Annotated in this window: 45 protein-coding genes and 1 pseudogene (1 of these 46 running past the window's edge); 12 read left to right on the forward strand and 34 right to left on the reverse strand. The window is 40.8% G+C overall.

What is annotated here, in order from left to right:
• Positions 1 to 228: 228 nt before the first annotated feature.
• From J655_RS21405 to abaR, 9 genes are all read right to left on the reverse strand, one after another.
• Entirely contained in the window at positions 229 to 990 is a 762-nt protein-coding gene (locus tag J655_RS21405; RefSeq protein ID WP_017482317.1) for a 4'-phosphopantetheinyl transferase family protein, read from the reverse strand.
• On the reverse strand, positions 983 to 2848 hold the full coding sequence (locus J655_RS21410) for an alpha/beta fold hydrolase (protein WP_005804770.1): 1866 nt from the start codon (positions 2846 to 2848) through the stop codon (positions 983 to 985). The genes J655_RS21405 and J655_RS21410 overlap by 8 nt, the downstream gene beginning before the upstream one ends.
• A gap of 54 nt (positions 2849 to 2902) precedes the next feature.
• Positions 2903 to 4174, reverse strand: a complete 1272-nt coding sequence (locus tag J655_RS21415; RefSeq protein ID WP_005804771.1) for a DUF1302 family protein — start codon at positions 4172 to 4174, stop codon at positions 2903 to 2905.
• Positions 4171 to 7917, reverse strand: coding sequence for an outer membrane lipoprotein-sorting protein (locus J655_RS21420; RefSeq protein WP_032053094.1), 3747 nt, complete (start codon positions 7915 to 7917; stop codon positions 4171 to 4173). The genes J655_RS21415 and J655_RS21420 overlap by 4 nt, the downstream gene beginning before the upstream one ends.
• A 24-nt stretch (positions 7918 to 7941) precedes the next feature.
• On the reverse strand, positions 7942 to 11901 hold the full coding sequence (locus J655_RS21425) for a non-ribosomal peptide synthetase (RefSeq protein WP_017482321.1): 3960 nt from the start codon (positions 11899 to 11901) through the stop codon (positions 7942 to 7944).
• Positions 11898 to 12158, reverse strand: a complete 261-nt coding sequence (locus tag J655_RS21430; protein ID WP_002118032.1) for an acyl carrier protein — start codon at positions 12156 to 12158, stop codon at positions 11898 to 11900. Before J655_RS21430 ends, J655_RS21425 begins: the two co-directional genes overlap by 4 nt.
• Positions 12155 to 13930: an acyl-CoA dehydrogenase gene (locus J655_RS21435; protein ID WP_078210245.1), complete on the reverse strand. Its 1776-nt coding sequence runs from the start codon at positions 13928 to 13930 to the stop codon at positions 12155 to 12157. Before J655_RS21435 ends, J655_RS21430 begins: the two co-directional genes overlap by 4 nt.
• A gap of 50 nt (positions 13931 to 13980) precedes the next feature.
• A complete protein-coding gene (locus J655_RS21440; RefSeq protein ID WP_005804775.1) occupies positions 13981 to 15870 on the reverse strand; it encodes a fatty acyl-AMP ligase in 1890 nt (629 codons plus the stop codon).
• Between the two features lie 698 nt (positions 15871 to 16568).
• Positions 16569 to 17285 (reverse strand): LuxR family transcriptional regulator AbaR, encoded by a 717-nt coding sequence (gene abaR, locus J655_RS21445; protein WP_005804776.1) that lies wholly within the window; start codon positions 17283 to 17285, stop codon positions 16569 to 16571.
• 782 nt (positions 17286 to 18067) lie between these two features.
• Between abaR and J655_RS21450 the strand changes: the two genes are divergently transcribed.
• A complete protein-coding gene (locus J655_RS21450; RefSeq protein ID WP_005079551.1) occupies positions 18068 to 18484 on the forward strand; it encodes a DUF4902 domain-containing protein in 417 nt (138 codons plus the stop codon).
• Positions 18485 to 18547: 63 nt separating this feature from the next.
• Positions 18548 to 19114, forward strand: a complete 567-nt coding sequence (gene abaI, locus J655_RS21455; protein ID WP_005804777.1) for an acyl-homoserine-lactone synthase AbaI — start codon at positions 18548 to 18550, stop codon at positions 19112 to 19114.
• A gap of 126 nt (positions 19115 to 19240) precedes the next feature.
• Here the strand turns inward: abaI and J655_RS21460 are convergent, their stop codons facing one another.
• Positions 19241 to 20752: a PLP-dependent aminotransferase family protein gene (locus J655_RS21460; RefSeq protein WP_032053097.1), complete on the reverse strand. Its 1512-nt coding sequence runs from the start codon at positions 20750 to 20752 to the stop codon at positions 19241 to 19243.
• 272 nt (positions 20753 to 21024) lie between these two features.
• On the opposite strand from J655_RS21460, the gene J655_RS21465 reads away from it, so the two are divergent.
• The 4 genes from J655_RS21465 (at position 21025) to J655_RS21480 (ending at position 25327) form a co-directional block, all read left to right on the forward strand.
• A complete protein-coding gene (locus J655_RS21465) occupies positions 21025 to 21420 on the forward strand; it encodes a nuclear transport factor 2 family protein (RefSeq protein ID WP_005804779.1) in 396 nt (131 codons plus the stop codon).
• An 11-nt stretch (positions 21421 to 21431) separates the two neighbouring features.
• The gene (locus J655_RS21470; RefSeq protein ID WP_002118046.1) at positions 21432 to 22868 is read left to right on the forward strand and encodes an NAD(P)/FAD-dependent oxidoreductase; all 1437 of its coding nucleotides are present in this window, start codon (positions 21432 to 21434) and stop codon (positions 22866 to 22868) included.
• Positions 22869 to 22926: 58 nt separating this feature from the next.
• Positions 22927 to 24366, forward strand: coding sequence for an amino acid permease (locus tag J655_RS21475; RefSeq protein WP_005071933.1), 1440 nt, complete (start codon positions 22927 to 22929; stop codon positions 24364 to 24366).
• A gap of 64 nt (positions 24367 to 24430) precedes the next feature.
• Entirely contained in the window at positions 24431 to 25327 is an 897-nt protein-coding gene (locus tag J655_RS21480; RefSeq protein ID WP_005071928.1) for an EamA family transporter, read from the forward strand.
• A gap of 123 nt (positions 25328 to 25450) precedes the next feature.
• Here J655_RS21480 and J655_RS21485 read toward each other — a convergent pair whose 3' ends face one another.
• From J655_RS21485 to J655_RS21515, 7 genes are all read right to left on the reverse strand, one after another.
• Complete coding sequence (locus tag J655_RS21485) at positions 25451 to 26812, reverse strand: MFS transporter (RefSeq protein WP_005804780.1); 1362 nt, start codon at positions 26810 to 26812, stop codon at positions 25451 to 25453.
• Positions 26813 to 26932: 120 nt separating this feature from the next.
• The gene (locus J655_RS21490; protein ID WP_005804781.1) at positions 26933 to 27958 is read right to left on the reverse strand and encodes an enoyl-CoA hydratase/isomerase family protein; all 1026 of its coding nucleotides are present in this window, start codon (positions 27956 to 27958) and stop codon (positions 26933 to 26935) included.
• Positions 27959 to 27970: 12 nt separating this feature from the next.
• The gene (locus J655_RS21495; RefSeq protein ID WP_005804782.1) at positions 27971 to 28744 is read right to left on the reverse strand and encodes an enoyl-CoA hydratase; all 774 of its coding nucleotides are present in this window, start codon (positions 28742 to 28744) and stop codon (positions 27971 to 27973) included.
• Positions 28745 to 28765: 21 nt separating this feature from the next.
• On the reverse strand, positions 28766 to 29893 hold the full coding sequence (locus tag J655_RS21500; RefSeq protein ID WP_005804783.1) for an acyl-CoA dehydrogenase family protein: 1128 nt from the start codon (positions 29891 to 29893) through the stop codon (positions 28766 to 28768).
• An 11-nt stretch (positions 29894 to 29904) separates the two neighbouring features.
• Positions 29905 to 31554: an AMP-binding protein gene (locus J655_RS21505; protein ID WP_005804784.1), complete on the reverse strand. Its 1650-nt coding sequence runs from the start codon at positions 31552 to 31554 to the stop codon at positions 29905 to 29907.
• A gap of 76 nt (positions 31555 to 31630) precedes the next feature.
• Positions 31631 to 32521: a 3-hydroxyisobutyrate dehydrogenase gene (gene mmsB, locus J655_RS21510; protein WP_005804785.1), complete on the reverse strand. Its 891-nt coding sequence runs from the start codon at positions 32519 to 32521 to the stop codon at positions 31631 to 31633.
• Between the two features lie 11 nt (positions 32522 to 32532).
• Positions 32533 to 34050, reverse strand: coding sequence for a CoA-acylating methylmalonate-semialdehyde dehydrogenase (locus tag J655_RS21515; protein WP_005804786.1), 1518 nt, complete (start codon positions 34048 to 34050; stop codon positions 32533 to 32535).
• Positions 34051 to 34215: 165 nt separating this feature from the next.
• Between J655_RS21515 and J655_RS21520 the strand changes: the two genes are divergently transcribed.
• On the forward strand, positions 34216 to 35097 hold the full coding sequence (locus tag J655_RS21520; protein ID WP_005071920.1) for a LysR family transcriptional regulator: 882 nt from the start codon (positions 34216 to 34218) through the stop codon (positions 35095 to 35097).
• 61 nt (positions 35098 to 35158) lie between these two features.
• On the opposite strand, the gene J655_RS21525 is transcribed toward J655_RS21520, so the two are convergent.
• The 5 genes from J655_RS21525 to J655_RS21545 form a co-directional block, all read right to left on the reverse strand.
• Positions 35159 to 36589 carry an amino acid permease gene (locus tag J655_RS21525; protein ID WP_005804787.1) on the reverse strand — a complete coding sequence of 477 codons (1431 nt, stop codon included), beginning with the start codon at positions 36587 to 36589 and terminating at the stop codon, positions 35159 to 35161.
• Between the two features lie 370 nt (positions 36590 to 36959).
• Entirely contained in the window at positions 36960 to 38399 is a 1440-nt protein-coding gene (locus J655_RS21530; protein ID WP_002118023.1) for an amino acid permease, read from the reverse strand.
• 161 nt (positions 38400 to 38560) lie between these two features.
• Positions 38561 to 38920 (reverse strand): RidA family protein, encoded by a 360-nt coding sequence (locus J655_RS21535; protein WP_000071347.1) that lies wholly within the window; start codon positions 38918 to 38920, stop codon positions 38561 to 38563.
• Between the two features lie 10 nt (positions 38921 to 38930).
• Complete coding sequence (gene alr / locus J655_RS21540) at positions 38931 to 40034, reverse strand: alanine racemase (RefSeq protein ID WP_025464199.1); 1104 nt, start codon at positions 40032 to 40034, stop codon at positions 38931 to 38933.
• Between the two features lie 20 nt (positions 40035 to 40054).
• Positions 40055 to 41320 (reverse strand): D-amino acid dehydrogenase, encoded by a 1266-nt coding sequence (locus J655_RS21545; RefSeq protein ID WP_025464200.1) that lies wholly within the window; start codon positions 41318 to 41320, stop codon positions 40055 to 40057.
• Positions 41321 to 41456: 136 nt separating this feature from the next.
• Here J655_RS21545 and J655_RS21550 point away from each other — a divergent pair, with 136 nt between their 5' ends.
• Positions 41457 to 41924 (forward strand): Lrp/AsnC ligand binding domain-containing protein, encoded by a 468-nt coding sequence (locus J655_RS21550; RefSeq protein WP_005804788.1) that lies wholly within the window; start codon positions 41457 to 41459, stop codon positions 41922 to 41924.
• 41 nt (positions 41925 to 41965) lie between these two features.
• Here J655_RS21550 and J655_RS21555 read toward each other — a convergent pair whose 3' ends face one another.
• Complete coding sequence (locus tag J655_RS21555) at positions 41966 to 43111, reverse strand: DUF1624 domain-containing protein (RefSeq protein ID WP_005804789.1); 1146 nt, start codon at positions 43109 to 43111, stop codon at positions 41966 to 41968.
• A 74-nt stretch (positions 43112 to 43185) separates the two neighbouring features.
• Between J655_RS21555 and J655_RS21560 the strand changes: the two genes are divergently transcribed.
• Positions 43186 to 45276: a TonB-dependent receptor gene (locus tag J655_RS21560; RefSeq protein ID WP_031968819.1), complete on the forward strand. Its 2091-nt coding sequence runs from the start codon at positions 43186 to 43188 to the stop codon at positions 45274 to 45276.
• A gap of 44 nt (positions 45277 to 45320) precedes the next feature.
• On the opposite strand, the gene J655_RS21565 is transcribed toward J655_RS21560, so the two are convergent.
• The 5 genes from J655_RS21565 to J655_RS21585 form a co-directional block, all read right to left on the reverse strand.
• Positions 45321 to 45698 carry a nuclear transport factor 2 family protein gene (locus J655_RS21565; RefSeq protein WP_005071906.1) on the reverse strand — a complete coding sequence of 126 codons (378 nt, stop codon included), beginning with the start codon at positions 45696 to 45698 and terminating at the stop codon, positions 45321 to 45323.
• 28 nt (positions 45699 to 45726) lie between these two features.
• The gene (locus J655_RS21570; RefSeq protein WP_005079563.1) at positions 45727 to 46104 is read right to left on the reverse strand and encodes a ribonuclease E inhibitor RraB; all 378 of its coding nucleotides are present in this window, start codon (positions 46102 to 46104) and stop codon (positions 45727 to 45729) included.
• A 126-nt stretch (positions 46105 to 46230) separates the two neighbouring features.
• Positions 46231 to 46896, reverse strand: coding sequence for an RluA family pseudouridine synthase (locus J655_RS21575; protein ID WP_005079564.1), 666 nt, complete (start codon positions 46894 to 46896; stop codon positions 46231 to 46233).
• 111 nt (positions 46897 to 47007) lie between these two features.
• Positions 47008 to 47709: a DUF1003 domain-containing protein gene (locus tag J655_RS21580; protein ID WP_005079566.1), complete on the reverse strand. Its 702-nt coding sequence runs from the start codon at positions 47707 to 47709 to the stop codon at positions 47008 to 47010.
• 80 nt (positions 47710 to 47789) lie between these two features.
• Complete coding sequence (locus J655_RS21585) at positions 47790 to 48293, reverse strand: DUF2867 domain-containing protein (RefSeq protein ID WP_005079567.1); 504 nt, start codon at positions 48291 to 48293, stop codon at positions 47790 to 47792.
• 608 nt (positions 48294 to 48901) lie between these two features.
• Here J655_RS21585 and J655_RS21590 point away from each other — a divergent pair.
• Positions 48902 to 49603, forward strand: coding sequence for an SDR family NAD(P)-dependent oxidoreductase (locus tag J655_RS21590; protein ID WP_005079569.1), 702 nt, complete (start codon positions 48902 to 48904; stop codon positions 49601 to 49603).
• A 137-nt stretch (positions 49604 to 49740) separates the two neighbouring features.
• Here the strand turns inward: J655_RS21590 and J655_RS21595 are convergent, their stop codons facing one another.
• On the reverse strand, positions 49741 to 50184 hold the full coding sequence (locus tag J655_RS21595; RefSeq protein ID WP_005079571.1) for a hypothetical protein: 444 nt from the start codon (positions 50182 to 50184) through the stop codon (positions 49741 to 49743).
• Between the two features lie 36 nt (positions 50185 to 50220).
• On the opposite strand from J655_RS21595, the pseudogene J655_RS25435 reads away from it, so the two are divergent.
• A pseudogene (locus J655_RS25435) lies at positions 50221 to 50577 on the forward strand (short-chain dehydrogenase); the annotation flags it as partial.
• 34 nt (positions 50578 to 50611) lie between these two features.
• Here the strand turns inward: J655_RS25435 and J655_RS21610 are convergent.
• Genes J655_RS21610 through J655_RS21620 form a run of 3 tightly spaced genes read right to left on the reverse strand, consistent with a single transcriptional unit; the run spans position 50612 to position 55425 of the window.
• Complete coding sequence (locus J655_RS21610; protein WP_005804793.1) at positions 50612 to 51499, reverse strand: hypothetical protein; 888 nt, start codon at positions 51497 to 51499, stop codon at positions 50612 to 50614.
• Positions 51500 to 51524: 25 nt separating this feature from the next.
• Positions 51525 to 52619, reverse strand: a complete 1095-nt coding sequence (locus J655_RS21615) for a DUF2515 family protein (RefSeq protein ID WP_005079574.1) — start codon at positions 52617 to 52619, stop codon at positions 51525 to 51527.
• The gene (locus tag J655_RS21620) at positions 52612 to 55425 is read right to left on the reverse strand and encodes a type VI secretion system Vgr family protein (protein WP_032053101.1); all 2814 of its coding nucleotides are present in this window, start codon (positions 55423 to 55425) and stop codon (positions 52612 to 52614) included. The genes J655_RS21615 and J655_RS21620 overlap by 8 nt, the downstream gene beginning before the upstream one ends.
• Positions 55426 to 55686: 261 nt before the next feature.
• On the opposite strand from J655_RS21620, the gene J655_RS21625 reads away from it, so the two are divergent.
• A complete protein-coding gene (locus tag J655_RS21625; RefSeq protein ID WP_005079579.1) occupies positions 55687 to 56379 on the forward strand; it encodes a tetratricopeptide repeat protein in 693 nt (230 codons plus the stop codon).
• A gap of 330 nt (positions 56380 to 56709) precedes the next feature.
• Here the strand turns inward: J655_RS21625 and J655_RS25810 are convergent, their stop codons facing one another.
• Positions 56710 to 57579, reverse strand: coding sequence for an IS3 family transposase (locus J655_RS25810; RefSeq protein WP_106405999.1), 870 nt, complete (start codon positions 57577 to 57579; stop codon positions 56710 to 56712).
• Positions 57580 to 57584: 5 nt separating this feature from the next.
• Positions 57585 to 57671 carry the 3' end of a helix-turn-helix domain-containing protein gene (locus J655_RS25815; RefSeq protein WP_002120495.1) on the reverse strand. The gene runs 423 nt beyond the window's last position, so the window shows 87 of its 510 coding nt (coding positions 424-510); its start codon lies beyond the right edge, outside the window — the gene reads right to left on this strand; it ends in the stop codon at positions 57585 to 57587.

The following is a 57671-nucleotide window of genomic DNA, read 5'->3' on the forward strand; positions in this document are numbered from 1 at the left end:
TCAGTTGGTAGAGCATAACCTTGCCAAGGTTGGGGTCGCGAGTTCGAGTCTCGTTTCCCGCTCCAAATTTAAAAGGCCCTAGTCGAAAGACTGGGGCTTTTTTCTTTTTATTGGTCGATGATTTTACGTTCTATCAATTCACAGTATATTCTGAGAATAGCTCAGCTCAAGGCCGAATATTTCATTAATAGACTCAGATTTTTAAATAAGTAATTGTATCGAGTTAATCTAGTTATATTTGCAGGGTACTGGCGTTATTCGATGTGTAGATATACATGGCACTAATTGAAAACAATCCAGATCAAATCTTTCTTGGGCAAGAAGCTGCTGTAAACAGATTGAAAAGATAAAGTTATGATCATAGACATAGCTTTGGAAATAATATTCTTCTGTCTTTTGAATATCACGAGTTGAATCGAGAAAATCTATATGTTCAGCTAACACATGAAAGTTGAGCTTCTTTAAATGACGACTCATTCCTTCGCCAGTACATTTAATATAGGATTCTTTTAAGGTCCATATTTGAAAAAAACGCTGATATACACTGGATGGATCAATCCTTTCATTTTCCTGAATCCATTCAATTTCACTTGGCGCTAAGACGCTATCGACACGCATCCAATCGAACCCACGGTCCAGCCGTTCAACATCAACTCCTATTTCTCCTTTTTCAGTCATCGCAAGAACAATAACATCTGCTGAATGACTAAGATTAAAATAAATAGCTTTACTACCTTGTATAAAAGGTTTGCCGTTAGGTTGTAATTGAATGATGACCTCATAGGGTGAAATACCCAACTTATCTGCTAAAACAGACTTCGTTAAGACACGAGAGATTAAGAAAAGTCGTGCAGCATGAGGATGATATTGATCATATCTCAACTTTTCTGCCGCATTGAGAAAGCTGAGATAATGACTCAATATGAGATGGTTTTGTGGCACGCGTGAAACCGGGCAGACATAAACCTGTACTTTGGAAATATCAGACATCACTGAGCTGTACTGTGGTGCTGATATATTTGGTTAGAACTGGTGTGAGATAATCATAAACCGCTTCTACATGGGTAACGTGCGGATTATGGCCTGCGCCAGCAATGATATGTACAGGAATATTAGGACTTATTGTAGTAACAATTGGATCCTTCTCTCCAACAATGATTTCAACTTTAGAGCCAAGCTCGTTTAACAAAGCTGTTTGAGATACTCTCTGCTGAGGCAAACTAATACGATGCATATACTCACTAATATGCTTGGCTACCGACACCCGGTGTAATGAATCCATCGCATAACCAACAGATAGATTTTTTTGTCCATCTGGATGCAGATTTTTAGCAATTTTATCTTTCGATACAAAACGGAAAATTAGATTAGAGATCGTTTGTATTTGAAATATTTTTGCGGCCTGTGCCTGCACGAAATAAGGCGATATAAGGATAAGACGTGCAACTTTATTTGGATATTTCTGTGCAAGACTCAATGCAAATAAACATCCTAACGAGTGAGCAATAACAACACTATTTGGTGCTAAAAGCTTTGCAGCATTATCAATAAACTGATGATTGTTATCTTCCATCACCTCGTAACTACCTGAACGCCCAAGTCCAGGTAGGTCCATCATAGCGACCTGATCATAGGTGATTTTATTAATTATTGGGAGCCAACATGTGCTATCGAATGGAATACCGTGTAAAAATAATGCAGAAGATTTTTCTGAACCAACTGGTTGTTTAGTATAGATTTCTATCCAATATCGATTCTGATAGCTGAAACAGTTAGGCGTTGGAGCTTGCATACGACCAAAACGTGTAAGGACCAGACGATCAATCCAACGAGAAAAATAAGGACTGGTATTGATTAGGTCTGCGATACCCATCTTAACAGCTATCTTTTCTGTTTCAGTGACATGATAGTTTTCATTAGAAATGAAAGCGAGCTGCTCTTTTGAGCCACCAAGCAATACCTCGGGTAATTTCTCGAGCAGAACTTTAGGTATTTGCAAATGTGGTGCGCTAACCCCTAAGTGCTCGGCAGCTAGGTGAACTAGACGATGACATTTAGGTGTCGCAGGATCAAGTAACACATACTCTTGAGCAATAGTCTCAGGAAAAGATATCGTTCGGATGAGAAAGCTCACGATATATTGCATATTGCACAGTGGCAGGAATGTATCACTCCCTCCAGGCAGCGCCAGCAGACGTCCTTGATATAACTTATCAATCATTTCGGCAATACCAATATATTGCATATCACCATAAGTATAAAAACCATCAATGACTGTCGCCGGATTTATTGCGGTCCATGGCACATTTAAACGCTTACATGTCTCAATAAAAGCCTGATGCCCTAAAATTTTCGAAGCTTCGTAACCACCATATTTATAATACAAATCATCAGCAGACTCTTGCGGTGGAGTAGCGACTCGATATCCACCAATCCAGATAAATCGCTCAAGCTGCTTCAATGTCGCAGCCCATTCAATCAGAGCAAGTCCTGATTTAACATTCGTACGCTGAGCTTCAGCTTTGCTAATGCCCCAATTAAATGATGCTGCAAGATGATAAACAACATGGATCTTTTTTTGAGTATCCGTTAGTAGAGAGTCCAACTTAAAGTCATGACTTAAATCATATTCAACAAAAGAAATAGATGGATCTGTCAGCCCTTGTGTTGCAATGAAACCTAATAGCTTTTCTTTCTTAGTTGCCGCATTACGCAGTGCGGCAACCACCTGATGACCATCTCGTAGAAGTTCAACGATCAATCTACTGCCAATAAAACCTGCTGCACCTGTTACTAATATGGTCTTCCGTGAAAAATTATCTTTTTTTGCATTATTTAAATTATTCATAAATCACCTTAATTAGGGACTGCAAACTCCAGCATTGTTTTGGAGCGAATTATCTTAAAAGTTATATCGAACCTGGACATATACCAGACTGTTATCTCTAAATTGTCCTAACACCGTATCATTTCTGCCCCAGAACCGATCACCACCTGCATTCAATTGCCAGTGATCATTAAGGTTGTAATTAATACGAACTCTCAACATCTCATTGGGCTCTGGTGCAAAGTAGAAACCTGTTACTTCTAACTTTAGATTGTCATTCAGGAGGTTAAGTGCATAGCGCAGCATAGCTCCATATTGATCACGCTCATATTGGTTACTGATGGTTTGCTGATAACGGTAAACTTCTCTCAATAATGGATTTGTTAGACTATCGGCAGATCTTAAGTCCTCCGTATGTTTATAGACACCTACTAAACTCACGGTGGAATTCTTCAATGCTAATTCTGGACCGATGACTACAGTCAGATTATTTTTTTTGTGCGTAAGATCTTCACTACCTTCTGAATCAGTGTGGGTATAGGCTGCTTCACCTCGCCATACGATATCGTTATAGTTATAACTGAAATCAAATCCATAGACGGTCATAGGATTATTTTTCAGTTGTAAAGTTGCTCCTGTTGGAGATAACGACTGCAGTGACAGATCGGGCATATGGTCCAAACCCGAGAAATATGATGCACCAACATCTAAGCCATCTACAGAATAATCCCAGCGCACTGCAAATGCAGGTCGGCTCTTACGGTCTATGTCATATTGAACACCAGCAATCTGACGCAATGGAATCACATCTGAACGACTACGCGGATACCACAATGCAGTCCATTTATTAGTTCCAGATTCAGGAATATATGTCAATTTAAGTGCATCATTTCCAAGACGTTGATCTGTCTCATCTGGTACTAGGCGCGTATAGTCACGGGGCGATAGATTATCTGTTGGATTAATCCCATCAGCTCTCCCCCACACGACAATCTGACGACCAACATCGACATAGACGGTCTGGTCCCAGTTGTAAGAGGCGTACAACTCACGTAAGTTGCGATTCACCTTACTCACCTGATCTGGGTTTACAGTATGGTTCGTTTCGTCTCCAATATTTATGTCGTAATGGATCTTAAACTCAGGGTTAAACTTGAGCGTACCATTGGACCAGAAACTTGCTTGCCCAATGTTTTTTAACGAACTTAAATCACGATCTGATGACCAGACATCGAGTCTGGCTGAGTTCTGGCTTACAAAACTCATTTCGCTGTCATCTGCATAAGCATGCTGCAGCAGCATAAAGCTACTGCAGCATGCAAATACCCAATAGGCACCTTGCGTCATTTTTCAAGACTCTGCGGTGAGAAAATCTTATCGGATAAAGTTTTCTCTGCGACAAAATCATTAACGATCACTTGTGTCATATGCTGAGTTTGCAGATTCTTCGCCATAGATTTCATGGCTTTCCATCTTGGTTTCACTTTGCCATAAGGACGGATATCCGTGAACTCAATATGCTTTAACGGTTTGCCTGCTGTGTCCCATATATCAATGGTTGCTGTAACAAAGTTGTCTTTGAGAATGCACATGCGACGTTTGCTATAACCAAAGTCACTCTTCACCGTATTATTAATTGGCGTTGCTTCGATCATGTAGCAATCTTTGCCATTAAATTTGCTATCTGCAAGTTTGGTGTACTTCCAGTCACTTAGCTTATAGCCAAGTACATCACCATAACTAAAGTCCGTACCAATAAAAGCATCCCCCTTATTCGCTGAGGCAAGACGACGTACTTTTTTCAATGCAGGCAAATAGACAAACATGCTATCACTGCCTTTTGAGTTCTCAATCAATAGCGTCGTGGTTCCCTGTACATCTGCAGGCGAGATGAACTCGGTCAAACGCATATTGTTCTGAGTATTTCCAGCAAGCTTGGTCATATTTTTAGTCAAGCGCACACGTTGCTCACCATTTTTAGAAGTCAAAATAAATTTGGCACTAGCACTTGAGGTCAGAAATTTAGAGGCATCATCACTACGATTAACAATGTCTTGAACTTCATCTGCATGAGATGTTTTAGGTAATGAAAAGGTGAGCGCAGTACCCAACAAAAGGCTTGTCACGACAGTTTGTGCAACAGGGATGCTCTTCTTATTTGAGGAAAAGATGAAACGAGGTTTTAATATTAGAATCATTGTAGGTACCATAATTAAGGTTGCAAACACACTGAATAGCATCGCAATCACAATAAACATCGCCAGCCATTGATGTACGTGGAAGCCTTGGGACAACGACAATACGCCATCCCCGCCAGCGACCGCAGTCGCGACAAAAAGAGAAGCTTTACCAGCAGTACTTAATGTTTTACGAATAGCATCTTTGATATCTCCACCTTCTTCGCGCAAGATTTCACGCAAACGATAGAGGAAATAAATTGCGTAATCCGCACCAATACCTACAGCCATGGCCGAGATAAGGGAGTTTGGAATATTGAGCGGAATGTCGAGCCAGCCCATCACACCAAAGATGGCAAGAATTGAGAACAAAAGTGGTGTCAGAACAATCAGTCCAGCTGAAATCGAACGGAAGACCAGTGCTGAAATAAAGAATACGGCAAATGAAATTTGTAGAATGTTCATAAGCTTGCCGTGAACCATTGTTTCAGTCAAAGCAATGGTTTGCGTCACGTCACCACCAAAACTCACTACAGCCTTGTCCCCCAATTGAGCCGCCATATACGTTTTTAGCGATTCAAGGATTTCTTTGATACGGTGGTTGCTACCCGTTTTCATAAGAATCGTGATCTTGGCATAGCGCTGAGTAGTATCAATGTAGGATTCAAAATCAGTCGGCTCACCAGACATTGAATACAACAGCAGATATTGAGCAACAACATCTTTGGTTGCAGGAACCTGAAATGCCTGTGGCTGATCGGCATTCATTGCCTGATTCATCCTTTTGATATAGTCCACGATAGAGATTGTTTTACCAACCTCTGGAATTGAATTCGCGAACTTCTCTGTATTATCAATCGCTTTTAGGATCTCTGGGTTTTCAATACCGTCACGGACCTTCGTATCGACCATAATATAAAGGCTGTTTGTGCCACCAAGTGACTGATTCAAGAACCTGTCATCCTGCTGCATCGGTAGGTCACGAGAGAAGAAATTCCGACTATCGTTATCTACCACAATACGGCTCCTGCCGATCGCAAGAAAAACACCAAATGTCGCAAATGCAGTCATTAATATCATTCGTGGACGAACTGACAAAATGGCATCGCCAATACGATTTGGAATCCAATCCCAGATCGGTAGCCCTTTGCGTTTGACCTTCGTAACCGAAGGCGGTGGCAACATTGAGCGTAGTGCTGGAATAAAAGTCATCTCAATGATCAGCGTACTGATGATCCCGATTCCAGTAAAAATACCGAATGAACGAATAGTCGGAATATTGAAGGTCAACAGAGAGAAGAATCCAGCCGCCGCAATTCCGCCAGCCAGCACCATAACTGGACCAACACGAACTAAAGACTGCACCACAGCTTCGCTATTGGCAGCTTTAGGTTCCATCCCTTGAGCAATCAGACGATCAAAATCTTCATAGTAGCGTTTGAGCAACTGCACGGCATGCCCTGCTGCAATAGCCAGAATCAAAATTGGTGTAGGCGAGTTAAAGATATCCATCGGCTGTTTGAACAGCCCCATCATGCCCATACCCCATGCCACAGCCAACAAAGCTGTAACGAGTGGCAGAATCAAGCCCTGCTTACTGCGGAATGCTTCAAAGTGCAACAATCCAATCACCAATACGGCAATCGGGAACAAAATATTGATACGCTTAGAGTAATCTTCAGCTTTATCCAGATAGACAGGATTACCGCCGACACTGAGCGTCATATCTTTAGATTGTTCGCTTTCTACAATTTTGTTGATCGGAGCCATCATCTTCTGGAAGCCCTCTGGACTTTCCTCAAGCTCAAGCAAAATTGCAGCAGTTCTTTGATCTTTAGACACCACTGAATTCATATAAGTTGGATTCATTGCCAACACTTTTTTCAGTTGATCGATATCATCCTGAGTGACTGAACTGGTCGGCAATAATTTTTTGGCATCAAACCCTTCCGAATTAGCCATGATCCCTTTCGCTTGACGTGCAGCCAAACTCATCATAGTTGATCGAACAACGCCGGGGGCGTTGTCCACTTCTTCGGTAATTCGTTTGACTTTTTCCAACACTTGCGGCTGATAAATATCACCTTGCTTCGGTGTAATACCGATCACAACCATATACTTGGAGCCGAATTTTTTTTCGATCAGCTTGGTCGAGGTGATATAAGGATGCCCATTCGGTGCAAGTGCGCCTGGATCAATAATAATTTTTACACCAGATGCAAGGTATGCCAAGGCAATCGTCAAAAGCATGACCACCGTCAGTACAATACGGCGATGGCTAAGAATCCATCGCGCATATTGCTCCATCACTAGATGAGTCTTTTGAACTGGTTTTTCGATCTCTTGCGATGATTCTTTGATCTCCTTCAATGGTTTTTTGATCTCTGGCGATGGTTCTTCTATCTCCTGCAATGGTTTTTTGACTTCTACCAATGGCTCTTCAATCTCTTGCGTTTGCGTACTCACAGCCTCATAGGTTCCACCCTTCTGAGCTAGCGCCTGAAGATTAGCAAGATCTTTCTTGAACTGGGCAAGAACCATTTTTTTTAGCAGTGCATTAGGAAATACACCAAAAAAGCCGCCCGGCTCTGCCTCAAACAACCATTCAATCCATGTACCTTCTGGATGCGGTTTGAAGCGATAAGTACCTTTATAATAAAACGGTCCTTCTAACACTTGGAAGGCGTACAATTCGTTCGGTACCAGATGTGTAATTTCACCTTTAAAGGCCAACTCACGACTAGCAAAGCTCAAATTAAGTTCATACTTGCTGCCCACACGCGGAGTAGTGTCTAGTAGCTCTGAATGCTTACATGACAATTGCCAGCTTGCATCATTGCCCGGGTTTGCAAGATATTTAAAAACCTTATCAATCTCGGCCGGTATAAGGAAAGCATGTTCTATGGTCACCATAGTGGTTCTACCTTCTTGTATTTCTTATGCAGGAATTGGGTACATCTGATCAATTGCTTTGGCCACAGCCGCAACGTTCTCAGCGAACATAATCGATGAATGGTCACCAGGTAGATCCACTTGTGTAAGCGTATCTTTGATCAAATGATCCCAGCCGAGACTTTCCCCAAAATCTTCAGACTCATCTTTGGCTTTAACCAAGAGGATCGGAAAATCTTCAGGCTCTGGGAAATAGGTTTGAAGTGCGACGCCATTAGCCAAATAGGTATCAAAGTAAAGTCGGAAATCTGATGGGTTAGCATCCAGAGGTATGACATTGATGGCCTTAGCTTCTTTAAGCACATGATCAAACATGTGATCTGGACTCAATTCACGCAAGTATTGCGCTGATATCGTCAGCTTTTTGCCATAAGGCACAGCCAAATCACGAGCAAACCAAGACAAAAGCATGGCATCATCAGCATCTTCAGGCACATTCTCTGGAATTGGAGCACGTGTATCGATCATGACAATCCCTGTGACCTGTTGTCCCATTTGACGCAACTGACGACTGATCTCGTATGCAATCGCACCGCCAAAACACCAACCACCGAGGAAATAAGGCCCTTGAGGCTGCATTTTTTGCATTTCAGCAATATAGAGTGTCGCCATTTCTTCAATCGCTACTTCAGCAGCATCTGCTTCAATCAGACCCGGAGATTGAATAGCACGTAAAGTACGGTTCGGGTTGAGATGACGCGAGAGTTCCATATAACAGAAGGTACTGCCACCAATCGGATGGAAGAGCCATAGCGGCTGTTCATAAGTTCCGCGGCGCAGTTCGATTACGATTGAAGGTTTGATTTCTTTATTTTCACGGATGATCTCCCCCAAACTCTCAACAGTTGAGTACTGTGCAAGTAAAGTAACTGATAATTCGGTACCAAATACCTTCTTGAGATGATTGACAAGTTTCACAGCCAGTAATGAATGCCCACCTAATTCAAAGAAATCATCATGTATACCAACTCGCTTGACTGACAAAATCTGCTCAAAGGTAGTACATAACTCGATTTCGATCGAATCGCGTGGAGCAACATAATCGTTGTTCTGCTCAAACACTGGCTCAGGGAATGCTTTACGATCTAACTTATTGTTAGCCGTCATTGGAAACTCATCCAATCGGATAAACGTACTTGGCACCATATAAGCCGGAAGATGGATTTGCAGAGTCTTTTTTAGACCAGCCATTTCAATGTCATGTCCGGTCACATAAGCCACCAGCTTCTGATCATTGTCGGCTGTGGTCTTAACCAAGACTACTGCATCTGTAATACCATCGATCTGTTTGAGAACATTCTCGATTTCGCCTAGCTCAATACGGAATCCACGGATTTTGACCTGAAAATCCAAACGTCCATGATGAGTCAAACGTCCATCCATTCGCAGACAGACTTTATCTCCGGTGCGATAGAGTCGACCAGCATTTGGTAGGGATGGTAAAGTTCTAAATTGTGCATCTGTCAACTCAGGTCGATGCCAGTAATCGACTGCAAGACCCTCGCCTCCAATCCAGAGCTCTCCCATAACGCCTCGTGGAACCAATCGCTGCTGTTCGTCAAGAACATAAAGCTGGGTGTTCGCCATTGGTTCGCCTAAATCAATATATTTGGCATCGGTGATGTGGGCTGCACTGGACCACACAGTTGTCTCGGTCGGGCCATAGACATTCCAAAGGCAGCTGACTTTGCTCAGTAGTTTTTCTGCGAGTACAGGATCTAGCGCTTCGCCTCCGCTAAGTGCAGTTAGATGTGGGATACCTTTCCACTCACTGTCCAAGAGCATTTTCCAAGAGGACGGCGTTGCCTGCATAACATTGATCGACTTCGCCTGCATATACTCAACCAGCAGGTTACCATCTAGAGATATCTCACGTGGGCACACATGCACCACACCGCCGTACATCAGTGGAATCAATAGTTCAACAACAGAAATATCAAACGCATAAGTAGTGATCGCTAATAACTGCATATCAGCAGTTGCGTGAAGCCTATCGTTCACAGACAACAAGAAATTAGCTATTGAAGGATGCCCAATACGCACGCCTTTAGGCTTACCTGTCGAACCTGAGGTGTACATCACATAAGCGGTATCACCAAAGGCAAGCGTCTCACGTACTTGCTCAAGGGGAATAACACCAGCTTGATTGATATCTAGACGTGGTACAGAGACTGTAAGAGCATCCATCAAGTCAGTTTGGGTCAAGATGACTTTAGGTTCAGCATCTTCTACGATGTTATGCAGACGTTCTCTTGGGAAACTAGGATCCAACGGTACATATGCTGCTCCTGCCGCCCAGATTCCGAGGACTGCCGCGGGCAATAGCACAGTGCGGTCTACCATCAGACCTACACGATCCCCATTGGTAATACCATGTGCACGTAAATATTCAGCAATCCCAGCAATATGCTGACCTAACTCATGATAGCTGACAGCATGATCTCTAGAAGTCATAGCATGATTGTCACCACGCTCATCGATCTGCTTCAGAATCATTCCCAGTAGATCATGTCGAGGATAATCAGTCACCTGACCAGGTAGATAGCCTAGCTGAATGCCATTCGCATAATCAGGTGCGATATCTAACTCAACGATCTTACGTTCAGGATGAGCCACCATTTCCGATAGTACAACTTGCAGTAGTTGCACCATATTCTCGGCAGACTCCGCAGAAAATATTTCAGAGTTATATTTCAGTACACCAACCAGTTCACCCTGATATTCACCGCCCATTTCTAGCATAATATCTAGTTGGCCTTCTTGTTGGCGGACTGGAAAGCTTCCTAGCGTCAAGTCTTGACCAGCTAAAGTAGCTGGATTCTGGATTGGTAAGAGTAATTCTTTAAACTCATCCAAACCACCTAGACGCTCCCAAAACATTCCAACTTGAGCCAATGGGTTGATACTGCCATCACGCTTTGGTGAAACAGCTTCAACCACTCTGGAAAAAGCAACTTTTTGATGTTTAAGACTCTGTTTTAATTGTTCCTGCACCTGCTGTGTAAATTGACGTAAAGTCTGATCAGCATCGATGTCTATGTTAAGAGCAATTGTATTGACAAACTGTCCTAGTGCATTGCGCAAAGAGCGTTCAAGTCGACCTGCTACTGCTGTGGCAACGACTAGATTATTTTCATTCGATAGTTTGTTCAGCAGGATATAGAAGCCCGATAATACAAGACCGAACAAGGTAATTTCATAATCTTTCGCCAAGTTTACAAGACCAGACGATACTGACTCAGGTACACGGAAAATTACCGAGCTACCTTTATGTTGTTGCACAGCTGGACGTGGATAATCAAGTGGAATGCTATGCACATGTGGAGCATGCTTTAACGCATTTTTCCAAAACAGTAAGCTTTCATCAGCATCACCGATCACGTTGCTCTTCTGCTTATCTGCATATTGAGCGAACTCGATTCCGTTCACTACATTTGACTCTGTTACCAGTCCAAAACGCTTGCAGACATCACGCAGCAATAGACCAATCGACCAGAAATCCATTAAGGCATGATGAATCACAACTGCAATCACATAGTGATTCTGACCACGCTCATAACAATGGATACGCCACAACGGTGGCTGAGTCAGGTCAAATGGTTGCTTGGTATCCTGTTCGACTAATTTCGTCAAATCAGAAGCTTCAACATGACGAGCATCAGAGAGAATGATATTAGGATATACACGATCCCAAATGATTTGCTCGATACCCTGATCATTGGCAGGCATGCTTACACGTAGTAACGGATAATCATGTAACACTGCTTCCAAAATCTCCATCGGCTTATTGCCTAATGGCTGGTTGACCTTCACATCAAAAGCCACCACCATATTGTAGGCACTGCAAGTTGGCTCAAGACGCTGGATATACCAAATACCAAGTTGTTCTGCAGAAATCGCATGACGCGACAGAATTTTTGGTTCTAGGCTCGCAATGTTATTCATGAAGCAACTCCCTGTTGCAACTCAGAAACCAGATATTCAGCCAATGCATTGATTGTTGGGTAATCCCATAGCAGTGTCGGCTCAAGTTCCAGTTTTGTCAGATCTTCTAAGTCCCCAGACACAGACAAAGCAACGATCGAATCAAGACCATAACTGGTAAATTTTTGCTCTGGATCAATCGTCTCAGGCTCTACACGCATCTCTTTAGCTACTAGCGTACGAATGATCGCGCTCCAGTAAACTTTATCCTTATTCATGGGGTAATCTCCTCTTTAACTGGTTTGGCATCACGCGGTGCCAATGCGAAATCGATAACAGATAACATGTGGTTGGTTGAAATTCGGTCTAGCAAATCTGCTAATGTGCTTTCACGTAATGACGTAATAGGAGGAGATGTCTGCCCTTCAGCAGCATTTAGGAAAATGATCAACCATGCTCCATCCTTTAAAGCAGTCCTTAAGCCATGACGGTTAAAGACCCAGAAACCCAGCACAGCAATGCGGGCAAATAGCTCGGCGTAGCCTCGAGCGAGACTAAAACGCAACGTTTCAAACTCTTTGCTTTCCTCAGAGCTTGAAAAGTAATTCTGAATTTTTTGATCTAATGTACGCTGTTCAACGAGAAGCCGATCTGCATGCTCACGTAGCGTAGATAGCATTTCAGTAGATAACCCTACTGTGGCTTCGGCATCGTTGAGCATTTCAATGATTGTCTCCAGTGACTCCAACACCAAATCGCCATCTCGGTTGAAAATCTCAAGCCCACGGAAATCAATAGCGTCTGTCTCCACTTGTAAGTCATACAACTGGCGATAGCGTGCTTTAGCTTCAACTTGGTTGAGATGGTCGGCTTTTTTGCTACGACCTTTATTGGCAGATTTGAGCTGGAAACTCAGACTGTCTAGACAAACGGTGCTACTTCCGTCAAACACACTAACAATCAGATGGTCTCTGAATGCTTTCTGGTACATTCCATCTGCATATGCATTTCTTAAGAAGAAACGTGACCCAAGCACTGAAGAAGTGATCTTGGCAAGTGACTCTACATACTCAGGCACCAGTACCTTGACGATTGGCGACCATGTACTGAACTGATTAATACAAACGTGTAATCCGCGCGCGCCAACGAGTGATAACACCTCCGCTGCTAATAGATAGGCATAGGCTGTAGCAAGTTGCTCACGCACTAATGGAATGCTTATTACTTTTTTGTTATATAACTCGCGTTCGATAGCAAACTCGGTCGCGATTCGTAGCATCGTATCGCCAGCCCCCAGCGAGAAACTACTGCAATATGCACGCGTTACCTGTAGGGTTTTGAGTCCAAGTTCCAACCCTTGGCCCTCTTCACCGATCAAAGCATCTTTGTGAATTTCAGCGTTGTTAAAGCCAATACCACTAATATCTAAACCACGCATACCCACTGTTGGCAGGCGGTTCAAACTATATGTTCCTTTAGAAGCCATATGACGCTTATCAAGCCAGAATGCGCTCAAACTACGTGGTCCACGATCGTTCGATGTTTTAGCGATCAGGCTTAAAGAGTCTCCTAAAGTGGCGCGGTTGATTGACCATTTTTCTCCATTTAAGATGTATTTACTCTCGGCAGGCTGTGCTGTCACTTCACTAGATAGTAGGTCAGCACCATGCGCTTTCTCGCTATAAGCCAATGCTGGAGCAGCACCACTTAAAATTCGGCTAGCAATGTTTTGGCATTGATTCGCATTACCGCCGATCCATACGATCACAGACCAAGCATTCGTGCTATAGGTCGAATTGATAGTTAGATCTCGTCGTGCCAACACGCGATGCAGATATAGCAACTCTTCACCAATTTCCATACGACCTCCGAGCTCTGAAGGCACATAGAAACGGTTCATACCCACCGCATTCAGAAAATCAACAGCACGTTGAGGATATTGCTCCTTCTCATCACGCTCGATGGCAGCGGACCAAGAAAAATCGTTGTTGTTATCATGTACGGAGCCTAAAATTTGCTCCAGACGAGCAGCAGACTGAAACTGCCGCAAATTGGATGTAAGTGACATGGATTTTCACTCAAATGATTAAAGGGTAAGGGTTAAAACAAAGCACTTTTCAGACGATTAAAAATCAGCGTGCGTACTTCACGTTCCTTGATCATTGAGTTGAGAAGATTGGAGCTATAACGAATCAGCTGCCCCCGCTGCTCACGATCACGGATGACTTCTAAGCCGTTTTTGACATAGTTTCGAGCAATCACCGTTCTACGGTTTGGATGGGTTAAACAGACCAGTTGACCGCGTTCGATCTGTTCTTTAATTTTTCTTCTTCTAATTTTGCCGCTAGTAGTTTTGTTAATTCGGCCTTGATGCAGTAAATAGACACCTTCTACAGGTAAGCCAATATCAGCTGTCACTTGTTCCTTGACCTGAGTTCTAATGGCTTCAAAATTGAGAGTCTTGTCTAGTGATTTCTTCTTGATCTCAAGTACAACCGTAACTCCCTCAGAATCAGCAACATTCACTGCTGCAACACAGCCTTTACGAACAGCAGGATGTGCCATTTCAACAGAGCACTCGATATCTTGCGGGTAATAGTTCTTGCCACGGATGATAATCACATCCTTAAGGCGGCCAGTTACATATAGGTCTCCGTCTTTGACAAAACCCATATCACCCGTTCTCAAGTAGTGCACTTGACTCGGCTGACCCGCGTCATCAATGATAGTCGCCGCAAAAGTTTCCTGATTGACCTCTGGCTTCTGCCAGTAACCTGCTGTAACGCTCTCACCTGCTAGCCAGATTTCACCAACTTCATGAGCCGCTACTTCTTCACGGGTATGCGGATTGACAATACGGCAATCAATATGTGCCGAGATCTTGCCACAGCTCACCACTTGCACGGCGGTCGGATCTTGACTGGCCTGTATTAGATTGGCATTTAACTTGTCACGATCGATTGAAATTGCATTGAGAGGACCAGTCACACCACTAACTAAAAGCGTAACCTCTGCCAATCCATAGCATGGCAAGAAAGTATCTAGTCTCAGTTCCGACTGGGTATTGAACTTTTCCATGAAACGTTGCATGACGTGAGCTTTGATCGGCTCAGCACCATTAAACAGCACACGTAAACGACTCAGATCAAGTGATGCAGCCTGCTCATCAGAGATGCGGTGCAGACATAATTCATAAGCAAAGTTTGGTCCACCAGTAATCGTGACACCTTTTTCACTGATAAATTGCAGCCATTTTAGAGGCTTACGAATGAAGTCTAGCGGTGACATGACATAGCAAGTCAGGCCCACATACACAGTTTGCAAAACTGAACCAATCAACCCCATATCGTGGTAAACAGGTAGCCAGGTAAGGCCAATATCTTCAGGTTGTGTGCCAAAAGCTTCAGCAATCATGACTTCATTTGCCATAATATTCTTATGGGTAACAATTACCCCTTTAGGCCAACCTGTTGATCCCGAAGTGTATTGCAGGAAGCAGATATCTTCTTCAGTAATGAGCGGGAAATCTTTTTGTACCAAATCACGCTGTAGCTCAGCATCAACGGCATGTAATATTAAGCTTTCATTTTGAGCTTTTAATGTGATCAGACCTGATAGCTCAAGAATCTTTTTGGTTGTGAGTACGATCTTTGGCTCACAGTCATTCATAATATTCAAAATATTAGAAAAACCATTACGATTAAACGGTAGGCTGACGGGTACCGCGATAATTTTAGCTTTTAGGCAAGCAAAGAACGATACGATAAAGTCCAACCCAGGCTCAAACAGCAACACAGCGCGATCACCACTGTCTACAAGATTCATTAATACCTGAGCTTGATGTTGAACCCGAGCGTTCAAATCTTTATACGTAAGAGACTGAATACCACCCGATTGACGCCCTAAATACTCGAAAGCAACCTTACTTCCATTTAAATTTGCGTGGGATTCCAATGTTGCAATGATATTATCCGTATCCATTACAGCCATAACTTACTCCGATTAATTATAATGCACCCTTAAAATTCGCTAATTTAGAAATTACATTTCTCGTCGGGGCTTTTAATAAAAATGAATATACTTTTTGTTTAAAATATAAATTCACATTATATTTTATGTGTGGGTGCCATTTATTACACCTGTAAGTGCTTACAGGTTGGTCTATATTTATAAAAATCGAGAAGCTGGACACCTTTTATAAATTGTCTTACTCATTTCTATTTTTTATTTTTGCAATTAGATTAAAAATTAAATTCATTTTTATCTTTACTTTTTTAGTATTAAACAAGTATCTAAAAGCTTTCAATCCATAAGCGAATTCTTAGCTCGTATAATTCTTTTATTGATATTTTAGTTTTTGATTTTTTGAGATTTAATTTCTTATAGCAATAAGCCATTTAAGTATAGATTAACAATCCACCTATATTATTCATTTAAAAATAAATCACACTTCAACATTATAATTTCTTACAAACAATATATAATTTTACAAATCAATATAATTAACTTTGACTTTCATATAAGATCATGAATAACAAAATAATATAGAACTAAATTTTCCCATTCGGTTTAATTTTAAAATAAAACTCAGATAAATAGCTTTTATAATAAGCTATAGTAATGATTGATTTAAAATATAAATATTACAAGCATTTACTTTATTCAGATGTATTATTTATACGTATACTTTATAAAAGTCCTAACATCACAGCTCGGATAGCTGCTGAAATTTTATTATTCACATTTAACTTCTGCATTGAATTTCCGAGGTGAAAATTTACTGTTCTTTCAGTCACCCCTAGAATCTGGGCAATTTCTGCTGACGTTTTACCTTCAGCAGTCCAACGCAGTGCCTCTTTTTCTCGGTTCGTTAAATAAAGATTAAACTGAGCGAATTCCATCTCATTTACAACTTTAGCAATGCTGGAATGTACTGTTTGAGACAACCAATACATATTTGTATATTGTGCCTTTTGCTCTTTTTCCGACAATTGGTCACTGGATCTTGCGAGTGTTAACATCCCTCTGGTTCCAATAAAGTCACGGCTTGATTGAGCCCAACCGACATTAAGGCCATAAGAGCGCGCCTCCTCCCAGAAATCTTTTTCTTCTTGTGTCTTTGCAGATTGGCTCGACCAGACAAGAGGTTGAAGTGATACCATACAATGCTGCACAGTTGGATCTATCTTCACATAATGCTGTTCCAAATAACGCTTTTGCCATGCTTCTGGATAATTATTCAACATAATCGTTTTTGGTTCAGCAATAGATAATGGCGACTGCATACCATAAGCACAATAATCAAATCCAAGCTTTGAAGCTGTAGATTTAACGATCTCAAACAGCTGGTATTCATTTTTTACGATCAGAAATTCTGATAATAAATCCTCTTGCCAATTTTCCATTTACTCTCATTAGACTCCATTCACAAATCATTTTTTGTTCAGTTGCATATTGTGAATTCAAACAATCCAATTGAAGCGCAGGTCTCTTCGTTTACCTTTATTTCAACAACGCTTTTAGATACCTAATTTTATTTATCTGATTTCTCAATTTCAGATTTTGAATTCATCATCTAATTAACAACTCTTTTAAGCCAGATATGGTCGTAAATTATTCAGCCAAACTAAATTTATGAGAGCCTCTAAGGTTGTTATATTCCATGTGCGGATTATGCTTGAAAAATTAAATTTTACAGGATGCATTTTATTCCAAAAAATAAGTATTTTAAAAAAGATCAGAAGATCTATTAATTATTATTAATATTCAGTTTTCATTAATTTAATTAAACAATATTTTCTATCAACTATCTAGCCGGTATAATTTTACTAATTATTATGTAAAGAAACTAAATACACCTTTAATAATTTAATAAATCAAGCAATTACATTACAACTCACCTTGCTTAGGATTATTATTTTAACAATGAGACTTGATGTACACTAAAAAATCTATAACAACACCAATCTACTTAGCATTTTTTAAAAGGCAGTTTGCATATTAAAACTACAAAATTCTCGTTTTTTCATAAGTAAGCCTTAAAGGCTGAATAACTATCTAGTAAGAACAGCTTAACGGTGTATGCCATACAATTACATTTAACCTGTTAAACATAACAGTATTTTATTGGCAATAATTTATGTTATTTATCCATTGAACCCCAATTCAAGTCACTTGAACAGGTAGCATGGTCACCATCCCCCCTCATTTCTCAATATCAGCAGATGGTTTTATTCGAATGAATGAAAACCAGCTCATGAACTATCCGCTCCAACACCTCATATCTATTGTTGAATCAACACAAATTGAAGATTCTCAAATTCTCTATTATGGTTTTACTGAATGGGCAACATCACTGACCCCAGCTTTAAGTACGGGATGGGATTGGGAATTCATTGAGTACAATGGCATCACGAGTATAAAAAGAATTGGACTGCCTCGAAGCAATATTATGCTTGTTGATGTATCTGGTACAGATATTGGATTTGAAGTTACTGAAACACTAATTGAAAAGAAAATCGATACTTTGTTCTGGGAACAGTTCATTTATGCTCAAATCAATACAACCCAAACAATGGCTAAATTAACTCCATATTTCTCTTAGAAACCTGTAAATTCTTACAGTTACCGCTTCCTCACCTGTTAAGTAAAGTCACTTGAAAAATAAGTGGAAGCACTTGTAATGAATGTTATTGCTGGATTTCAAAATAATTTTTCAGAAGGCCTATATACTAAATTTAAAAATTACCGCTATAGGGTATTTGTTGAATATTTAGGTTGGGAGTTGAACTGTCCTAATAATGAAGAACTAGATCAGTTTGACAAAGTCGATACCGCCTATGTCGTCGCTCAAGATAGAGAATCTAATATTATTGGTTGTGCCAGATTACTACCAACTACTCAACCTTATTTACTTGGTGAGATATTTCCTCAATTACTTAATGGAATGCCTATTCCTTGCTCACCAGAAATTTGGGAGTTATCAAGATTCTCAGCAGTAGATTTCTCAAATCCGCCATCTTCAGCTAGTCAAGCTGTGTCATCGCCCGTCTCTATTGCAATTCTGCAAGAATCTATCAACTTTGCAAGGGAACAAGGCGCAAAACAACTCATTACCACCTCTCCTCTGGGGGTAGAGCGGTTATTACGTGCTGCGGGTTTTCGTGCTCATCGTGCAGGCCCACCCATGGTTATTGATGGCTATGCGATGTTTGCATGCTTGATTGATGTGTAGTTCATAATCAATTAGGTACACATTGAACAGCTGGAGCGAGAAAAAAGTAGCACTTGCACCTCTTTTTTCGCTTCAAATGTACTAAAAGCACTACCCGAAAAATTAGTTTGACTCATAAAAATTTTTTTAATTGTATTTCTTATAATCATTAACTGCCTGATCTAAAGCCTGAATTCCCTCATCAATTTTATCGGCAGTAATAGATCCAATGCCTAACCTTAAAAAATGTTGATGGTGATCTGTACTTAGAAAAAATGGCTGACCGGCCTCTATAAAAACTCCTACATTAGCTGCGTATTGGGCTAAAACAGTACAATTGATATCACTTTGGGTATCAATCCAACATGCCGAGCCACCATTTAATGCGTAAACGTTCCATGTAGGAAAGTGATGGTGTAATGCTGATATTAACTGCTCACCACGATATTTATGGAGCTGAAACTGACGACGTAACATGCCATGGTAATAACCTTGATCAATAAAAAAGGCAAATACTCTTTGATTAAAAACATTGGGGTGCCGAAGCATTAGACGACGCAAATGACGCAACTCATTAATGAGTTCTGGGGCTGCTACGATGTATCCTAAGCGTAAACCTGGTGCTAGAGGCTTAGATAAGCTCCCGATATAAACCACTCTCCCATGCCGATCTAAACTTTTTAATGCAGGGATCGTAGTATTTTGAACCAAAACCTGTGCATCGTATTCATCTTCTATAATGATACTATCTTGCTGCTCCGCCAGTTCTAAAAGCTTTTTACGGCGTGAAGGAGACATGGTGATGCCTGTTGGGCATTGTCGCCCTGGCGTCACATAAAAATAATCACAGCCCACAGCATTTGTTAGAGTAACGCCTTCATGATCGACCGCTAATGGTACAATATTTGGTGTATGCAACATAAAAATATTTCGTGCATCAGGATAGCCAGGGTTTTCTACACCAACACTTTGTTGTTCTTTAAGTAGTAGTGCTGCCAACATATACAATGCATGCTGGCTTCCTACCGTAAGTAATATTTCATTTTCTTTGGCCATAATTCCACGGGTCGGTAAAATATGTTGCCGTATTGCATTTATAAGAAAAGTATCATCACCTTGTTGTGTAATATCCCTTGCCCATATCGATGCATCTTTAGCTGATAAAGCTTTAACAGCACACTCACGCCAAGATGAAGCCGGGAAGCTTTCAAAGTCAGGCTGACCATATATAAACGGGTATGGGTAACTCATCCAATCCGCAGGTTTATTAATATGCCTTTGTGCTGATAGGCAAAGACGAAAGCGTGAAACCCATTCTGTAGATTTTGATGTCGTTTTTATCGTTTTGCTTTCACTACTATCAATTTGGAAGCTGGGATGCACAAAGTGTCCACTACGTTGCCTAGACTCTAAAATACGTTCAGCTACGAGTTGTTGATATGCAATAGTCACAGTATTACGACCAACTCCAAGTTGATCTGCCAAATAACGACTTGATGGAACAGCCATATCTGGCTTGAGATAACCTTGTACTAATGCAGTAAACATCATACGGCAAATTCGTCCCTGCAAATTGAGTCCACTTTGCTCAGTCTCTGCAAATAATACGTTCCATATACCTGGTACTACTGGACTTGTTACAAACTGATCTCTTTCCATAGTGCATTTCTCGACCTATTTTGAAGCCCAAATGCTTAACATGGTGCATTTTGCTTCTGAAGACCTATGATTTACCGAAATCTGGCATCACAAATACAAATGCAAGACCCATTCCAATATATGAAAAACATAAAAAATTAATAAATTTTAAATATTTAAATTAATTTAAATCTGGCTCCATCAAAACATTAAATCTGGTACTACGGCTAATTGCTCTATTTCCGTACAGTTTAATCATCAAAAAAGATTCGTATGTATTTGGAGTTAAAAAGATGAACCAAGCTCAACTTTTGCAACTAATCACTGACTTTTCTACAGCATGGAATAAACACGATGTAGAGCAACTCATGGACTGTATGCATCCTGATTGTTGTTTTGAAACAGTTGCAGGTGATGAGGTATACGGTACACGTATTCAAGGGCATGAAGCTGTTCGTCAAGCATTTGAAAATACTTTTAAAAGTTTTCCTGATGCACAGTGGCTTAATGGTAAACACTGGTTGAGCGAAGATGCGCTATACGGAATTTCTGAAACAACATTTACAGCATCAACCCCTGAAGGTGGAAAGATTGAAGCCAACATGGTTGATGTTTTCACCTTTAAAGATGGAAAAATTTTAGTCAAAAATGCATTCCGTAAAAATCGCCCCGTGCAAGCAGCCGCTTAAGGAGCCTGCCCATGAATCAATCAGTACAACAATTAACTTCTTTAGACAAAATAGTTGATCCAATATCTGAACCTATTCATCGTGGCTTTAAAACCTACAACGCTAAATTTGATCCGTTGACAGATAAGATCGTAACTGGCAACGAACAATACGCACCAACCTACTGGGTTGCAACGGCTGGAACACCTCCCGATGATGATGGCCCATTACCAGGGGATACAGAGGCCGACATTGTCATTATTGGTGGCGGTTTTACTGGTCTTTCAACTGCGTTAACTCTTACAGAACAATTTGGCACTGCGCCATTAGTTCTTGAAGCAAATCGTAGTGCATGGGGTTGTACAAGCCGAAATGGTGGACAAGGTCAAAATGCTTCTGGTCGGTTATATCGTTCACAGTGGATCGAAAAATGGGGACTAGATATAGCCAAACGTTTAGATGCAGAAATCCGCGAAGGTTTTGATTATTTTAAACATCTGGTAACTGGTATTGAATGTGATGCACAAGATGGTGGGCATTTATATATTGCTCATCGTGCAAAAAAACTGGCGTTTTTAGAAAACGAAGGCAAAGTCATGAAAGATGTGTTTGGTTATAACACTCGTATGCTAAGCCGCGAACAACTTCACGAAGAATTTGTTGGAGACCAAGAAGCTGCCGGTGCGTTACTCGAACCTGATGGTATTGGTGTACATCCTTTAAAATTGGCTTTTGGATATTTAAAAAGAGCGCGTGCTGCCGGCGCGAAAGTACATACCTCAAGTCCTGTATTAGATTGGGAAACACGTAATGGTATTCACTATCTACGTACCCCCCATGGCACGGTCAAAGCTAAACGAGTCGCTGTAGCAACAGGTGGTTATACACCTAATGGTTTGCATCCAAGCTTGTCTGGCAAAATCATGCCAATTTTATCTAATTCTATTGTCACCCGTCCGTTAACAGCTGCTGAGCTTAAAGAAGCAGGCCTACATAGTACAACGTTCATTACAGATACTCGCACTTTACGCCATTATTACCGCTTATTGCCTGATGGTTCAGTACAGTGTGGCAGCAGAAGTGCTTTAACAGGAGCCGATGCAAATAACCCTGTACATCTAGAGCGTTTAAAAGAAGGACTCTATCGCAAATTCCCAAGCTTGCGTGGTATACCAATTGCATATTCATGGTGGGGTTGGGTCGATGTCAGTCATGACATGATGCCACGAATTGTACAGCCTAATCCTGATGAAACTATCTATTATGCAATTGGCTATGGCGGCAATGGTGTATCTTTTTCAGCAATGGCAGGACGTCGTCTTGCAGAACGAGTAATGGGCATTCAACGCCCACAATTTGATCTACCTATTTATCAGTCACCATTACCTTCACATTTATTTCGACCTTTTAGACGGTTGGGGCAAGCCTTGTTGTACCGCTGGTATTACTTAAAAGACGAAATGCTTTAAGTGTTATTCAACGATCAGCCTAACGATACGGTTATAAAAATTATGAGGGGAGTTAGCCATGTATGATTCAGATTCAAACCAAGATTTAAAAAGTAGCTTGAAGCCACGCCATGTCCAGATGATGGCACTTGGTGGTGTCATTGGTATGGGGCTATTTGTCGGTAGCTCAGTAGTGATTCAATCTGCCGGCCCTGCAGCCATTCTTTCATTTCTCATCACAGGTACCTTAATCATTTTAGTGATGCGTATGCTGGGGGAGTTAGCCACTGCTTCACCGGTAACAGGTTCCTTTTATGCTTATGCTCGCTACGCTTTTCAAGATTCACCATTTTTATCTCGCCTCGCTGGATTTATGACAGGCTGGATGTATTGGTATTTTTGGGTGATCGTGATTGCCCTTGAGGCAATTGTTGGGGCTAAACTTCTCGCTTACTGGTTACCTGATATTCCCCAATGGATCGTGAGTCTGGTTCTGCTCGTTCTATTAACCGCAACCAATTTGTTCTCTGTCAAATCTTTTGGTGAATTTGAATTTTGGTTTTCATCTATCAAGGTTGCAGCAATTGGGGTATTTATTTTCCTTTGTTCATTATATTTATTTGGTTTCTGGCCAAACCATCAAGCTTCAGGACTAGGTGAATTATTAAACCATGGTGGCTTTATGCCAAATGGTTGGGTTCCTGTGTTATCAGGTGCAGTTGCGGCTACTGGTTTTTATTTTGGTGCTGAAATCGTCACAATTGCTGCAGCAGAAACAAAAAATCCAGAGCAATCTGTTGCTAAGGCAACTCAATCTGTCATCACTCGTGTATTGCTCTTTTATGTTTGCTCAATCTTTTTAGTCGTATGCCTTGTGCCGTGGAGCAGCCCCGATATCGCAACACCTTATGTAAGTGCACTTAAAGTACTCAATATCCCTTTTGTTGCAGATATTATGAATGCTGTCATTTTAGTTGCGGTTCTGAGTTGTCTAAATTCAGGAGTTTATGCTGCAAGCCGTATGTTGTTTGCTTTAACCAAAAATGGTGATGCCCCTCGTGCCTTAACTAAATTGTCTAAAAATGGAGTCCCTGTTCGTGCCATCTTATTCAGCACACTATTTGGTTATATTTCCATTTTAGCTTCGTATTTTTCACCTGAGGGTATCTTTCCTTTCTTGGTCGAGTCCTATGGTACGGTAGCTTTATTTGTTTATATCATCATTGCCCTTTCTCAAATCCGTTTACGTCGTCACCTAGAACGTGTTGCCCCTGAACGAATTAAAGTTCGTATGTGGTGTTTCCCATACCTCAGTTATGTTGCCATTATTGGTATGGTTTGTATCTTTGCCGCAATGTCCCTCATTCCAAGTTTACAAAAAGCGTTCTGGTTCGGTATTGCTAGTGCTGCGATTTTATTCTGCATTTTTATGATTCGTGACTATGTGGAACTACTTAAATTACGTAATCAACATCCCAAGTTAGATACTCTCGTTCCTGCGAAGCATAACAAAATCTAACCTCCTCTCGTTTACACGACCTGTCTTTTAGATAGGTCGTAAATCTCTTTTCAGGAATAAGCACATGTTGTTGAAAGATAAACTCGCTGCTTTTGCAGTGGTGTTCATCTGGGGTATTAACTTTTATTTTATGAAAGTTGGTGTGAGTGAAATTAGCCCCATGATGTTGGGATGTTTACGCTATATTTTAGTTCTAATCCCCGCTCTACTTTTTATTCGTATTCCACAAGTCGGATGGAAATGGCTCTTGGCATATGGGTTTATTAGCAACTTTTCTCAATTTGCCTTTATGTTTAGTGCTATTGCCACAGGTATGCCTACTGGGCTAGTTGCTTTAGTTGTTCAATCACAAGCCTTTTTTACAGTGATGATTGCTGTATTTCTTCTTAAGGAGCAAGCATCTTGGAATCAATGGCTAGCAATCGTTATCGCATCATTAGGACTATTACTGATTGCATTAGGTCAACAGCATAGTCATATCCCTTTATTAGGCTTGATACTCGTTTTATGTTCAGCATTCTCTTGGGCATGTGGAAATATTGTTATAAAACGAATGGGGTCCATTAATCCAATCGGGTTAGTCGTTTGGGGAAATATTCTTACTCCTCTTTGGTTTTTATTATTCGCTATCCAAGATACAGGTTGGCAAGGTGTCGTTGTAGACTGGCACGCCTTAACATGGCGTGGTTTGGGAGCTGCTGCTTTCTTAGCTTATTTCGCAACTATTATTGGATATGGTTTATGGATTTATTTGCTGACACGTTATCCAGCAGCCAAGATTAGCCCACTTTCGTTATGGGTTCCTGTCATTAGTATGATTTTTGCCAATATTTTTTTAGATGAACATTTAAATAACTGGCAATGGCTTGGTTCTGTTGTTGTGATGCTAGGTTTAATGGTTCATCTACTTGGACAAAAAATCAAAACGCATTTGATTGGAAAAAAGCCACTTCACCCCTGATACAATATATTCGTACAAAAACCAATCTCATCTCTACAACAGCTATATATCGTCATTATCTTAATTTTAAGCTTACCTCAATAAAGGCCTAAGAAAAACTTAGGCCTTTATTCTCCAAATAGCTCAAGAATGATCTGAAGCATTCGTATTAAGATTTAAATTTTTAGGGTTTGTATGATGCGTATCTACTACAAAGCTTTTATCACAAGGCATAAATGACGTCGATATAATTGCGACTACAGCCATACTTCCAATATAAAGCATAATTAGATATGGATTACCCTGCCCGACACTCAACAATTTAGTAGCAATCATCGGTGCCAAACCACCACCTAATACACCAGCCAACTGTACCGAAATCGAGATTCCGCTATATCGAATTTCTGCCGGAAATTGACGGGCAAAAAGCTGAGCTTGTGGTGCGTACATAATTGGGAACACAACGCCAATTGCTAAAACAATTGCTGTCCACACTAATACCGGATCTTTTGTATTGAGCATGGTAAAAAATGGATAGCAGTAAAGCGCCAGTATGCATAGGCCAAACATAAACATATTGCGTTGGCCGACTTTATCTGACAAATGTCCACATAACGGCGTCATAATTAAAATCACGGCTGCGCCGCAAATGGTGGCAAATAAAATGTCTTGGCGTGGAATTCCAAGTTGTGCAGTGGTATAAGCCAATGTAAATGTTGAGGCAATATAGAACCATGCATTCTCAGCTGCGCGAGCCAAAATAATGGTGATGAGTTGCTTTGGATGGTTTTTAAAAACCTGTAAAGCAGGAACTTTGACTTCTTCAGACTGTTGTTTTACTTTTTCGAAATCTGGTGACTCTGGCACTTTTACTCGAATATACCAACCTACTGCCAGTAAAATAATACTGGCAAGAAATGGTAAACGCCAACCCCAGCTAAACAGTGCTTCTTCAGGTAATAACGACACCAGACCCAACGCGATTGAGGCTAGCATTAAGCCACCACCTGTACTGGCTTGAGGCAAGCTTCCCCAGAACCCTTTACCGCCTTCGGGAGCATGTTCAACGGCCATCAGTACAGCACCGCCCCATTCACCGCCCATTGCCATACCTTGAATGAATCGCAAGACAACCAAACCAATCGCGGCCCAATATCCAATTGATTCATAAGTCGGTAATAAGCCAATCAGTACGGTTGGGATCCCCATGAGCATCAAGGTCAGTAGCAACATCGATTTACGGCCAATCTTGTCACCAAAATGACCAAAGACTAAGCCGCCTAATGGTCTTCCAATAAATCCAACGGCATAGGTTGCGAATGCGGCAAGCACGCCGGTAAGTGCGTCTAGATTTGGGAAAAATAGCTTATTAAAAATGAGCGCTGCTGCCGCACCGTAAATAAAAAAGTCATACCACTCAATGGTGGTGCCGACCATGCTAGAGATACCTGCTAATCGATGTGACGACTTTTTAGTATTTGAACCGTTTCCATGTATTGATTGCATCGTAATATCCTTTTTAGATTTTCTTGTTTTATCTTTTTTATGCTTATGACCAGCCCTGACCATAAGCATTTTCAGGTCTCGCTTTATCTCCTTAAGCTTTTTATGTTTTTATAATTCGGTTTAGCTCAATTTTTCTAAAATTGGTTCAAATTTCGAATTACGTTCTTGCCACTGTGGTTGTTTGTCTTTATCGACAATGAGAGCGCGGACACCTTCAATAAAGTCACCATGCTCAAACCAAATATCCTGTAAATCACGTTCAAGCTGCATACACTGTGGTAAAGAAAGCCCACGGCCTAAATGTTGCAGTTTCAAACTGGTTTGTTTGGCAATAAATGAGCGCTGTTGCAAAATACTAAGCATCTTACTTGCCCAAGTCTTTAAGCTTTCATCTTGTTCATTTTCAAGACTTTGCTCGATTTCATCTAAATGCTGATATCCGAAGTGTTTACGAATACCTTCTGCCAATTGTTTGAGTTCACTTTCGGCAGGGCGAGTAATAAATCGGGTAATGATGCGTTCAATTCCCTCTTTGCTTAAACTTGGCGCTTCAACGAGAGCATCTTGCAACGCTTGTAACTGCTCGCTTGGCACATGATAGTCAATTAAATCGAGGTAAAGCGCATCGCTACTGCTGATCTGCTCACCCGTAATTGCCATATAAACACCAATATCATCAAGACGAGATAGGAAATGAGTTGCACCAACATCTGGGAAAAAGCCAATCGCTGTTTCAGGCATGGCAAATCTGGACTTTTCACTGCTCACCACAATGTGGCAAGCCTGAGCCAAGCCAAAACCGCCACCTAATACATAGCCATCAAGCACAACAATGATTGGCTTTTCATATTCACGCAGTATATTTAGCATTTTATATTCGGCACTAAAGTAGCCTTTGTAATCGGCCGTGCCATTTTTATAACTGTCATAGAGATAGCGGATATCTCCACCTGCACAGAAGGCTTTTGGGCTATTTGACTTAATTAACACTGCCTGAACAGCAGCATCATTTCGCCACAGTTCCAATTGGGTGCCAATACTTTTAATCATATCTAGCGACAATGCGTTGAGATGAGTCACACGGTCTAAGGTAATCATGGCCAACTTACCTTGTTGCTCAATCATTAAGTGATTTTCTGTATTCATTTTATTGATCTCTTATTGATTTTTAAAATTTGCCTTTCGTTTTTCAACAAAAGCCTGCATTCCTTCTTTTTGGTCAGATGTTGCAAATATTGAATGGAACATGCGTCTTTCAAAACGTAAGCCTTCAGTGAGGTTCACCTCAAAAGCTCGGTTGATAGTTTCTTTAAGCATCATATTTGCGGTTAAAGATCGCGCCGCAATTTTTTCAGCTGCTTGCAAGGTTTGTTCAAGTAATTCTTCTTTAGTAAACACACGTGCAACTAAACCACTTTGTTCTGCTTCTACAGCGCCCATTTGACGGGCGGTAAGGCACATTTCCATTGCTTTGGCTTTACCAATCGCATGGGTTAAACGTTGTGTGCCACCAATACCCGGAATCACACCTAAAGTGACTTCGGGTAAACCAAACTTGGCGTTATCAGCACAATAAATAAAGTCACACATCAGCGCCAACTCACAGCCACCACCCAATGCATAGCCACTCACCGCTGCAATTAGAGGTTTACGGCGCTGTGCAATACGGTCTGCAAGATGAAAAAAGTCATCTAAATAAATATCAGGAAATGCTAAATCAGCCATTTCTTTAATGTCTGCCCCTGCGGCAAAAGCTTTTTCAGACCCTGCCAATACGATGCAGCCAATTTCACGATCTTTTTCGAGCTGATCTAATGCCTGATTAATTTCACTAATTAATTCGCTGTTTAAAGCATTGAGCGCTTGAGGGCGATTTAATGTAATCAGTCCAACCCCATTACGCTTTTCTAATAAAATACTTTGCCACTGCATTATTTATTCCTTGTTCTGATTTTATAGACTACGTGCAATCACTAAACGTTGGATATCACTTGTGCCTTCGTAAATTTGACAGATACGGGCATCACGATAGATGCGCTCAATTGGGAAGTCTCTGAGATAGCCATAGCCACCAAATACTTGTAGTGCGCTCGAACATACGCGTTCAGTCATTTCTGAAGCAAATAACTTGGCCATTGAAGCTTCATTGAGACACGGTTGACCTGCTTCTTTTAAACGTGCAGCGTAGTGAACCAGTTGTCTCGCTGCTTCAATTTCAGTTGCCATACTGGCAAGGCGAAAAGCGATAGTTTGATGCTCAAAAATTGGTTTTCCAAAAGTAATACGCTCTTTGGCATAGCGAGTTGCTTCTTCGAGCGCCGCACGTGCTAGACCGACTGCTTGTGCAGCAATACCAATACGTCCACCTTCTAAATTGGCGAGAGCAATTTTCAGACCTTCACCTTCTTTACCCAGCATGAGACTTTTATGGATGCGTACATCCGTCAGCGCAATTTGGCAGGTATCTGAAGCATGCAGACCGAGTTTTTCTTCAACACGAATCACTTCATAGCCCGGTGTTTCGCGTGGGACTAAAAAGGCACTAATGCCCTTTTTACCTGCGCTCGGGTCGGTCACGGCAAACACAATAATGACGCCGGCATTATTACCCGAGGTAATAAACTGCTTTGCACCATTTAAAATGTAATCGTCACCATCTTTCACTGCTCGGGTTTTAATAGCTCCCGCATCTGAGCCAGTATGTGGTTCAGTTAAGGCAAAAGCGCCGATCATTTCACCTTGAGCCAAAGGCTTTAAAAAACGCTCTTTTTGCTCGTCGGTACCAAATTTTAAAATAGGCACACAACCAACCGAGTTATGTACACTCATGATGGTTGAGGTTGCGCCATCTGCTGCCGCAACTTCTTCAAGAGCTAGTACATAGGCTAAGTTACCCGTGTCTGAACCACCCCATTGCTCTGAAACAAGCATACCCATAAAACCGAGTTGCCCCATTTGAGTCAGAGTTTCTTTTGGGAAAGTTCCATCTCGGTCCCAATCACTGGCATTAGGCTTGATTTGTTCTTGGGCGAAACTTTTCGCCATATCACGAATGAGTAATTGTTCTTCGGTAAATTGCATTATTATTTCCTTTACCCTGCTTTAGCTTGTTGTTTAGCAATTTCTTGATTACGCAATAAAAAGCGCTGAATTTTGCCACTTGGAGTTTTAGGTAATTCACTCACAAATTCAACTAAACGTGGATAAGCATGTGCAGAAAGTCGTTTTTTTACAAATTGACTGAGTTGTTCAGCAAGCGTATCGGAAGGTTGAGCATCCGCAGCTAAAATTACGAAGGCCTTAACCACTTCGGTACGGTCCGGATCAGGTACACCAATCACTGCTGCTTCAATTACAGCATCGTGTTCGAGTAGTGCGCTTTCTACATCGAAAGGCCCAATACGATAGCCCGATGTAGTGATTACATCATCACTACGACCAACAAAGCTCATGCTGCCATCGGCATGAAGCTCGGCAGTGTCGCCAGTTAAATAGTAATGACCAACGAAAGGCGATTTACGACTTTCTTTATAGCCACCGAACCACATCATTGGAGACTGGCTAATGTCGACTGCTAAAATTCCTGGGGTGTCCGCTGGAAGCTCTTCACCTTGTTCATTGACAATCGCAACGCGGTAGCCCGGACTTGGGAAACCTGCTGAACCGGCATGAATTTCATGCTTTAAGCCATGATGATTACACACCACCATGCCCACTTCAGTTTGCCCATAATGGTCATAAATTGGAGCATCAAGCACTTGTTTAAACCAGCGAATCACTTCTGGATTCAACGGCTCTCCTGCACTGCTCACTACACGGAACTGCCCTTTTAAGGGCGCCATTTGTGCTGGGTCAGCTGCCATCATCATACGGTAAGCCGTTGGTGCACCTGCCAAATTATTAACTTTATAATCTTTCACAATTTGGCATAGGCTATCTGTGCTGAAACCACCCTCATAGAACAAAGTAGCGTGACCCAAGAATAACGGCCCAGTAATCGCATAGTAGAGACCATACGCCCAGCCCGGATCAGCAATATTCCAAAACGAATCTTCTTCGGTTAAACCAATGGCATCTTGCATATATCGACCAAAGGCAATCAATGCTTTTAAAGGCACTTCCAATGGTTTAGCAGGACCTGTAGTGCCTGAAGTAAACATGAGCAAGAAAGGATCTTGAATGCTACGCATAACCAGATCGCATTGATCAGACTGCTGTTTCACTTCATTCCAAAAATTAAAATCACCTGCTTTAAGCGGAGTACCTTGTGCGTCGGCGACAGTCACAATTGCAGGGCAATTTTCAATTTCATCAAGCTTGCTACGGTTGCCCGTATCGGTCACCACCAGCTTACTTTGTGCAAGCTGAATACGGTGCTCAATCGCTTTTGGGCCAAATGCAGTAAATAGTGGTTGATAGACAGCACCAATTCGCCAAGCTGCAAAAATAGTCACGATCAATTCGGGTGTTCTTGGTAATAGACCTGAAATACGGTCGCCAGCTTTTACACCTTGTGATTTTAGAAAGTTGGCAAACTGACTTGACCACTCTTTTAATTCACGGAAGGTATATTGCTCTTTTCGTCCATCTTTTCCTTGCCAATACAGTGCAATTTTGTCGCCATCTGCGTGTCGATCACAGCATTCATAACAAGCATTTAAGGCATCAAGTGAACCTGATAACATCTGTTTTGCAGTGCTTTCCAAATCGAAAGTCTGTGCAGCATTTTGATAATCCATCATATCTTTTCCCTCAGTCTGGATTTGTTGTTATTCACGACAGGGTTTATGTGTTTAAAGCCATCCTTTGGCTTTACCGTTATGCCTCTTGTGGCAGGTATTGCTGAATAATGCTCGAAAAATCGAGATTGGCATTACCGCGCATGCACATTTGCTGATACAGCTGTTGCACCATGCCACCTAATACGACTGGCTGTTTGACTTGGCCTGCCGCTTCTACTGCAAGACCCAAATCTTTTAGCATCAGCTGAGTTGCAAAGCCGTCTTGGTAACCTCGAGATGCTGGGGCATTTTCATTAATATGCGGCCATGGGTTACATACGTCCGAGCTCCAGCAACGACCGCTTGAAGTATTAATGACGCCTGCCAATGCTTGTGGGTCAATACCTAGCTTCACACCCAGCGCCATACCTTCAGCAACAGCAGCCATTGAAATACCCAAAATCAGGTTATTGCAGATTTTGGCAATTTGACCTGCGCCGACATCACCACAATGAACTATATTTTTGCCCATGTGGCTAAGCACAGGTTTTACTTCATTAAAGGTTTGATCATCGGCACCCACCATAAAGGTTAAGGTTCCTGCTTGAGCACCAATGGTTCCACCAGAGACGGGTGCATCACAGATTTTAATATTTTTACCATGCGCAACAGCAGCAATGTCTTTAATGGTTTGTGGGTCAATGGTACTGCTATCAATGCATAAGCTACCTGCTTTTAGCACTTCCAAGACACCATTCTCACCTAAGTAAACTTCCTTAACATGCTTTGCCGCAGGCAACATGGTAATGACCACATCTGCTTGTTTAGCTGCATCCTGCGGGCTGCTACACACCACTCCACCTGCCTCGGCGAAGTGCTGAATCGCGACTTCACTGAGGTCATAACCATAAACTTTGAGCCCGGCTTTAAGTAGGTTATGGGCCATTTTGCCGCCCATATTGCCTAGACCGATAAAGGCGATATTCATCCGTGATCCCCTTAACGTAAACTAATGGTTGTATTTACACCGCCAACTTCATGGCTATCTTCAAACCAGCGACTGGTGATGGTTTTGGTTTGAGTATAGAACTGCACAGCTTGTTTGCCGTATGGCCCCAAATCACCCAGTTTCGAACCTCTTGAACCGGTAAAACTAAAGAAAGGCACTGGCACAGGAATTGGAATATTGATACCCACTTGACCAATATCAATTAAGTTTTGGAAAGTACGTGCAATGGCACCGCTTTGAGTAAATAGACCTACACCGTTACCAAATGGATTGGCGTTGATAAGCGCAATCGCTTCCTCAAGGGTATCTACACAAATAATCGAAAGTACAGGGCCAAAGATTTCTTCTTTATAAATACGCATGTCGGTATTTACGCCACTAAAAATCGTCGCGCCGACAAAGTTACCCGATTCATAGCCTTGTACTTGAACATCACGACCATCAAGCAGAAGTTCTGCACCTTGCTCAACACCGCTATTAATTAAGTCCAGCACTCGCGCTTTAGCACGTTTTGAAATGACTGGGCCAATGTCAGTATTTGGTTCATGGCCTGCATTTACTTTTAAGGTTTTGGCTTTTTCGACTAACTCTTGAATCCACTGTTTGCTGTCACCAACCATGACTGCAACAGACAATGCCATACAACGTTGCCCTGCTGCACCAAACGCTGCTCCCACTAGAGCATTTAAGGTTTGCTCTTTATTGGCATCTGGCATCACAACCACATGGTTTTTTGCACCCATCATCGACTGAACGCGTTTGCCATGTTGTCCTGCAAGGTTATAAACATGTGTTCCAACCGCAGTTGAACCTACAAATGAAATCGCTTTAATGTCTTTATGGGTACACAAACGGTCAACCACTTCTTTGCCACCATGCACAACGTTGAGTACGCCTGCTGGAATACCTGCTTGAATGGCAAGTTCAACCAGCATCATGGTTGATAACGGGTCTTGTTCTGATGGTTTTAAAACAAATGTATTGCCGCACACGATTGCCATTGGGAACATCCAAAGTGGAATCATGGCTGGGAAATTAAACGGCGTGATACCCGCACAGACACCCAAAGGTTGTTGCAAGGTATACGTGTCTACACCACGCGCGACACCTTCAACATATTCACCCATTTGCAAAGTACCAACTGAACAGGCATGTTCAACGACTTCTAAACCACGTTGAATATCGCCTTCAGCGTCTGCCAAGGTTTTACCTTGTTCAGCCGTTAGTACTTGCGCAATTTCTTTCATGTTGGCACGGATTAAGTCTTGTAACTTGAGCATGATGCGCATACGTGCCTGAATTGGAGTCTGACGCCAAGAAGCAAAAGCATCTTGTGCAGCTTGAATAGCAGCGTCAACTTCTTTAACCGTTGCAAATGGTACACGACCAATCACTTCCTGAGTCGCAGGGTTAATAATGTCTTGCCATTCCTCTGTTTCAGATTCGATAAAATTTCCGTTAATGAGTAATTTAGCGGTTTCCAATTCGATTTTTTGGATTGTGTTCATAACCTCTCCGTAGGCCATATTTTTATTGTGTTCAATTATTAGAAAATACTTATCTATGTATTTTCTTTATTCCAGTTTCAATTGAGACTAGCAAAGAAAACTTTGACCACCAACGGAAATTCATGCACGATTGTTGTGCAAATATGCACAAGGATGACAACAAAAATGAAAGTGGATTGGGATCATCTACATTTTTTTCTGGTTTTAGCTCGGACTAAAACCTTGACCAATGCTGCACGTATTATTGGTGTCGAGCACAGTACGGTGGCTAGACGGATTCAGGCCCTAGAACTTGCTTTGGGTACAACGCTGTTTAAGCGTGAAGCGACGGGTTATGAGCTGACACTCGAAGGAATGGCACTGGTTCCTCGAGTTGAGCAAATGGAACAAGCTTTCTTACAAATTGAAAAACCACATCAACCTTTGCAAGGTCGTGTGCGAATTGGCACACCTGAAGGCTTTGGTACTGCGTTTTTAGCTCGCTTACTGGCTGAGTTCTCGATTCAATACCCACTACTCACCATCGACTTAATTCCAGTGCCAAAAATGATTAAGCTTTCACACCGTGAGGCAGATATTGTGGTGTCAATTGATCGTCCTACGTCTGGCCCTTACATCATTACGCGATTATCAGATTATTGTTTAAAAATTTATGGTAGCAAAAACTATCTGGCCCAAAACCCGCCTATTCGAGCCTTAGAAGATTTAACCCAACATCGATTTGTGAACTATATTGATGATCTAGTGTATAGCCCCGAGTTGTACTGTTTAGAACGACTCCCTTTAAAGCTGAATGCCAACTTCCGTAGTAGCAGTATTTTGGCCCAGCAAATTGCGGTAAGTGCGGGTGCAGGACTTGCGATTTTGCCCAAGTTTTTGGCAGATGATAAACCGGAACTTGAAGAGGTGTTAGAGCAACAAGTTCGCTTTACGCACACGTTTTGGATGCTGACCTTTGTTGATTTACAACATGAACCGCGCATTAAATTGGTTTGGGACTATTTGCGTAAACAAGCTGATAAATATCAGCATTTGTTGGTTGATTAAAGAATACAAATAAAAAAGCCAATCATGATCGATTGGCTTTTTTGAAATCATTTATAGTTCATTAAACGAGTTCTTGGTCTAATTTTTTGATGCGTGGCTTATAGAACACAAAATAAGTTACGCTTAAAACCACCAACCATAGTGGACTCACGTATACCGCTTTTAATGTATCTGGCTCGAGTGCCAAAATCACCAAAGTGAACAGGAAAAATGCAATAACAACATACGCCATCAACACCCCACCCGGCATTTTAAAGGTCGATTTAGCATGTAACTCTGGACTTAACTTACGGTAACGTAAATAGCATGCCATGATCAGAAGCCATACACTAATAAAGAGAATCACACAGAGTGAACTTGCCAAAGTAAATGCTTCCATCGTGTTTGGAACAAAGTACTGAAGCACTGCCCCACCCATAATGAAAATACATGAGAAGATTAAACCATTTGAAGGTACGGCACGTTTTGATAAACGCCCCAATGCACTCGGTGCCTGTCCATCTTTTGATAAACCGAACAGCATACGGCTCGTTGAAAACACACCGCTGTTCATTGAAGACATCACTGAAGACAGTACGACCAAGTTCATGATAATTGCAGAAATAGGAATACCTGCATTTAAGAACAACTCAACAAATGGACTTTTATCTGCACGAATGTGATCCCAAGGTGTTACTGACATCACCACAAAGAGTGCCAACACATAGAATAGAATAATACGTACAGGAATCGCGTTAATTGCCTTCGGTAAATTCTTCTCTGGATCTTTCGTTTCAGCAGCAGTTGTACCAATCAATTCAACGCCAATGAAGGCAAACACAGCAATCTGGAAACCTGCCAAAAATCCGCTTACACCTTTTGGAAATATGCCGCCATGCGACCACACATTACTTACACTCACAACCTCACCATGCGGAGCTTGAAAATGAGTGAGGAGCATGTAACCACCGACTCCAATCAGGCCAATAATGGCCAAAATCTTAATGAGTGCGAACCAGAATTCAACTTCACCAAATAGCTTAACAGTAAGAAGGTTAAGCCCTAAAATGAATAATACACAGCCTGAACTAATCATGGCTTGTTGCATGGGTGAGAAACTGGCGCCTTCGGGCAGCCAGAAACTTAAATAGTTAATGACCGCAGACAAATCAGCAATACCGACCAGTACCCAGCCTAACCAATAAGTCCAGCCTATATAATAGCCAGCCCATGGTCCGATCAAATCATAAGCCATATCGACAAATGATTTGTAATGTAAGTTGGCAAGCAGTAGTTCACCCAATGCACGCATCAGAAAAAAGAACATGCCACCAATTATCATGTAGATAACGAGGATTGAAGGACCTGCGAGGGAGATGGTTTTGCCCGAGCCCATAAATAGGCCGGTTCCAATTGCACCGCCAATTGCAATCATTTGTAGATGGCGATTATTTAATTTCCGTTGTAAATGATCAGGGGAGCTTGCCTCATCAGAATGATGAACCATTGTCATATTAGAAGTCCTTTTTATATTTTGCTTAACTTAAATCAGCAACCTATAGGGAGAAAAACGAACCGTATATCGTGGGTTGCTGAGTCTATACCTCAGGACAAGATGTTCAAGTATATTTTTTCCTTAATTGATAAATCGTTTGTCCTGATTTTTTTAAGTCACATTATTTATGTACTGCCTTCACGGCAATTTTAATTAATCAATCTGGGTTTCCAGATTAGCCGAAGTGTAGCATGTGATCCTGCTATATGTACTTTTCCAATACCCTCCAAACTGCTCTATCGATTCAAAAATAAACAATATTATTCCGATAAAAAATCTAATAAAAATAAAAAAAGCCAATCATAATTGATTGGCTTTTTAATCAAACTTAATGATCGTTGACGAGTTCACGTCCTAGTTTTTTCATACGTGGTTTATACAACACATGATAGGTAACACCTAAAATAACCAGCCATACTGGACTGACATATAAAGCTTTCAATGTATCTGGCTCTAATGCCAAGATCACCAAAGTGAAAAGCATAAATGCCAAAACAACATAACTCATCCAAACGCCACCTGGCATTTTGAATGTTGATTTTTCATGTAATTCAGGACGTAATTTACGGTAGCGTAAATAGCACACCATGATGAGACTCCAGACACTAATGAATAGAATCACACAAAGTGAACTTGCCAAAGTAAATGCTTCCATCGTGTTTGGAACAAAGTACTGAAGCACCGCTCCGCCCATGATAAAGGTACAAGAGAAAATCAAACCATTTGAAGGAACTGCGCGTTTTGATAAACGACCAAATGCACCAGGTGCCTGACCGTCTTTTGATAAACCAAACAACATACGACTGGTTGAAAACACGCCGCTGTTCATTGAAGACATGACCGAAGATAGCACCACCAAGTTCATGATGATTGCAGAAACCGGAATACCCGCATTTAAGAACAACTCAACAAACGGACTTTTATCTGCACGAATGTGATCCCAAGGGGTTACCGACATCACAATAAACAGTGCCAATACATAGAACAAAATAATACGTACCGGAATCGCATTAATCGCTTTCGGTAAGTTCTTCTGCGGGTCTTTGGTTTCAGCAGCCGTTGTACCTACAAGTTCCACCCCGACAAAAGCAAATACAGCAATCTGGAATCCTGCCAAGAAGCCTTCTGTACCTTTCGGGAATAAACCGCCATGTGACCAAACATTACTGATGCTTGCGACAGCGCCTTGCGGAGCTTGGAAATGGCTGAAAATCATGTAGCCGCCCACTCCGATCAGACCAATAATCGCCAAGATCTTAATGAGAGCAAACCAGAATTCAATTTCACCAAATAGGCGTACTGTTAAGAGGTTAAGACCCATCACAAATAACACACAACCTGCGCTAATCATGGCCTGCTGTATTGGTGAGAAACTTGCGCCATCGGGTAGCCAGAAACCTAAATAGTTAATGACTGCTGAAAGGTCCGCAATACCCACCAGCACCCAACCTAACCAATAAGTCCAGCCCAAATAATAACCAGCCCAAGGACCAATCAGATCATGAGCCATATCAACAAAAGATTTGTAATGCAGATTTGCAAGGAGCAACTCGCCCATTGCACGCATTAAGAAAAAGAACATTCCTCCAATAATCATATAGATCAAAAGGATTGAAGGACCTGCGAGGGAGATAGTTTTGCCCGAACCCATAAATAGGCCGGTTCCAATTGCACCGCCAATAGCAATCAGTTGTAAATGACGGTTAGACAGTTTTCGTTGCAGATGATCAGGAGAATTTTCCGTATCTGAATGACGAGCCGTTGTCATATTAAAATTCCTTTTTGAATTCCTTTGTTAAGATCAGCAACCTACGGCGAAAATTGAACCGTATGCCATAGGTCACTGAATCTGTTCACCAAAAATGACTGGTTAAACCGTATCTATCTTCCTTCTGTTAGATACATCATCATTTTTGGAGTAAAAACGAATTACTTTTGTGCTGCCGTCACGGCAATTTCAATTAACCAATCCGGATTGACCAAATCGGCCTGAATTGTGGCACGCGATGGAGCAACACACCCTTTTAACCAGTCAACCCAAATTGCATTTACGGTTGAAAAGTCAGAAAGATTTTTCAAATAGAGCTGTGCAGAGAGCAAACGAGATTTATCTGTATTGGCTAACGCCAAAAGTTCATCAATCGTTGCAAGAATTTCACGAGTTTGGCCTGCCACATCTTGCTCGGTATTTTTAGGCACCTGACCTGACAGATAAACCACTTTGTTAAAAACAGTCACGGCACTCATGACTTCGTTAGTATTGATCTTTTGTATATCTGAATTCGACATTCGGATTTCCTTATACCTGATTAATAAATTGAACACGGGCGGTGACAGCACACATCAGTTCATAGCCCACCGTACCGGAAGAAACTGCGACATCATCAATAGGTAAAACAACACCTGTACTTGATTGGCCCCAGAGCACCACTTCGCTACCAACTTTGGCATTTTCAATGCCCGTTAAATCGACTGCCAGCATATCCATGCTGACACGACCAATTGTGCGAGTGCGGACTGAGTCCACTAAAACAGGCGTACCTGTTGGTGAAATACGTTGATAACCATCAGCATAGCCACAAGCGACAATTCCAATCGTCATGGGCTGCTCTGCGACAAAGTTTGAACCATACCCTACACTTTCATTCGGCTCTAAATGCTGAACGGAAATAATTTCACTGCGTAAGCTCATGGTCGGTTGTAAGCCCCAATCTGCAATACTATGCGTCGGGTAGTCTGGCGAGCTGCCATAGAGCATGATGCCGCTACGTGCATAATCTGATTTGAGCTGGTCTTGATAACGCAGAATTGCCGCACTATTACTTACCGACCTTTCACCCGGTAAATCTTTAATAATTTCTTCAAATGCAGTGGTTTGATAATCAATACCTTGCTGGCCAAAACGCTCGCCATCTGCATCCGAAAAATGCATCATGTGCGTAATCTTGGACACGTTCGCCAAGTTATTTAAACGTTCCCAAGCCTGAACATAGTGCTGTGGTTTAAAACCAAGACGGTTCATACCACTGTTCATTTTTAGGCAAACATCAAATTGAGCAGGATAAGGATGTTTTTGAACCCACTCTATTTGCGCTTCACTATGAATAGTGAAACTGAGTTGATATTGCACACAATCAAATAAATCTTGAGGGGAGAAAATTCCTTCGAGCAATAAAATTGGACCTGTCCAACCTAAAGCACGAATGCGTTTTGCTTCATCAAGATCAAGTAAGGCAAAGCCATCTGCTGCTTTAAACGCTTCATAAACACGTTCAATTCCGTGTCCATAAGCATTGGCTTTTACAACGGCAAAGACCTTACTGTTTGGCATAGCCTTGCGTACCACCGCCAAGTTATTTTGTAAGGCTTGACGGTGGATGACTGCGGTAATAGGACGAGGCATGATTACTTTCCTAACGTCCGTTATGCAGCATGCGCGTGTGAATAACGCTGAATTGAAAGGCCATCGGTACTGATATCAGTTTTGTGATTCAATACGATGTCACTGATTAATTTTCCTGAACCACACGCCATCGTCCAGCCTAGAGTACCGTGACCTGTATTCAAGAACAGATTTTTAAAGCGAGTTGCGCCAATAATTGGAGTGCTGTCTGGTGTCATTGGACGTAAACCAGTCCAGAAAGACGCCTGTGCCATATCGCCGCCCGGGAACAAGTCCTGAGTCACCATTTGCAATGTTGCACGGCGGTCTTCATTCAGGCCTAAGTTAAAGCCACTTAACTCAGCCATACCACCTACGCGAATACGTTGGTCAAAACGAGTAATCGCAATTTTGTAGGTTTCATCAAGCACTGTAGATTGCGGAGCAAAAGCAGGGTCAACAATTGGAATCGTCAACGAATAACCTTTCACAGGATATACAGGTAACTGTAGATCAAGTGGTTTCAAGAAATCACGTGAATAGCTACCAAACGCTAGGACATAACGATCTGCGGTTAAGACCTTACCATTGACCAAAACACCCTTAATTTCATCGCCTTCAACAATCAACTTTTCTACGTTCTGGTTGAACTGGAAGTTAACGCCCAACTCTTTAGCAATTTGAGCTAAAGCATTGGTAAATAAATAACAGTCACCTGTTTCGTCATTTGGTAAGTGTAAACCACCAACTAATTTATCTTGCGCATTTGCCAACGCTGGTTCTACACGACCAAGTTCGTTGCCATTTAATAATTCGTAGCTTACGCCGCATTCTTGTAGCACGCTAATGTCACGTTGAACCGCTTCCATTTGTGCTTCTTTACGGAATAACTGCAACGTGCCTTTTGCACGGTTTTCGTAATTAATGCCTGTATCTTTTCTAAGTTCACGTAAGCAGTCACGGCTGTATTCAGCCACGCGCATCATACGTTCTTTGTTTACAGCATAACTTTGCGGATTACAGTTTTTTAGCATTTGAGCCATCCACTGTAACTGCCACATGCTGCCATCTAAATTAATCGCAAGCGGTGCATGATGTTGAAACATCCATTTCACAGCTTTAAAAGGAATTCCTGGTGCTGCCCAAGGAGTCGAATACCCAGGCGAAATTTGACCTGCATTACCAAAACTTGTTTCTTCAGCAGGACCTGACTGGCGATCGAGAACAGTAACCTCAGCTCCTTGTTGAGCTAGATAATAGGCACTTGCCACTCCAATAACGCCGCTACCTAAAACAATTACGCGCATTTCCATTCCCTCACGCACACCAGTTTATTTAACTAGTATATTTCTGTTTCAATAGTTTATTTCACTGTTTTTTAGACTATAATCTAGGTAAATTTATGTTTTTCTCGCGAGAATTTAAAAAAAAGAGGAAATATCTATGCGCCCCTTAGATCGTATAGATCGCATGATTCTGGACATTTTGCAGCGTGAAGGACGAATTGCGATTAGTGAATTGGCATCGAGAGTTAACCTGTCGACCACCCCCTGTTCGGAGCGTGTAAAGCGTCTTGAACGCGATGGCATTATCATGGGTTATTACGCTCGACTAAACCCAGCCTTTGTGGATCGTAACTTGCTTGTCTTTTTAGAAATTAAGTTATCTGCCAAATCTGGCGATGTGTTTGATCAGGTGGCTAGAGATTTAGTTGAGATTCCTGAAGTGCTTGAATGTCACCTTATTTCAGGCGAATTTGACTACCTCGTAAAAGCGCGTTTAAAAGAAATGAGTGCATATCGCCGCTTATTAGGAGATCTGCTAAAGAAACTCCCTGCTTCGGCATCGTCACACAGTTATGTGGTTATGGAAGAAGTCAAAGAAACTCTATATCTAGATGTAAGCAAGTAAAGCGAAGCTCCATTGAACTCGCTTTACTCAAGTTTTGAAAATTAGAAATATTTTAAAAACGAAATATGTTTATTTTGATGTTTGAACTTCGAGAACCACTTAACTGCTGGATAGAGCGCAAAAGACAACACAATCGTGATTAACCACAGCATCCACACATGATTGACCGACAAATACTTTCCGTAGTTAGCTCCCCACACACTGAGTGCAAACACATACATGAGTTTCAACACATATAAATGCAGTAAGTAAAAGAACATAGGCACCGAGCCAAACACCACCAAGGGTTTTAGGAATGAATATTGCTGCATACGCTCAAAAGCAACAAGCGCAAGCAAGCCAATTCCAACATTCAGCAAAATAAATAATAAAGACGGTGGATACTTAGTGAGGTTAAAAAAGCTCATTAGACTCAGTTGTAATGACTCAAAATGTTGCCACGGCTGGTCGCCATAGACATTGATAAAACGCAGTAAAACAAACAATCCAATACTTACTAAACCAAGGCTAAGTAAAGTGCGGCTTCTTTGCTTTGCTGAATATTTTGAACTAAAGAACTGACCTAGCGCATAGCTCAATAAAATCACGCCAATCCAAGGTAAAACAGGGTAACTTGTACGAAGCTTGATGTCTGCAATCTCAATCCAACCACGGTCATGTAAAACAAACCATATATTTTGCAAGACGCCTTGTGAGAAGTGCACTGAATCTAATAAATTGTGCCCAAAAATAATAACCAAACCTGCGCCCGCAAGAACAGGTAAAGGCAAACTTACACAGCACGCTAGCACCACCATGCTAATACCAATCGCCCAGATCACTTGTAAATAAATGACTTCGGGTGGAAAAGTTGCTGTCCATGCAAAGTTCACGAGCGTAAGCTCTAACACAATTAAAAATAAGCCGCGTTTTAATAGAAAGGCACGCGTTTGTTGTAAGTCCTGTTTTTTGGACTGAAATAAAAATGCAGAAATACCCGTTAAAAGTACAAAAACCGGAGCGCAAATATGTGCCAATAATCGACTGCCAAATAATGCTGGTTCTGTTACTGTTACGTCCATTGGATCGGTAACTTGTTTATGTAAATAGAATGTTTCTCTTACATGGTCGAGCAACATAATCAGGATGACCAAACCACGCAATGCATCAATCGACTGTAAACGTTCAATATTTTTTTCTATAAGCATAGCGATAATAAACAAAATAATGTAACGTTATACTATTACATTTTAGTTCTTTTGTCTTTCATGGCTGATTATTTATGCAACACAAATTAGGATTGTTGTCTTCGTTAGGGTTATCTTTTATATCAACATTCTCTTGGGGAGACGAAACCTCAACAGTACTTGAGACCATACGCGTGCAGGCTGAAAGTACCCAAGAAGGTGTGAGCCAAAATAGCTCGGCGACTAAATTTACTCACGATGTTTTAGATGTCCCTTTTAACCGTGCTTATGTTTCAAAACAAATGATGGAACAACAAGACGTTCAACGGATTGATGACGCATTAAGCTTGGTGAGTGGGGTTTTTCATCAAAACAGTTTTGGTGGTGGCTTTTGGGATAACTACTCTTTCCGTGGTTTTAGTACCGATCCCAACTTAGGCGCCTCTATGATTCGTAACGGCTTGAGTATCAACCGAGGGATTAGTGCGCCAAAAGATGTCGTAAATATTGAATCTTTAGAGTTTTTAAAAGGGCCAATGGCTGCTCTATATGGTCGTGGCGAAACTGGTGGTTTGCTTAACCTCAACAGTAAAAAACCGCAGTGGGAAAGCGAAAGTGAACTTAACCTACGTGCCAATACCCAAGAACAATATCGAATTAGTCTGGAACATACAGCCCCTATCAACGATGAACTGGCTTATCGTGTAGCAGTGGCTCATGAAGATAATCAAAGCTTCCGTGATCATGTCAGTAGTGAACGTTGGTTCTTTTCACCACAGCTCACATGGAAAATTTCAGACCAGACGCAACTCGACTTTGACAGTGAATTTACAGAACACAAAGGAACCTTTGACCGTGGTGTCAGCACCGTCAATCACCAGTTTGTGATGGACCCGAAAACCTTTACAGGTGAACCTGACGACGGTGATTTGAAAATAAAAGATTACTTTTACCAATTACGTCTGAGTCACGAATTTAACCCTGACTGGAAGCTAAACAGTGCAGTCAGCTATAAAGACGCCAAAATGGTCGGCTTTGCAACCGACCCTCGTCGTATGCAAGCCGATGGACGTACTTTAGAGCGTCAACGTCGCTATCGTGATTATACAAGTCAAGATGTGCTGGCTCAGACAGAGGTACTTGGCAAGGTTGATACTTCGTGGGCTCGCCATGAAATTTTGCTTTCGACCGAGCTTGGTCAACTCGACTATAAACAAAACCAGCTTCGTCGTAATCACAGTACTGGCATGCCAAACACAATTGATATCTACCAACCCGAATATGGCAAATATTTACCGAACTTAGCCCCGTTTACCGACACCAAAGAACAGCAGCGTTATTTTGCACTCAATATTCAAGACCAGATCTTTTTTAATGATCAGTGGAGTGTGCTATTTGGCAACCGTTTTGATCAGGTCGAACAAGACTTTGAAAATCACCTGACTCAGACTGAAAGCAACCAAACGCTTCACCAGAATAGTCCACGTTTCGGAGTAAATTTTAAAGCCTCTGACCAATGGGCGTTTTATAGCAACTATGGTCGCTCATTTGCCATGAATAGTGGTATGAATCGAAATGGTCAGACTTTTGCCCCTGAAAAAGGCGAAAGTTATGAGGTCGGCACCAAATATAAAATAAATGATCAAAGTGTGCTTAGTCTCGCTTTGTTTAAAATGAAAAAACAGAATGTACTGACAACCGATCCAATCGACAGTAATTTTCAAACCGCAGCAGGTGAAGTGAGTAGTAAAGGAGTTGAGTTTGACTTAAATAGCCAGATCACTGATCGCTGGTTCGTCAATGTCAACTATAGTTATACCAATGCTCAAATTGAAAAAGACCAAGACTTGGCAAAAGGCGCGCGGCTGAGCAATGTTCCTAAACACCAAGGTGCTATAAGCACTAACTATGAGTTTCTACAAGAAGGTGCAAGAAAAGCAGGTGTAGGTGCCAACCTCACCTATGTGGATGAGCGTAGCGGGCATAATCTAGATAATGGATTTAACTTACCAAGTTATACGCTGGTCAATTTAAATAGCTACTATGCACCATCTGACCGTTTACGTTATCAGCTCAATGTAAATAATCTGTTTGATAAAACCTACTATGTCTCAAGTTATAGCGATTTATGGGTTCAACCAGGTGAGCCACTGAATGCTTCAATCTCGGCACAGTGGAAATTTTAATTTATCTATAAAATAAAAAAGCCCGAATAGTTTCGGGCTTTTGATTAGAACATACCATTTTCATTGACGAGTGGGTCGGGCTGTACTTGTCCAATATCCCAAAACTCAGCAATTTTACCCTTTTCAAAACGGCAAATATGAACCACGGCCAAGGTGGTTAACCCATTCATTTGCATTTCAAGTTTTGAATGCACAGCAACCAAATCGCCCTCTTCAATGACATGTTGAACATCAAAGACTTTGTTGGGAGTTTCAATTGCACTTTCACGCATCCCTTCCCTCAAAGAAGTCGCATCACCCGCATAATAAGGGTTGTGATGCTTGAAGTTCGGCGCAGTGTAATTGCTGTAAGCTTCATCGACTTCACCAGCTGCGGCAAGCTCTAAAAACCGTACTGCAATTTGTTTTTGAGATAAGTTCATGATTATCTTCTACTTTTTATTTTAGACCTTACTGCAACAGGTCATCTTCTTCGTCTTCCTCGAAGACATAGGCCATACAGCCCCATCCATCATATTCGCCCTGAAATTTCTCAGCGATGCTGGCAAACCATTGTTCCAAGTCAACAATGTCTGAATACTCAGGTTCCATGTTAACGAAGATAGTAATCACCCATTCATTTGGCTCAACAGAGTCATCTTGAAAAAGTGAAACTTTTTGTTCTTGATAAAGCAAATACAGCGCACATTGCTCTGCATTTTTCTGATCATGAAAAGCAATAGAAAATTCAATTTCATGCAGCTCGGTTAAGTCATCCCCATCTTCAGCCATTTGCCAAAGTACGTTGCCGTTATCGTCATCTGGAAATTGTTCGTAGTCACGAGTCATAAAATGTTCCTTGTTGTTGTCGCAGTATTAATATTATTCGACATCAAGAATACCCGACTTTTATTGCAGTTTGGGTATATATTCCGTTCCCAATTGCATCAAATTAATTTTTTAATTATATAAATTTTAAAAAGGCACTTGTGACTCAATCACTACATCCGTTCCATTTAAGGGATGTTGGAAAGCCAAATATGCGGCATGTAAGGCCATGCGGTTTAAGCGAAAACGTTTAGGCTCAGGGTGATATAACTTGTCCCCCATAATCGGATGTCCTATATGCATCATGTGCACACGTAGCTGATGTGAACGTCCTGTTACTGGTTCAAGTAATACTCGACTTTGATTGTTCTTTTCATCATAAATGAGTGGTTGAAACAAGGTTTTAGCATGTTTTCCTAATTCAAAATGTACAATTTGTCTTGGGCGATTTTCCCAGTCAGTAATGAGAGGAACTTCAACGCTGCCCTCTTGTGCGACTTGGCCTTGCACCAACGCAATATAATGCTTTTTAACTGTTCTGGCCTGAAACATTTTACTTACAGCAACTTCTGCATCACGATGCTTGGCAAACATAAGTAAGCCCGACGTCGCCATATCTAAACGATGCGTCACTTTAGCCAAAGGGAACTTTTCCAGCACCCTTAAATAAGCACTGTCATGATGCTCTGGTAAACGGCCCATTACCGACAACAAACCCGCAGGTTTATCAACCACAATTAAATCGTCATCTTCAAATAGAATTGAAAGTGGATCTTGTGGTGGAGCGTAAACAAAGTTGTCGTTTAAAGGCATGGTCGTAGAAGCAGCAATGGAGCATGGCGGCAAATCATAAAGAAATTTCGGTTCTACCGCAAAATAATCTATAACGCTCTACTCATGTTCCACGTGAAACTCAGAAAATCTTTATCGTTTTTTATTCATTTCAGCCAAAAGATCGAGCTGAATTTCTTGAATATGCGCAAGTCTTTCCCATTGATGCGACAAAAGATGATCCATTTTTTCATGCAAATGGCGAATCTCAAGCTCGGCTTTTAAATTAATCTGATAGTCATGTTGAGAACGTAAGCGGTCTTTTGCTTCTTGGCGATTTTGGCTCATCATAATAATAGGCGCCTGAATTGCAGCTAAACATGACAATACTAAATTCAGCAAAATAAAGGGATAAGGATCAACAGGCCGTACTACCATTACGACCGTATTTAGAATAATCCAGCCTGTCAAAAATAGAGCAAAGCAAATAAGGAAAGCCCAACTTCCTCCAAATGATGCGATTTTATCTGCCAGTTTTTCCCCAAACGTCCATTTTTGATCAAAGTCGGATTCGGTATTTCGGCTAATTAGCTCGTGGCGTTGCATACTGCCAATCACTTCATTTTCTAAATTAGAGAGTTCACCCTTTTCTGAGCGTAATAGCGACTGCACATATTTAATTCGATAATCTGCCAGATCGGCCCGACAAATAAAACTTGAGTAATTCCAATCTGGATAGTCTTTTAAAATTTCGTCGCTAATCACATTACGGATGACTTCACCAGACACTAGATCTTTTAAAGAAAAATTTTTCCCACAAACGGCGCACTGCCGACACTGATTTTTATTTTCCATATTATTCAGCTCTTTATTATGATAATAAGATTATTATATAAACAATTTTGGCTGATCACATCGTAAATAAAAATAGTAATCTAACCTAAAATCTGTAAAGTCGCTGGTACGATTTTTCGATGGGCAGGAATTACAGGTAGCATATACAATCGCCCAAGCCAATTTTTAATATGCACTATTGTAGTTACGGTAAGCACTTGGGTATCTTCATTTTTATAAATAGATAAAGTCACATTTAAGTGCTTGTCATCGTCTCCAATCACTAATTCATTTTCGGTACGCTGCAAAAAAGTAAAAATTCCAATTCGGTCCCCTGCCACATACTCATTTTCTTTTTTATGAGTATCAATCTGCTTAAAACTTCCTAAATCTTTAAGCCCAATCTTTGAAGTAATTTTATTACGCATATTCATGCTCCACTCTATCCACTGCGGAGTGTGCTGAAATAGCTTAATAAGCTGCTCAAATACACTTAGATCAGGTTGACCAAGCACAATGCTCCACGAGTCGTGGAAGTAGGCATTGTTCAATTGAGATGAGATTTGACTGTCAGAAGGTAGCGAAGAAAGATAAGGCTTATTCATAAATTATATTCTTGTAAAGTATCGTTTTTATTATAGAGAATTTTTTAGGGTGTCAAGGGAAAACATCTATGGTTTACTTCAACAATCATAACTTTGTAAGTTATAACCTTGTGCCTATAAACTTTTGATCTATAGCGTCCTAAGCCGAATCGAGACCTTTTGGGTGAGTACACACTAACGTTATACGTTTTGGTGCATGCTACTCTTTTCGATCCCTATCACACCCTTGAGATATAGTTTAGCCACCACCCTGCGGGATTGTTTTTCTAAGAAAAGCGAATTTTTATTATTTTTGGGATTTTTTACAACATTAAGCCAATTTAAAAGAATTTATTCCCATTTAAACATAATTAGTTAAATTTAAATTCCACTTTATTTGTATTTTCCGGTTTATTTTACCAAGAAAATTTTTTAAGCCAAATTGGAAGTTCGTTCAACCGCGCATGTTTAGCCCAATAACTCATGTAAAGCTGACTCCCTAATCCCCGCTTTTAAGCATTTTTATTCTTTGAGTACTATTCTTAGAGATAACTTTTGCGCTTGAATACATTATAAAAACATATTATAAACTATTTCTAACCAAATAATTGGTTTTTTGGAACTTTATAATGAACAACAATATTATAATTTTTGGTTATGGAACGGGTATTTCCAAAGCCGTAGCACATAAATTTGGTAAAGAAGGCTATAAAATCGGTTTAGTGGCACGTAATGCTGAAAAACTCGAAAAAGCCATTTTAGAACTTAAAACACAAGGTATTGAAGCTTACGCTTTTGCATGTGATTTAGCGGTTCTTGAAGATATACCAAATCTTATTAATCGTATTAAAGACCGATTAGGAGAGATTAAAAATATTCATTGGAATGCTTTCCATGATATTGAAGGAAATATCTTAGAAAACCCTCCACTAGAGCTTAGTAAAAGCTTTCATATTCGTGTTTCGAGCTATATTGCGACGGTTCAAACTTGCTTAGGTGATTTAGAGAAGAACCACGGCAGTATTTTATCAACAAATGGAATTTTTGCTTTCGATGCAGTGGGTATCGACTTGGTTGCCAAAGAATATTCATCCTTAGCAACCACCGCTGCCGCTCAATACAAAGCCACCAACTTGCTTGCTCATAGTCTCGCTGACTCAAATGTTTACGTAAGCCAAGTGATTGTGAATGGCTTTGTTGATGGAACACCGGGCACACAAGATAAGACCTACACAGTACATCCAGAAACCATTGCAGAGCAGTTCTGGTACTTACACCAACATAAACAAGAAACAGTTTCTCTTTGTGGAGAAGCCATTCAAGCGGCTTAAACTATTTCTTATGACAGAAGAAGCGTAATCAATTACGCTTCTCTGATAAATAAATAAACCCGCTTTGGCGGGTTTATTACATTTCTAGTTCTCAACTTAATAAATTATAGATCAAATTTAGCACCAACAAATTGATTTTATTCAAAATTAGCATTCGTCAACTTTGCTTTATTTGATTGATAAGCATCATTTGAGTAATTTTTTCTTAATTCGATTCTACATTCAGTATCAATTTTTGCTTTTTTAATATCGACTGAACAATCATCATTTTTACATATTTCGACATGTGCCATATATTTATATAATTGATTATTAATTTCTTCTGAATCTAAGTCTACTCCACCTCTTACCATAAACTGATTTTCCAAACAATTTAGCTTAGAAATAGGAAATGCATTTTTTTCAGAAATTTCTTTTAAAGAAGAAGAGCTTGTAACAAAACCTTGGTATGTTTTTTCTCCACTATACATAGATTGGAAATATTTAAATTTTCCAAAATTAATATCGGTAGATTGATAATCTATATTTTTAGAAGTACAACCAAATAATAAAAATATCCATATACATGATAAAAATTTCATTTTACTTGAACCTTTTTTAATTCGGCTTGCAATATTTGCTCTGGTGATTTAGAAAAGAATCATGGCAGTATTTTATCGACAAACGGGATTTTTGCTTTCGATGCAGTGGGTATCGACTTGGTTGCCAAAGAATATTCATCCTTAGCAACTACAGCTGCCGCCCAATACAAAACCACCAACTTACTTGCTCATAGTCTAGCGGACTCAAATGTTTACGTAAGCCAAGTGATTGTGAATGGCTTTGTTGATGGAACACCGGGCACACAAGATAAGACCTACACAGTACATCCAGAAACCATTGCAGAGCAGTTCTGGTACTTACACCAACATAAGCAAGAAACTGTTTCCTTTTGTGGTGAAGCCCATTCAAGCTGCTTAAACTATTTCTTATGACAAGAGAAGCGTAATCAATTACGCTTCTTACAGCTTATTGCACATAAGGCCAAATATCTGGGTCTATATAGCTCTCATCTATATGGTAACCCTCTTTTTTCATATTATTTTCTTCAGTTTTACGGGCTTTCTTATTATTGGCAACTTCAGTTTCAAATGCTTGCTTTAACTGCTCTGAATTCATCTTATCTGTATCAGATATAGCATTTCGTCCTGCATATTTAAAGTTCTCAAAGCTATACCTCACCATATACTGTTCTTTTTTATCATCTTGATACGTTTGTTGAAGGCTAATACTTAATTCTGCATCACCATTGTATAAGTTAAATACGAGTCTATTTGTTTTCGATAAAATGTCCTGCCATTCTTTAAAACTTAATACATAAGTCGGATCGATAACCTTACCCATCGTTTCATTCATATGCTTAAAATTATCTTGCTTATCAATTCGAGCACTAAAAGGTAAAAAATATTGCTTCCATTGTTTGTCATTAATCTGATGTACTAATTTAGTATAAGCAGTATAGGCTTCTTGGCTCGTGGTATATTCATTTGGATGTAAGCTAGCATTAATGTCCATGATTTGAATACCATCATTGCTTCGTCGAGCTACTTGTGTACCTAGCACACTGATCACATTTTCAATTTCTAAATTACTCTTTTCAGTAATCACACGTACTCGACCTAGTTTTGGTGGAGTCCAATCTAATGATAAAAAATTCATCCCTGCAGGCTGACGATCAACTGGCGTAGTACTATTTTTACTAAAATCCTGCATGCCTTGTTCACCAAAATGAAGGGCTATTACATCTTGATTTTGGTTCATCGACTTATTTCCTTGGGTAGTATTATTTGCGGGCTTACAAGAAGTTAAAAAGATGCATGTAATAATGCAGATAAATAAAGATAAATAGTTTTTCATGATAAGTTTCCAGCCTTGTCTAACATCACACCTTCCCTTCATTACTACTTGAATGTATTTTAAAATCGGCTTTACTATTTCCCCATTTAGAAATGGTTTTCAATTCTTGTTGTAAAAATGGCCGACCTTTTTCATCAAGCATTAAACGGTGATATTTTTCAGCTGCTTTACCAATCCATTTCATACGACTATCATAATCTTCAGCAATCGTATCCTTGAGAGGAGCAATATAGACATCCTCTTTTAGCTCTACTAATTGATCAGCTTTACTACCTGTATAATTACCAAACCAATTCTTTTTTACCGCGTCTACACTATAATCACTTGATAGAACAAGTGTGGCATCTGGCATACCTATAAACCAACGTTGCATCCACGCGCCAAATTTAACTGATGTATTTTCCCAAACAACAACTTGAAGAATATTATGTTGCTCCTGTACAGCAATAAACATTAAATGCGCAAATAAATCATCTTTAGCAATTTTAAATTTTTTTTGTTCACTTTTTTCATTCGCAAAAGCTTTCTCAATTTCAGGTAATAGAGCAAAAGCCTTTCTAATTTCTTTTGTCGCTTTTAAATTTTTAATACTAGGTAAACACGATGACCATGGCAAATTCATTAATGCTGGCTTAACAAATTTGAATGTACTTGTATCTCGTGTATCTTTACAACTCTTAAAAGATTCCGAAGATACACTCCAAGCTAAATGCCAAGGAGCAATATCCATAAACAACCACAAATTGCCACGAGCAAAAAGATTTATAGCCTCTTGTACACCGACATTATAGCCAAGCAGACTCCCCCAATGCTTGAATATAGTTGCAACTGTTTTTGAGGCAAAGGCTCCTAAGCCCATCCAATAATATCGTCCTAGTAGATTTTTATTCCCACCGAGCTCTATTTCTAAAAATATTTTGGCATATACAGAGGCAATTCTTCTTGCTCTTGCCTCATATCCTGGCTCAAGTTTATAGTTATTCGCTCTTTGTAAATTAGATAATCTCTTGATCGCTTCTTGCTGATATATTTCCCAAAATGTCAAACAGTCACAGTGAGCATCCTTACAACTATGTTCACTTATGTTCGTTTTACTGTTCCAATCTAAACTGTTAGACATTTTTACTTCCTTGCGCTGGATCTACCCAAACTTCGGCTTCATCTACTGTTTCTAGATCCAACCATAACAATTCGAGCTTAAGCCCCTGTTCTTTAGGGCTATGTATTTCTTTGGTTTGACCTTTCTTATCTGAGTTAGCAAAAATTTCTTTACCTTCAGAAGATATCTTGTAATCAACAAATGAAAGTGGTTCACCTGAAGGTAATAACATCTTGAACCTCTCATTATAGGCTTCATAAGCAGGTAACCCTTGAAGGTTCATGCCTACTTCAGCTCCTCCTTTAAACAAATGCTGTCCAGCCTTCACCTCAAACTTGCCGCTCGTAGTCATAAAAATGCCCGAACCGGTAATTTTGACTTGAGAACCGCCTGCGGTGAGTACAATTTCTTTGGCTGCGGTCGCTTCGATTTTGTCTTCAGTCGAAATCACCTGAACAGCTTTACGGGCAATCAAATCTGCTCCATCGCCTTGCGCTTGTATCTCAACTTTGCCTTTGCCTGCATAGAGTCTTGCCCCTTCTTGAGCTGCAAAAAGACTAATTTTATTTTGGGCATGTGCAATCAGGTTCTTTTGGGTAGACAGATTAATGCTGTCTCCAGCAGTTTGGTTTAGCTGCCCATCTGCGGTTAAGTGAATGTCTTCGTTACTACTCAACGCGACACTATTCGGACTTGCCAGCAGCATAATCGCTTCTTTAAAGGTTTTGGCTTTTGCGTTGTCTTGCTGCTCAAGTTTTTCAATAAAAGATTTTAAGTTTTCTAAATTTTCTAACGGGTCAGTTTGCTGATTTTTAGCAACTTCACTGAGTGCCTTGGCATTGTTGAGGCCGCCTTCGATTTGTTGCTTGGCCTCATTTGCATCGAGGTGTACGCCTTGAGCTTGGTCCTGTTTGTGAGTACTAATGAGTAAGCCACTGCCAGCTCTTACCGCACCCCACTGGTCTGTTCTTAGCTCAAAACCTTCACCACGGCCATCACTTTCCGCTTTATCTTTTGGATGGCTTAAATTACCCAAGTTAAGTTGGCTGGCCGCATGGCTACTCTGTAGCTGGGCACTGATTTGCCCTGTGGTGTCATCAAAGCGTAGCTGGTTAAAGCCTTTACCGTCGACTTCTTCTGAGCGGATGCCGCTAAGTTTTTTAGTATCAGGTAATTGGCCTTTCTGATCAAACTGGGTTGGGTGGCGTTCGGCTTCGTGGATGCGTCCCACCACAAATGGGCGGTCAACATTGCCGTCAAAGAAGTCGATGACAACAATCTCACCAACACGTGGCAGGAAGCGTGCGCCATAACCCGCACCTGCCCATGGGGTCAGCACATCCACCCAAGCGGAGTCGGTGTCATTGTCGTTACTTCCCGCTCCACCGTCATGACTATGGTCGTCAGTTCGGGTAAACAAGAAACGGACTTTAATGCGTCCCCACTGGTCGACATGGATGCTTTCGCCTTCTAGCCCCACCACTCTAGCGCGCTGCGGGTGAGCGGCTGGTCGGTGCTCTAGTGGGTTATATTCAGGCACAGCTTTAATATTGCGACGAACCACGTTCAGCTCAGCATAGTGGCGCTGCTCAGGGTTTTGGCTATCGAGTTGGGCTGCCTTGAGCTTGTCTTTTGGTAATAAACGCTCAAGTTGCTGTTGTAATTCTTTCGGTAAATTATTCTGGTTGTAGTAGTGCTTGCTTAAGATTAAAAATTCTTTATCGGCACTGTCATGTTGGTCGAGTTCCGGGTGATCATTAAGTTCAAACCAGTAACCGACCTGTGCATCACGGACGTTACCTGAAACCGTAAACTGTTTCGAACTTAGGTAATGATAAGCATTGATGTGCTGGTTCAGCTGTTCAATCTGGTTATTGCCTGAAGCTGTAGCTTGGTCTTTACCATTTAAGTCCTGCATCCACGCGGGGCTGACATGCCATGCATCTTCAAGGTTTAAGCTGGCATTGTCATAGTGTTCGCTGTGCTTTTGTGTGCCTTGTACGCTGCCACTGCCTTCTTCTTGTTGCAGCGCATCGGCTTGCCAACGTTGAATATGAACAGACGTTGGCTGCAAGCTTCGCTCTGCCTTGACTTGAGTAATGGTATCAAACTGTTCTGTCGCACTGCTGCGTTGGTAGCGGAGACTACGACGTTCAAGTGCCTGATAGTTTTGGTTATCATCAATTAAACGTAACATTTGTGGCTGAATGGAAGCATTCGGGTCAGTGACAAAAAGTTGCGATTCATCGACCAACCAGTTAATGCCTTCACTACGCCATAAACGGGTTAAAAAGTCATAATCGCTTTCGTTTGACTGCATCACAAATGGACGCACATCATAGTCTTTGGTTAAGCCAGATGTGTCGAGTGTTAAGCTTGCGGCAAATAACGGGCTTTTCCCCTGCCATTCTTTAAATAGAATTTCGCTAATATCGCGCACGCTTTTGTTCATAAACACGCGGCTATTACGGCGTTTATGCCAGAGTGCAGTTGGGTCTTTTAAGGTGAGGTTATAAATGGTGAGTGAGCCGTCGCTTTGCCCTTGGCTCGCTTCGGTAATAATGCCCGTGGTTCTAAAGAACTGGCCTGTATCGGTGACTTGATCTACGGCAACCTGACAGCCAATAAATTGTTTTAATGCAATATGTGCGTTTGTCGATAGACACAGTAACTCAGCAACGCTACCTTGATTGAGGGTATGTTCACCCTCAATGCGTTGCAAGAAAACTTGCTGATTTAAAGACTGATTTGAGAATTGGATATGAACAGCGCGATTTTGTGAAACAAGGCCTAAACGCTCCAATATACTCGACACACTCATCTGCATTTTTATTATCAATCAAACTTATATTTAGGCCGCATTTTAATTAAAAAAAGACTAATCTGTCTATCTATACTCATTTTCAAAATGTAACTAGTCTAAATATGCAGTTTTAGGTTAATTTTTTATTAAATAGGTATTTAAACCGTAAAATCAGATCATTTTAAAGCACTATAAACCAACCAAATATATTTAATATTTTTCTTTTATATTCAAATAGATATTGAAGAAAACAACTACTCAAATTAATAAAATGCAGGATGAGATATGAAAATAAAAAATACTACTTTTTATATATTTACGATGATTTTCTCTCTTCATTCTTCAGCATTTGCTGAACCGAGCGTGGCCGATATTCAATATCGTGCAGAACAAGGACAATCCGTTGCTCAATATCATCTGGGGATGATGCTTTTAAGTGGCGAACAAGGCGTTGTTAAAAACTATGAGCAAGCGTTTAAATGGCTAACTGTGGCTGATCAAAATGGAAGTATGGGGGCAAAATATAGTTTAGGGATGATGTATTACACAGGCACGGGCGTCGAAAAAGATGCCAAGCGCGCTTTTGATTATTTTACTAAGGCTGCGGCCAAGGACCATGCGAAAGCACAATATAACTTAGGGGTGTTATATGACAGAGGTGAAGGAACTGCGCAAGATTATGGAAAGGCGTTTGAATGGTTTAGTCGTGCTGCCAAGCAAGGCTACCCACCCGCAGAATATAATTTAGCTCATCTATATAAAAAAGGTCACGGCGTCTCACAAAGCGATGAGCAAGCACTTAAGTGGTACACCAAAGCGGCTGAGCACAATGAAAGCGATGCTCAGTACAACTTGGCCCAGATGTATTTAAATGGTGAAGGCACACCGAAAAACCTACAACTGGCAAAGAAATGGTTTCAGCACGCTGCCGATGCAGGTGATTCGGATGCTAAAGAAATGCTTAAAAGTTTAGAATAGGCAGCTATCTCTATAATATTTTATTTATAAGATACTGAACCCTATTATTAATAAGATTATTTTATTATTTATTTTTTCTAATTAAATATAAATATTAATCCTATTATTTTAAAAATACATTTAGTTTTATTATTAAATCAAAAATATTTTAAACATTAAATTGACGTAATTAAAATCACCGATTATTATCTCGTTGCTGGCCTACATTGCCAGACGGTTTTGACAGACCGTAACTCGTAGCGGGTTATAGTTCTACTATAATTCGTTAGACCCTTGCGTCCCCTTTTCTTTGCGGTAGGATGATCTGACCCCATAAAGTTGGACAGTTAGTTAAGCAGTTTTTAAAAACTGGTTTCTATATTGTACAGGGGATAAACCTTGTAGCTTCACCTTGATTCTCTCATGATTATAATAATGAATGTACTCTCGTATAGTTTTCTCTAACTCATCAGTTGATTGAAATTTTTCACCATGAAAGCACTCCGATTTTAATATTCCAAAGAAGCTTTCTATTACAGCATTATCTAAGCAATTTCCTTTACGAGACATACTTTGAATTAAACCATGTTGCTTTAATTGCTGTTGATAATGAGCCATTTGATATTGCCATCCTTGATCTGAATGGAGAATTGGTTTCTCATGTCGCTTAAGTTTAGCTAAAGCATGAATGAGCATATCTTTCACTAACTCATAATTGAGTTTACGTTGGATCCGGAAGGTAATAATTTCCCCATTAAATAAATCTATAATTGGTGATAGATAAAGTTTTTCACCGTTAACATTAAATTCCGTCACATCAGTTGCCCATTTCTGGTTGGGACGGTTCGCTTTAAATTGCCGTTGCATAATGTTATCGGCCACCATCCCGACACAACCACTTTTATATGAGCGATATTTTAGTGCTCTGATACGTGATTTAAGTCCCATAGTTTTCATAAGACGATATACACATTTATGGTTGATTATTATTCCTGTACTTTTCAGAGCAAGAGTAATTCTACGATAGCCATAGCATCCCTTATGCTTGTGATATATGGACTTGATCTGCTGTTTTAACTCAGTATATTTATCCTTAGAGCGTACAGCTTTCATGTGATAGAAATAAGTACTACGAGCGATCTTGGCAATACTGAGTAAGAGCTTTAATGGATAAATTTGCCTTAATTCTGAAATAACTTGAACACTGTCTGCAGTAGAAATTGAATTTAGGTACGTTGCTTCAGTTTTAAGGCTTTTAGCTTTTTTAAAAAGGCAACCTCTGCTCGTAAAGCGGTCACTTCATCAATGAGCTC

Source organism: Acinetobacter sp. 1294243, assembly GCF_000588015.1.
Lineage (GTDB): Bacteria > Pseudomonadota > Gammaproteobacteria > Pseudomonadales > Moraxellaceae > Acinetobacter > Acinetobacter pittii.

What these genes read in the sequence shown, in the direction of transcription:
- J655_RS21405 (WP_017482317.1), bottom strand. Translation starts at nt 990, where the DNA reads ATGTCTGATATTTCCAAAGTACAGGTTTATGTCTGCCCGGTTTCACGC.
- J655_RS21410 (WP_005804770.1), bottom strand. Translation starts at nt 2,848, where the DNA reads ATGAATAATTTAAATAATGCAAAAAAAGATAATTTTTCACGGAAGACC.
- J655_RS21415 (WP_005804771.1), bottom strand. Translation starts at nt 4,174, where the DNA reads ATGACGCAAGGTGCCTATTGGGTATTTGCATGCTGCAGTAGCTTTATG.
- J655_RS21420 (WP_032053094.1), bottom strand. Translation starts at nt 7,917, where the DNA reads ATGGTGACCATAGAACATGCTTTCCTTATACCGGCCGAGATTGATAAG.
- J655_RS21425 (WP_017482321.1), bottom strand. Translation starts at nt 11,901, where the DNA reads ATGAATAACATTGCGAGCCTAGAACCAAAAATTCTGTCGCGTCATGCG.
- J655_RS21430 (WP_002118032.1), bottom strand. Translation starts at nt 12,158, where the DNA reads ATGAATAAGGATAAAGTTTACTGGAGCGCGATCATTCGTACGCTAGTA.
- J655_RS21440 (WP_005804775.1), bottom strand. Translation starts at nt 15,870, where the DNA reads ATGGCTGTAATGGATACGGATAATATCATTGCAACATTGGAATCCCAC.
- abaR (WP_005804776.1), bottom strand. Translation starts at nt 17,285, where the DNA reads ATGGAAAATTGGCAAGAGGATTTATTATCAGAATTTCTGATCGTAAAA.
- J655_RS21450 (WP_005079551.1), top strand. Translation starts at nt 18,068, where the DNA reads ATGGTCACCATCCCCCCTCATTTCTCAATATCAGCAGATGGTTTTATT.
- J655_RS21460 (WP_032053097.1), bottom strand. Translation starts at nt 20,752, where the DNA reads ATGGAAAGAGATCAGTTTGTAACAAGTCCAGTAGTACCAGGTATATGG.
- J655_RS21465 (WP_005804779.1), top strand. Translation starts at nt 21,025, where the DNA reads ATGAACCAAGCTCAACTTTTGCAACTAATCACTGACTTTTCTACAGCA.
- J655_RS21470 (WP_002118046.1), top strand. Translation starts at nt 21,432, where the DNA reads ATGAATCAATCAGTACAACAATTAACTTCTTTAGACAAAATAGTTGAT.
- J655_RS21475 (WP_005071933.1), top strand. Translation starts at nt 22,927, where the DNA reads ATGTATGATTCAGATTCAAACCAAGATTTAAAAAGTAGCTTGAAGCCA.
- J655_RS21480 (WP_005071928.1), top strand. Translation starts at nt 24,431, where the DNA reads ATGTTGTTGAAAGATAAACTCGCTGCTTTTGCAGTGGTGTTCATCTGG.
- J655_RS21485 (WP_005804780.1), bottom strand. Translation starts at nt 26,812, where the DNA reads ATGCAATCAATACATGGAAACGGTTCAAATACTAAAAAGTCGTCACAT.
- J655_RS21490 (WP_005804781.1), bottom strand. Translation starts at nt 27,958, where the DNA reads ATGAATACAGAAAATCACTTAATGATTGAGCAACAAGGTAAGTTGGCC.
- J655_RS21495 (WP_005804782.1), bottom strand. Translation starts at nt 28,744, where the DNA reads ATGCAGTGGCAAAGTATTTTATTAGAAAAGCGTAATGGGGTTGGACTG.
- J655_RS21500 (WP_005804783.1), bottom strand. Translation starts at nt 29,893, where the DNA reads ATGCAATTTACCGAAGAACAATTACTCATTCGTGATATGGCGAAAAGT.
- J655_RS21505 (WP_005804784.1), bottom strand. Translation starts at nt 31,554, where the DNA reads ATGATGGATTATCAAAATGCTGCACAGACTTTCGATTTGGAAAGCACT.
- mmsB (WP_005804785.1), bottom strand. Translation starts at nt 32,521, where the DNA reads ATGAATATCGCCTTTATCGGTCTAGGCAATATGGGCGGCAAAATGGCC.
- J655_RS21515 (WP_005804786.1), bottom strand. Translation starts at nt 34,050, where the DNA reads ATGAACACAATCCAAAAAATCGAATTGGAAACCGCTAAATTACTCATT.
- J655_RS21520 (WP_005071920.1), top strand. Translation starts at nt 34,216, where the DNA reads ATGAAAGTGGATTGGGATCATCTACATTTTTTTCTGGTTTTAGCTCGG.
- J655_RS21525 (WP_005804787.1), bottom strand. Translation starts at nt 36,589, where the DNA reads ATGACAATGGTTCATCATTCTGATGAGGCAAGCTCCCCTGATCATTTA.
- J655_RS21530 (WP_002118023.1), bottom strand. Translation starts at nt 38,399, where the DNA reads ATGACAACGGCTCGTCATTCAGATACGGAAAATTCTCCTGATCATCTG.
- J655_RS21535 (WP_000071347.1), bottom strand. Translation starts at nt 38,920, where the DNA reads ATGTCGAATTCAGATATACAAAAGATCAATACTAACGAAGTCATGAGT.
- alr (WP_025464199.1), bottom strand. Translation starts at nt 40,034, where the DNA reads ATGCCTCGTCCTATTACCGCAGTCATCCACCGTCAAGCCTTACAAAAT.
- J655_RS21545 (WP_025464200.1), bottom strand. Translation starts at nt 41,320, where the DNA reads ATGCGCGTAATTGTTTTAGGTAGCGGCGTTATTGGAGTGGCAAGTGCC.
- J655_RS21550 (WP_005804788.1), top strand. Translation starts at nt 41,457, where the DNA reads ATGCGCCCCTTAGATCGTATAGATCGCATGATTCTGGACATTTTGCAG.
- J655_RS21555 (WP_005804789.1), bottom strand. Translation starts at nt 43,111, where the DNA reads ATGCTTATAGAAAAAAATATTGAACGTTTACAGTCGATTGATGCATTG.
- J655_RS21560 (WP_031968819.1), top strand. Translation starts at nt 43,186, where the DNA reads ATGCAACACAAATTAGGATTGTTGTCTTCGTTAGGGTTATCTTTTATA.
- J655_RS21565 (WP_005071906.1), bottom strand. Translation starts at nt 45,698, where the DNA reads ATGAACTTATCTCAAAAACAAATTGCAGTACGGTTTTTAGAGCTTGCC.
- J655_RS21570 (WP_005079563.1), bottom strand. Translation starts at nt 46,104, where the DNA reads ATGACTCGTGACTACGAACAATTTCCAGATGACGATAACGGCAACGTA.
- J655_RS21575 (WP_005079564.1), bottom strand. Translation starts at nt 46,896, where the DNA reads ATGCCTTTAAACGACAACTTTGTTTACGCTCCACCACAAGATCCACTT.
- J655_RS21580 (WP_005079566.1), bottom strand. Translation starts at nt 47,709, where the DNA reads ATGGAAAATAAAAATCAGTGTCGGCAGTGCGCCGTTTGTGGGAAAAAT.
- J655_RS21585 (WP_005079567.1), bottom strand. Translation starts at nt 48,293, where the DNA reads ATGAATAAGCCTTATCTTTCTTCGCTACCTTCTGACAGTCAAATCTCA.
- J655_RS21590 (WP_005079569.1), top strand. Translation starts at nt 48,902, where the DNA reads ATGAACAACAATATTATAATTTTTGGTTATGGAACGGGTATTTCCAAA.
- J655_RS21595 (WP_005079571.1), bottom strand. Translation starts at nt 50,184, where the DNA reads ATGAAATTTTTATCATGTATATGGATATTTTTATTATTTGGTTGTACT.
- J655_RS21610 (WP_005804793.1), bottom strand. Translation starts at nt 51,499, where the DNA reads ATGAAAAACTATTTATCTTTATTTATCTGCATTATTACATGCATCTTT.
- J655_RS21615 (WP_005079574.1), bottom strand. Translation starts at nt 52,619, where the DNA reads ATGTCTAACAGTTTAGATTGGAACAGTAAAACGAACATAAGTGAACAT.
- J655_RS21620 (WP_032053101.1), bottom strand. Translation starts at nt 55,425, where the DNA reads ATGCAGATGAGTGTGTCGAGTATATTGGAGCGTTTAGGCCTTGTTTCA.
- J655_RS21625 (WP_005079579.1), top strand. Translation starts at nt 55,687, where the DNA reads ATGAAAATAAAAAATACTACTTTTTATATATTTACGATGATTTTCTCT.